The organism is Pseudomonas benzopyrenica (genome assembly GCF_036884265.1).
Classification (GTDB): domain Bacteria; phylum Pseudomonadota; class Gammaproteobacteria; order Pseudomonadales; family Pseudomonadaceae; genus Chryseomonas; species Chryseomonas benzopyrenica.
In genome coordinates, this window is sequence record NZ_CP145723.1 from 3,621,614 (window position 1) to 3,674,614 (window position 53,001).

General features: G+C 66.1%; 66 protein-coding genes (2 of these 66 only partly in view). 43 read left to right on the top strand and 23 right to left on the bottom strand.

Features of this window, described 5'->3' with window-relative positions; all coding sequences use genetic code 11:
* Positions 1–117, top strand: partial view of a hypothetical protein gene (locus V6W80_RS17200; protein ID WP_316858154.1) — the 3' portion only. It extends 102 nt beyond the left edge of the window; the window shows 117 of its 219 coding nt (coding positions 103–219); its start codon lies off the left edge, out of view; its stop codon occupies positions 115–117.
* Between the two features lie 128 nt (positions 118–245).
* Here the strand turns inward: V6W80_RS17200 and V6W80_RS17205 are convergent, their stop codons facing one another.
* The 12 genes from V6W80_RS17205 to V6W80_RS17260 form a co-directional block, all read right to left on the bottom strand.
* Positions 246–611: an antiterminator Q family protein gene (locus V6W80_RS17205; RefSeq protein ID WP_338544913.1), complete on the bottom strand. Its 366-nt coding sequence runs from the start codon at positions 609–611 to the stop codon at positions 246–248.
* 3 nt (positions 612–614) lie between these two features.
* A complete protein-coding gene (locus V6W80_RS17210; protein ID WP_338544914.1) occupies positions 615–914 on the bottom strand; it encodes a hypothetical protein in 300 nt (99 codons plus the stop codon).
* Positions 892–1,323 (bottom strand): hypothetical protein, encoded by a 432-nt coding sequence (locus tag V6W80_RS17215; protein ID WP_338544915.1) that lies wholly within the window; start codon positions 1,321–1,323, stop codon positions 892–894. Before V6W80_RS17215 ends, V6W80_RS17210 begins: the two co-directional genes overlap by 23 nt.
* Entirely contained in the window at positions 1,320–1,757 is a 438-nt protein-coding gene (locus tag V6W80_RS17220; RefSeq protein WP_338544916.1) for a VRR-NUC domain-containing protein, read from the bottom strand. Before V6W80_RS17220 ends, V6W80_RS17215 begins: the two co-directional genes overlap by 4 nt.
* Positions 1,754–2,059 (bottom strand): nuclease domain-containing protein, encoded by a 306-nt coding sequence (locus V6W80_RS17225; RefSeq protein ID WP_007159428.1) that lies wholly within the window; start codon positions 2,057–2,059, stop codon positions 1,754–1,756. Before V6W80_RS17225 ends, V6W80_RS17220 begins: the two co-directional genes overlap by 4 nt.
* On the bottom strand, positions 2,056–2,184 hold the full coding sequence (locus V6W80_RS17230; RefSeq protein ID WP_338544917.1) for a hypothetical protein: 129 nt from the start codon (positions 2,182–2,184) through the stop codon (positions 2,056–2,058). Before V6W80_RS17230 ends, V6W80_RS17225 begins: the two co-directional genes overlap by 4 nt.
* Positions 2,181–2,402, bottom strand: a complete 222-nt coding sequence (locus V6W80_RS17235; protein ID WP_338544918.1) for a hypothetical protein — start codon at positions 2,400–2,402, stop codon at positions 2,181–2,183. Before V6W80_RS17235 ends, V6W80_RS17230 begins: the two co-directional genes overlap by 4 nt.
* Complete coding sequence (locus V6W80_RS17240; RefSeq protein WP_338544919.1) at positions 2,399–2,716, bottom strand: hypothetical protein; 318 nt, start codon at positions 2,714–2,716, stop codon at positions 2,399–2,401. Before V6W80_RS17240 ends, V6W80_RS17235 begins: the two co-directional genes overlap by 4 nt.
* A gap of 118 nt (positions 2,717–2,834) precedes the next feature.
* The gene (locus V6W80_RS17245; RefSeq protein ID WP_338544920.1) at positions 2,835–3,497 is read right to left on the bottom strand and encodes a replication protein P; all 663 of its coding nucleotides are present in this window, start codon (positions 3,495–3,497) and stop codon (positions 2,835–2,837) included.
* Positions 3,497–4,339, bottom strand: a complete 843-nt coding sequence (locus V6W80_RS17250) for a helix-turn-helix domain-containing protein (RefSeq protein WP_338544921.1) — start codon at positions 4,337–4,339, stop codon at positions 3,497–3,499. The genes V6W80_RS17245 and V6W80_RS17250 overlap by 1 nt, the downstream gene beginning before the upstream one ends.
* Positions 4,336–5,031 (bottom strand): phage antirepressor KilAC domain-containing protein, encoded by a 696-nt coding sequence (locus tag V6W80_RS17255; protein WP_338544922.1) that lies wholly within the window; start codon positions 5,029–5,031, stop codon positions 4,336–4,338. The genes V6W80_RS17250 and V6W80_RS17255 overlap by 4 nt, the downstream gene beginning before the upstream one ends.
* A gap of 139 nt (positions 5,032–5,170) precedes the next feature.
* Entirely contained in the window at positions 5,171–5,377 is a 207-nt protein-coding gene (locus V6W80_RS17260) for a hypothetical protein (RefSeq protein WP_312378863.1), read from the bottom strand.
* Between the two features lie 87 nt (positions 5,378–5,464).
* Between V6W80_RS17260 and V6W80_RS17265 the strand changes: the two genes are divergently transcribed.
* The 25 genes from V6W80_RS17265 (at position 5,465) to V6W80_RS17385 (ending at position 19,607) form a co-directional block, all read left to right on the top strand.
* Positions 5,465–6,175: a helix-turn-helix transcriptional regulator gene (locus tag V6W80_RS17265; RefSeq protein ID WP_338544923.1), complete on the top strand. Its 711-nt coding sequence runs from the start codon at positions 5,465–5,467 to the stop codon at positions 6,173–6,175.
* Positions 6,176–6,380: 205 nt separating this feature from the next.
* Positions 6,381–6,668 carry an ADP-ribosyl-(dinitrogen reductase) hydrolase gene (locus V6W80_RS17270; protein WP_338544924.1) on the top strand — a complete coding sequence of 96 codons (288 nt, stop codon included), beginning with the start codon at positions 6,381–6,383 and terminating at the stop codon, positions 6,666–6,668.
* 82 nt (positions 6,669–6,750) lie between these two features.
* Entirely contained in the window at positions 6,751–7,092 is a 342-nt protein-coding gene (locus V6W80_RS17275; protein ID WP_338544925.1) for a hypothetical protein, read from the top strand.
* Positions 7,093–7,210: 118 nt separating this feature from the next.
* Positions 7,211–7,468, top strand: coding sequence for a DUF1654 domain-containing protein (locus V6W80_RS17280; RefSeq protein WP_338544926.1), 258 nt, complete (start codon positions 7,211–7,213; stop codon positions 7,466–7,468).
* Positions 7,469–7,855: 387 nt separating this feature from the next.
* Positions 7,856–8,065, top strand: coding sequence for a hypothetical protein (locus tag V6W80_RS17285; protein ID WP_338544927.1), 210 nt, complete (start codon positions 7,856–7,858; stop codon positions 8,063–8,065).
* 60 nt (positions 8,066–8,125) lie between these two features.
* Complete coding sequence (locus V6W80_RS17290) at positions 8,126–8,350, top strand: hypothetical protein (protein ID WP_273808767.1); 225 nt, start codon at positions 8,126–8,128, stop codon at positions 8,348–8,350.
* A complete protein-coding gene (locus V6W80_RS17295) occupies positions 8,347–8,568 on the top strand; it encodes a hypothetical protein (protein ID WP_108581872.1) in 222 nt (73 codons plus the stop codon). Before V6W80_RS17290 ends, V6W80_RS17295 begins: the two co-directional genes overlap by 4 nt.
* Before the next feature lie 47 nt (positions 8,569–8,615).
* The gene (locus V6W80_RS17300) at positions 8,616–8,954 is read left to right on the top strand and encodes a response regulator transcription factor (RefSeq protein ID WP_338544928.1); all 339 of its coding nucleotides are present in this window, start codon (positions 8,616–8,618) and stop codon (positions 8,952–8,954) included.
* Positions 8,951–9,211 (top strand): hypothetical protein, encoded by a 261-nt coding sequence (locus tag V6W80_RS17305; RefSeq protein WP_338544929.1) that lies wholly within the window; start codon positions 8,951–8,953, stop codon positions 9,209–9,211. Before V6W80_RS17300 ends, V6W80_RS17305 begins: the two co-directional genes overlap by 4 nt.
* Before the next feature lie 375 nt (positions 9,212–9,586).
* Complete coding sequence (locus V6W80_RS17310) at positions 9,587–9,790, top strand: hypothetical protein (protein ID WP_338544930.1); 204 nt, start codon at positions 9,587–9,589, stop codon at positions 9,788–9,790.
* Positions 9,787–10,053, top strand: coding sequence for a hypothetical protein (locus V6W80_RS17315; protein ID WP_338544931.1), 267 nt, complete (start codon positions 9,787–9,789; stop codon positions 10,051–10,053). Before V6W80_RS17310 ends, V6W80_RS17315 begins: the two co-directional genes overlap by 4 nt.
* Positions 10,050–10,421, top strand: coding sequence for a hypothetical protein (locus V6W80_RS17320; protein WP_338544932.1), 372 nt, complete (start codon positions 10,050–10,052; stop codon positions 10,419–10,421). The genes V6W80_RS17315 and V6W80_RS17320 overlap by 4 nt, the downstream gene beginning before the upstream one ends.
* Positions 10,422–10,437: 16 nt before the next feature.
* Positions 10,438–11,196, top strand: a complete 759-nt coding sequence (locus V6W80_RS17325; RefSeq protein ID WP_338544933.1) for a DNA cytosine methyltransferase — start codon at positions 10,438–10,440, stop codon at positions 11,194–11,196.
* A 43-nt stretch (positions 11,197–11,239) separates the two neighbouring features.
* On the top strand, positions 11,240–12,574 hold the full coding sequence (locus V6W80_RS17330) for a hypothetical protein (protein WP_338544934.1): 1,335 nt from the start codon (positions 11,240–11,242) through the stop codon (positions 12,572–12,574).
* Entirely contained in the window at positions 12,571–13,245 is a 675-nt protein-coding gene (locus tag V6W80_RS17335; protein ID WP_338544935.1) for a hypothetical protein, read from the top strand. Before V6W80_RS17330 ends, V6W80_RS17335 begins: the two co-directional genes overlap by 4 nt.
* 55 nt (positions 13,246–13,300) lie before the next feature.
* Positions 13,301–13,630, top strand: coding sequence for a hypothetical protein (locus tag V6W80_RS17340; protein ID WP_338544936.1), 330 nt, complete (start codon positions 13,301–13,303; stop codon positions 13,628–13,630).
* Positions 13,627–14,178, top strand: a complete 552-nt coding sequence (locus V6W80_RS17345; RefSeq protein WP_338544937.1) for an ead/Ea22-like family protein — start codon at positions 13,627–13,629, stop codon at positions 14,176–14,178. Before V6W80_RS17340 ends, V6W80_RS17345 begins: the two co-directional genes overlap by 4 nt.
* Complete coding sequence (locus tag V6W80_RS17350) at positions 14,175–14,918, top strand: HNH endonuclease (protein WP_338544938.1); 744 nt, start codon at positions 14,175–14,177, stop codon at positions 14,916–14,918. Before V6W80_RS17345 ends, V6W80_RS17350 begins: the two co-directional genes overlap by 4 nt.
* Positions 14,902–15,135 carry a hypothetical protein gene (locus V6W80_RS17355; RefSeq protein ID WP_058790611.1) on the top strand — a complete coding sequence of 78 codons (234 nt, stop codon included), beginning with the start codon at positions 14,902–14,904 and terminating at the stop codon, positions 15,133–15,135. The genes V6W80_RS17350 and V6W80_RS17355 overlap by 17 nt, the downstream gene beginning before the upstream one ends.
* 8 nt (positions 15,136–15,143) lie before the next feature.
* On the top strand, positions 15,144–15,359 hold the full coding sequence (locus V6W80_RS17360; protein ID WP_058790612.1) for an excisionase: 216 nt from the start codon (positions 15,144–15,146) through the stop codon (positions 15,357–15,359).
* Positions 15,340–16,440 (top strand): phage integrase Arm DNA-binding domain-containing protein, encoded by a 1,101-nt coding sequence (locus V6W80_RS17365; protein WP_338544939.1) that lies wholly within the window; start codon positions 15,340–15,342, stop codon positions 16,438–16,440. Before V6W80_RS17360 ends, V6W80_RS17365 begins: the two co-directional genes overlap by 20 nt.
* Before the next feature lie 42 nt (positions 16,441–16,482).
* Entirely contained in the window at positions 16,483–16,845 is a 363-nt protein-coding gene (locus V6W80_RS17370; protein WP_145155482.1) for an ArsC family reductase, read from the top strand.
* Between the two features lie 73 nt (positions 16,846–16,918).
* Positions 16,919–17,953, top strand: coding sequence for a 2,3,4,5-tetrahydropyridine-2,6-dicarboxylate N-succinyltransferase (dapD, locus tag V6W80_RS17375; protein WP_338544940.1), 1,035 nt, complete (start codon positions 16,919–16,921; stop codon positions 17,951–17,953).
* Between the two features lie 50 nt (positions 17,954–18,003).
* Positions 18,004–19,212 carry an aminotransferase class V-fold PLP-dependent enzyme gene (locus tag V6W80_RS17380; RefSeq protein WP_338544941.1) on the top strand — a complete coding sequence of 403 codons (1,209 nt, stop codon included), beginning with the start codon at positions 18,004–18,006 and terminating at the stop codon, positions 19,210–19,212.
* A complete protein-coding gene (locus V6W80_RS17385; RefSeq protein WP_093254558.1) occupies positions 19,209–19,607 on the top strand; it encodes a SufE family protein in 399 nt (132 codons plus the stop codon). The genes V6W80_RS17380 and V6W80_RS17385 overlap by 4 nt, the downstream gene beginning before the upstream one ends.
* Here V6W80_RS17385 and tadA read toward each other — a convergent pair.
* Positions 19,604–20,107, bottom strand: coding sequence for a tRNA adenosine(34) deaminase TadA (tadA, locus tag V6W80_RS17390; protein WP_184286115.1), 504 nt, complete (start codon positions 20,105–20,107; stop codon positions 19,604–19,606). The genes V6W80_RS17385 and tadA overlap by 4 nt on opposite strands.
* A 253-nt stretch (positions 20,108–20,360) precedes the next feature.
* Between tadA and V6W80_RS17395 the strand changes: the two genes are divergently transcribed.
* Positions 20,361–22,583, top strand: a complete 2,223-nt coding sequence (locus V6W80_RS17395; protein ID WP_160923344.1) for an ATP-binding protein — start codon at positions 20,361–20,363, stop codon at positions 22,581–22,583.
* 207 nt (positions 22,584–22,790) lie between these two features.
* Positions 22,791–23,378, top strand: a complete 588-nt coding sequence (locus V6W80_RS17400) for a LysE family translocator (RefSeq protein ID WP_093254550.1) — start codon at positions 22,791–22,793, stop codon at positions 23,376–23,378.
* On the opposite strand, the gene V6W80_RS17405 is transcribed toward V6W80_RS17400, so the two are convergent.
* Positions 23,358–24,182, bottom strand: a complete 825-nt coding sequence (locus V6W80_RS17405; RefSeq protein WP_338547463.1) for an AraC family transcriptional regulator — start codon at positions 24,180–24,182, stop codon at positions 23,358–23,360. The two genes, V6W80_RS17400 and V6W80_RS17405, sit on opposite strands and share 21 nt — an antisense overlap.
* 441 nt (positions 24,183–24,623) lie before the next feature.
* Between V6W80_RS17405 and V6W80_RS17410 the strand changes: the two genes are divergently transcribed.
* The 3 genes from V6W80_RS17410 to mqo all read left to right on the top strand — a co-directional run bounded on the left by V6W80_RS17410 (position 24,624) and on the right by mqo (position 27,557).
* On the top strand, positions 24,624–25,532 hold the full coding sequence (locus tag V6W80_RS17410) for an AEC family transporter (RefSeq protein WP_017640008.1): 909 nt from the start codon (positions 24,624–24,626) through the stop codon (positions 25,530–25,532).
* Positions 25,533–25,629: 97 nt separating this feature from the next.
* On the top strand, positions 25,630–26,025 hold the full coding sequence (locus tag V6W80_RS17415; RefSeq protein WP_017640009.1) for a cupin domain-containing protein: 396 nt from the start codon (positions 25,630–25,632) through the stop codon (positions 26,023–26,025).
* Positions 26,026–26,051: 26 nt separating this feature from the next.
* On the top strand, positions 26,052–27,557 hold the full coding sequence (gene mqo / locus V6W80_RS17420; protein WP_430707817.1) for a malate dehydrogenase (quinone): 1,506 nt from the start codon (positions 26,052–26,054) through the stop codon (positions 27,555–27,557).
* Positions 27,558–27,599: 42 nt separating this feature from the next.
* On the opposite strand, the gene V6W80_RS17425 is transcribed toward mqo, so the two are convergent.
* The 4 genes from V6W80_RS17425 to V6W80_RS17440 form a co-directional block, all read right to left on the bottom strand.
* Entirely contained in the window at positions 27,600–28,481 is an 882-nt protein-coding gene (locus V6W80_RS17425) for an NAD(P)-dependent oxidoreductase (RefSeq protein WP_338544943.1), read from the bottom strand.
* A gap of 201 nt (positions 28,482–28,682) precedes the next feature.
* On the bottom strand, positions 28,683–29,438 hold the full coding sequence (locus V6W80_RS17430; RefSeq protein WP_017640012.1) for a molybdopterin-dependent oxidoreductase: 756 nt from the start codon (positions 29,436–29,438) through the stop codon (positions 28,683–28,685).
* Positions 29,425–30,051 (bottom strand): cytochrome b/b6 domain-containing protein, encoded by a 627-nt coding sequence (locus V6W80_RS17435; protein WP_338544944.1) that lies wholly within the window; start codon positions 30,049–30,051, stop codon positions 29,425–29,427. The genes V6W80_RS17430 and V6W80_RS17435 overlap by 14 nt, the downstream gene beginning before the upstream one ends.
* A gap of 65 nt (positions 30,052–30,116) precedes the next feature.
* Positions 30,117–30,728 (bottom strand): hypothetical protein, encoded by a 612-nt coding sequence (locus V6W80_RS17440; RefSeq protein WP_338544945.1) that lies wholly within the window; start codon positions 30,726–30,728, stop codon positions 30,117–30,119.
* 120 nt (positions 30,729–30,848) lie between these two features.
* On the opposite strand from V6W80_RS17440, the gene V6W80_RS17445 reads away from it, so the two are divergent.
* The 3 genes from V6W80_RS17445 to V6W80_RS17455 all read left to right on the top strand — a co-directional run bounded on the left by V6W80_RS17445 (position 30,849) and on the right by V6W80_RS17455 (position 38,172).
* Positions 30,849–31,520, top strand: coding sequence for a heavy metal response regulator transcription factor (locus tag V6W80_RS17445; RefSeq protein WP_093254533.1), 672 nt, complete (start codon positions 30,849–30,851; stop codon positions 31,518–31,520).
* On the top strand, positions 31,517–32,899 hold the full coding sequence (locus tag V6W80_RS17450) for a heavy metal sensor histidine kinase (protein ID WP_338544946.1): 1,383 nt from the start codon (positions 31,517–31,519) through the stop codon (positions 32,897–32,899). The genes V6W80_RS17445 and V6W80_RS17450 overlap by 4 nt, the downstream gene beginning before the upstream one ends.
* A 140-nt stretch (positions 32,900–33,039) precedes the next feature.
* A complete protein-coding gene (locus V6W80_RS17455; protein ID WP_338544947.1) occupies positions 33,040–38,172 on the top strand; it encodes a DUF4011 domain-containing protein in 5,133 nt (1,710 codons plus the stop codon).
* A gap of 404 nt (positions 38,173–38,576) precedes the next feature.
* Here V6W80_RS17455 and V6W80_RS17460 read toward each other — a convergent pair whose 3' ends face one another.
* Complete coding sequence (locus V6W80_RS17460) at positions 38,577–39,932, bottom strand: OprD family porin (protein WP_338547464.1); 1,356 nt, start codon at positions 39,930–39,932, stop codon at positions 38,577–38,579.
* A 154-nt stretch (positions 39,933–40,086) separates the two neighbouring features.
* On the opposite strand from V6W80_RS17460, the gene V6W80_RS17465 reads away from it, so the two are divergent.
* Positions 40,087–41,022, top strand: a complete 936-nt coding sequence (locus V6W80_RS17465; RefSeq protein ID WP_338544948.1) for a DNA/RNA non-specific endonuclease — start codon at positions 40,087–40,089, stop codon at positions 41,020–41,022.
* Positions 41,023–41,377: 355 nt separating this feature from the next.
* On the opposite strand, the gene V6W80_RS17470 is transcribed toward V6W80_RS17465, so the two are convergent.
* Together V6W80_RS17470 and V6W80_RS17475 are read right to left on the bottom strand one after the other, a co-directional pair.
* The gene (locus V6W80_RS17470; protein ID WP_257705526.1) at positions 41,378–42,385 is read right to left on the bottom strand and encodes a hypothetical protein; all 1,008 of its coding nucleotides are present in this window, start codon (positions 42,383–42,385) and stop codon (positions 41,378–41,380) included.
* A gap of 125 nt (positions 42,386–42,510) precedes the next feature.
* Entirely contained in the window at positions 42,511–43,782 is a 1,272-nt protein-coding gene (locus tag V6W80_RS17475) for an Nramp family divalent metal transporter (protein ID WP_017640021.1), read from the bottom strand.
* A 293-nt stretch (positions 43,783–44,075) separates the two neighbouring features.
* Here V6W80_RS17475 and mntR point away from each other — a divergent pair, with 293 nt between their 5' ends.
* Positions 44,076–44,525, top strand: a complete 450-nt coding sequence (mntR, locus tag V6W80_RS17480) for a manganese-binding transcriptional regulator MntR (RefSeq protein WP_017640022.1) — start codon at positions 44,076–44,078, stop codon at positions 44,523–44,525.
* Positions 44,526–44,626: 101 nt separating this feature from the next.
* Positions 44,627–45,940 (top strand): methyl-accepting chemotaxis protein, encoded by a 1,314-nt coding sequence (locus V6W80_RS17485; protein WP_160923334.1) that lies wholly within the window; start codon positions 44,627–44,629, stop codon positions 45,938–45,940.
* A gap of 20 nt (positions 45,941–45,960) precedes the next feature.
* Here the strand turns inward: V6W80_RS17485 and V6W80_RS17490 are convergent, their stop codons facing one another.
* Together V6W80_RS17490 and V6W80_RS17495 are read right to left on the bottom strand one after the other, a co-directional pair.
* Positions 45,961–47,121: an MFS transporter gene (locus tag V6W80_RS17490; protein WP_338544949.1), complete on the bottom strand. Its 1,161-nt coding sequence runs from the start codon at positions 47,119–47,121 to the stop codon at positions 45,961–45,963.
* Positions 47,121–47,654 carry a GNAT family N-acetyltransferase gene (locus V6W80_RS17495; RefSeq protein ID WP_338544950.1) on the bottom strand — a complete coding sequence of 178 codons (534 nt, stop codon included), beginning with the start codon at positions 47,652–47,654 and terminating at the stop codon, positions 47,121–47,123. Before V6W80_RS17495 ends, V6W80_RS17490 begins: the two co-directional genes overlap by 1 nt.
* A gap of 64 nt (positions 47,655–47,718) precedes the next feature.
* Between V6W80_RS17495 and V6W80_RS17500 the strand changes: the two genes are divergently transcribed.
* The 6 genes from V6W80_RS17500 to V6W80_RS17525 all read left to right on the top strand — a co-directional run.
* A complete protein-coding gene (locus V6W80_RS17500) occupies positions 47,719–48,642 on the top strand; it encodes a LysR family transcriptional regulator (RefSeq protein ID WP_338544951.1) in 924 nt (307 codons plus the stop codon).
* Positions 48,643–48,713: 71 nt separating this feature from the next.
* Positions 48,714–49,037 (top strand): ArsR/SmtB family transcription factor, encoded by a 324-nt coding sequence (locus V6W80_RS17505; protein ID WP_064309359.1) that lies wholly within the window; start codon positions 48,714–48,716, stop codon positions 49,035–49,037.
* An 83-nt stretch (positions 49,038–49,120) separates the two neighbouring features.
* Positions 49,121–50,167: an ACR3 family arsenite efflux transporter gene (arsB, locus tag V6W80_RS17510; RefSeq protein WP_338547465.1), complete on the top strand. Its 1,047-nt coding sequence runs from the start codon at positions 49,121–49,123 to the stop codon at positions 50,165–50,167.
* Positions 50,164–50,589: an arsenate reductase (glutaredoxin) gene (gene arsC, locus V6W80_RS17515; RefSeq protein ID WP_338544952.1), complete on the top strand. Its 426-nt coding sequence runs from the start codon at positions 50,164–50,166 to the stop codon at positions 50,587–50,589. The genes arsB and arsC overlap by 4 nt, the downstream gene beginning before the upstream one ends.
* Before the next feature lie 11 nt (positions 50,590–50,600).
* Complete coding sequence (gene chrA / locus V6W80_RS17520; RefSeq protein ID WP_338544953.1) at positions 50,601–51,776, top strand: chromate efflux transporter; 1,176 nt, start codon at positions 50,601–50,603, stop codon at positions 51,774–51,776.
* 177 nt (positions 51,777–51,953) lie between these two features.
* Positions 51,954–53,001: the 5' portion of a hypothetical protein gene (locus tag V6W80_RS17525; RefSeq protein ID WP_338544954.1), read on the top strand. Its footprint extends 203 nt past the window's final position; the window shows 1,048 of its 1,251 coding nt (coding positions 1–1,048); its start codon is at positions 51,954–51,956; its stop codon lies beyond the right edge, outside the window.

A 53,001-nucleotide genomic window follows, 5' to 3' on the forward strand; every position in this document is an offset into this window, starting at 1 on the left:
GTAGTAGGCAAGCTAGGCATACCACTCGTTGACAAACACCGAGGTGATCCGCCGAGCACCAATCGCAGCCTTGCGGAGGGTGCGGGTGTGTCGGACGTGACCTGGCGCCCGCTCTAGAAACGAAAAACCCCGGCGCGGTGGCCGGGGTCTCTAGTGTGTTGCGCTCTGCTCAGGCAGCTATCGCAGCATGGAATAAATCGTATAGGCGTTGTAATCCACTGTCAATGATTCGTGAAACATATCAATCAGGCCGCTTCGCAAAAGGCTGACAGTCGACCATCCAGCCAGGCCTCGCCCGACTTCACGAGCTCCGCCGCCTTCACGTGGGTGATCCCCATCAGCATCCCGAGCTTTCGATAGGTCAGGCCGTCGAAGCGGTAGTAGTGCCACACGGCGCGGAAGCACTGCGGATCCCTCTCCTTCAGGATGGACAGCATCCGGTCGACCCAGAGCGCCTCCAGGTCATCGATGTCCGGCGTGGGCAGCGACTCGACGGCTACGTTGTCACGCATAAGCGCATAGGTCGGGCAGATGTAGGTGGCGATGCTGGCCTGGATGCGGCTCCAGATACCCCATTGCCGGAGGAGGTAGCAGCTGCTGATGTTGCGCATGGGTCAGTCTCCGGTGCGGTGCGAGCCGTGCGGGCCGCGGCGGTTGCTCGATTCGTAGGGCTGCATCCGCTGCAGGGTGGCCAGCTGCTGTTCCAGGTGCAGAAGGCGGTGACTCAGGGTGAAAACCAGATCCTCGGCGGGCATGGCCTGGCCGGTGGCGTGATCGACCCAGCCGGTGCCGGCGCAGGTGCCGCACTCCATCTCGTAGAAGACGCCCCGGGTGACGCCGCGCCCGTGACATGTCACGCAACGCGAAATCGGCTTCACCTTCCGGGTGAGGTCAGGCCCGTGCTGCTTGCGCATTGGCCCTCCGGTCGATCTCCTTCTGGATGTCTTCCATCTCGCCCAGGGCGCGCGACGCGTCGCACATAGCCTTCAGCTCGCCTGCCTTGTTGACGCTGGAACGATCCTTCCAGATGCGGCCGCCGAGGCGCGAGCCCGGCCGCCGGGCCGAGTGATAGCCGCGGCAGGCGAGCGCGGTGCTGGTGGCGTTCGTGTAGAGGGCCTGTAGCACCATGCGCCGGCGGCGCAGGTCCTCATCGGTAGCGGCGGCCAGACGCTGGGCGGCCAGGGCATTGATCTCGGCGATCAGCTCGCGCTCGTTCTCCGGGGCCGCCTGGCGCGCTTCCTGGTAGTGGCTCAGGAAGACGACCAGCGACTGGCCGAGGATTTGCCGGGCCAGGCCGGCCAGGTCTTGTGCTGGATGGTTCATCGGAGGGCCTCGGTAGCAGGCAGGCGGAGATAGGCGGTCAGGTGCTCGCGGGCGTCGTGCACACCCCGGCAGACGATCGCGAGGTAACCCTGGTCGGTCAGGCGCTGGAGGGCGGCCAGCTGGCTCGGCGATACCGCGGCGTCGTGCGGCGGGGTGGCCTTGAACTCGATCCGCATGCCGAAGTAGCCGCCACGGGCAATGTCGACGTTGATGTCCGGCATCCCGGCGCGCACGCCCTGCCCTTTCAGCTTGCCGGCCGTGGCCTTGTGGCGGTGGCCACCGTTGGGCACGTGGTAGATCGACTTCGCTTCCTTGGGGAAGGCCAGCTCCAGCCAGGTGAACAGCTGTGTCTGCTCGATGCCTTCCCAGTCGGTAGGCTTCTTGCGGGTGCGGGTCTCGCGCGGTGCGGCCCAGGGCTTGAGGGCGGCGGTCATGCGGCCCCCTTGATCGTCATCAGGCCCTGGCTGATCCAGATGGCCTGGGTCTCGCCCAAGGCCCGGATGACGTCGCGCTGATCAAGCTCACCCTGGCGGCGGCCGTCCAGCAGGTCATGGCAGCAGCTGCAGGCGAAGACGGCCATGTTGTCCGGGCTCTTCAGGCCCATGCCCTTCTGGCCGCACGCCAGGTGAGCCAGCACCGTAGTCTCGGGGTTGAAGTTGCAGACGCCCGGGATGCGCAGGGTGCATTCCTGGCCACGGGCGCTGTCGCGGAGCTTCTTGGACTGGGCGCGGCTCATTGGGCAGCTCCCGACCGATAGGCCTGGGCGGTGGTGCGGCGATGGGCGCTGCGGCGGTGGCTGATGGCGATCTGGCCGGCGGCGGCCAGGGTCAGTAGCAGGCCGGTGATGACGAAGGGGGTCATAGTCCGCGGCCCTCGCCATCGCCGAGGAAGTCGCCGATCGGGCGGCGCGCTGCCGGCGCCGTGCGCTCGCGCTTCACCGGCCCGGCCAGCTCCTGCTCGCGGAAGTGAATGTAGGCCTCGGTGTGCTGGACCTTGGGGTCCATGCCAGAGCCGCGATTGAAGCCCTGGTCATAGGCCAGGCGGCGGGCGTCGTCGTATTCCTCTTGGGTGAACATCATGCCGGCACCTCCTGGCGATAGGCGGCCGTCACGATCAGCGCCGAACAGATGAAGGAGACCGCCGCCAAGATCGGGTGCCCAGTGACGATCAGCGCGTAGAGCTGGAACGCAGTGCTTGCGCAACTCAGCCACATGCCTTCGCGGATCTTAGAGGCTGTCTCGCCCTTGACACCGCCACTCAAGAGGCCGATCCAAGCCAAGATGTTGAATGCCAGAAGGGTGTAGAAGCCGAACCAGTGCCAGGGCTCCCCAATCAGGAGGCAGGTCGAAAGCGCAACGCTGATAGCGGTCGAAACGATGTGAGGGGTCTTCATGCTACGTCGGCCTCCGGCCAGATGATGCGAGCGCAGGTCAGGGCCTCGTCGCGGTTGATTTGGGCGCCGACCATGGCGAACGGCGCGCGATTGGGGAGCAGGACCATCCAGCAGGCCTTCACGAGCGGCGGCCCAGCGCGGCGCGCATCTTGGCCAGCTCAGACTGGACGGTTTCCGGCTTGGCCGGCGTGGACACCTCGGAGGGCAGCGCCTTGGGGATCTCGCGCAGCGGCTGGCCGGCGGCGACCATGCGGCAGGCGATCGAGTAGTTGCGCTCGAACAGCTTTCGGCCGGCGTCTTCGTTCAGGCGGAACAGGTTGCTCAGCCCGGACTCCGTGGCGGCGTGGTGCACGGCCGGGTGGCTCCAGCGGGCGCCCTGCCCCACGGCGGGGTGCGAATTGCGGGCGGCTTCCTGGAAGGCCTTCTCGGTCGGCGGCAGGCCCAGCTGCTCGGCGGTGGGTTGGCACCACTCCACGAACTTGCCGACGCTGGGCGCGAAGTCCTGGCCGCTGGCGCGGCAGGTCATCAGGCCGAAGCGGATCTGCTCCAGCGAGTGGATGCCGGCGGCCATCAGGCCCTTGATCCAGGAGCGCTTGGCGCGCTTCAGGGCTTCGTCGTCCGGCCAGGCCTGCTTCCAGGCGGGGAAGATGGACTTCAGCTCGTTGAACAGCGAGTTCACGACCTGGGCGGTGCCCTCGTCGATGCTGGCCGGCTGCTGCTGGACCGCCGGGCGAGCCTGGCTGAAGTCCACGTGCTTCACGATCTCGGTGGCGTTGCGCATCAGACGCTGTCCTCGTTCAGGTTGTTGGCCCAGCTGGTGTCGTCGTCGTTCGGGCCGGCGCCGGGGCCTTGGTGGTGCTTCAGGCGGTTCACCAGCCACTCGCACTTCAGGCCACGCCAGCCGGCGGTCATGGCCTCGGCCAGGCCCTGGTCGGCGCTGATGCCGTGCACGGCGACCTTGGCCAGTTCGGTCAGGATGGTTTTCCAGATCGTGGCGTTGAGCGGCTTCTTGAGTTCGCGGCGGAAGGCCAGGTAGTCCTTGGCGACGTCGGCGGAGATGGCGATGCCGGCGGTGTCGGTCAGGGCCTGCATGTCGGCCAGGCTGAAACCCTTGGCACGGCTCCGGGGTTGATCAGCGGCGGTCTCGGGATCGTTCGAGCCACCCTCACCGGATGCGCTCGCCGCGCCCTCGCGGCCTTGCTCTTGGTTCTGTTCTTGGTTCAGTGACGTATTGGGTGCAACGGCTGCACCCCGTTCTGTCGTGGTTTGCACCCCGTTCTGTTGTGAACTGCACCCCGTTCCTTCACCGGGTGCAGCCACTGCACCCCGTTTCAGCTGGAGGTCGTAGACGTTGGTGATGCGGTCTTTCCGGCCGATGTAGGCAGCGGCGATCGCCTGGTTGCCACGGGTGATCAGGCCCATCTCTTCCAGCAGGTCCAGCTTGTACCGAACGGTCCGCTCGGACAGGCCAGTGTCTTCAGCCAGCTGCTCGGCAGAGGGGAAAGCACCACGACCGTCCTGGCCGGCATAGTTGGCCAGGCACAGCAGCACGTGGCGGGCGGAGGCGTCGCCCAGGGTGGACTTGGGCATCTGCATGGCCCAGGACATGGCTTGAACGCTCATGCGGCACCTTGAAGCTTGTAGGCAGCCCACTTCCCGGCGATCCACTCGATGCCTTTGGGGGTGAACTTGGCGGCGTTGAAGTTGTGGCCGTTGCCGGCTTGGCCGGTCTTCACGTGGAAGCGGCCAGCGGCGATGTGCTCGGCGTAGGGGACCCACTCACCGCCCAGGCGGTACCAGACGTGAGCATCGGCTAGGAACAGGCGGAATTCGTTCTCGTTGGCGCCGAGGAGCTTGCAGACCTGGCGGAAGCCCTTCAGGCCAGTGCCCTCGACGTAGCGGTCGACGAACTCAGCTTTCGGGGCTGCGATGGCCAGGGCCTGGTTGGCCGCCTGCTGCAGCTCGAACTGTTCAGCCCAGGCGCGCGCAGCGGCGGCCGGGTTGCTGAAGTCAGGGATGACGGCCATGGCCTGCTGCTCCAGCTCCATCCAGCGGTCAACCAGCTTGGCGGTGAACTCAGGGCTGAGTTGGGCCACGATGACGTAGCTGTCGCGCTTGCCCACCTGATATTCCAGGTACTGCTCCTGGTTCTGCTCGTGGGTGTACGGCGTTGGCGTATACCCCTGGATGGCACCACGGGAGATAAGGCGCCCAATGGAGCGATAGACGTCGCCGTGACGAGAGCTGACCAGCTCGGCGATTTCGCGGCTGCTCATGGTCAGGGTGTTGCCGGTACTGAGGATCTGTTGCATCATTCACCTCGATCTGTTGTGTCGTACTGAGCCCGGTTGCCGCCGGGCTTTTTCTTGCCTGCGATTCGCGTACTGGACGGAATCACAGCTATCCCGCGTGACTGCTGGCGCAAGGCCATGACGCGGATAATGGGTTCCATGGTCAGGCGGCATCGCTGGCGCGCTTGACCGGCTCGTCCTCGCGCTTCGCCTTGATGGCGCCGCCCGAGTCCTTCTCCAGGACGCACTGCATGGGGTAGGAAAAGCCACCCGCAGCCCGGCACTGGGAAACGCGGGAGCCGGTAACGCCCAGCGCTTCACCGATGGCTCTGCCGCTGCCGTAATGACTCAAGGCTTCTTCGTAGGTCATGAGAGGTCTCCGTTTGCCTCAAGAGTTTAGAGTTCTTAACGGAGCAAGGCAAGTTATCTAAACACCGGAAGGTTTAGAATCCTTAATATGGAATTCAAAGACAGACTTGCCCGCCGCATGACGGAGAAGGGCCTCGCCGCAACCGACCTGGCTCGCCTGACTGGCGTGTCGAAAGCCACCGTGAGCTTTTGGGTCAATGGCACCAACGGCGCGAAGGGAAAGAACCTGCTGGCCCTAGCCAAGGCGCTCGACTGCTCGCCTGACTGGCTGGCCTACGGTGAAGGAAGCGCTGATAGGGATCGCCCTAAAAGCGAGGCCACCATCCTCGGGCCGATCTCGGCCTGGGATGACGACACCCCTCTTGACGACGACGAGGTGGAGATCCCCCTGCTGAAGGATGTGCGGGTTTCCGGCGGCCCCGGCATCGTTGCCGAGGATCTCGACTCTGGCCGGTGTGTCCGTATGGGCAAGTCGAGCCTGCGCGAGCGTGGCGTCCAGTTCAGCAACGCCATCTGCGTGACCGTCAGCGGCAACAGCATGGAGCCCGCCCTGCCCGATGGCAGCACCGTGGGCGTCAACATGCACATCACCACCATCAAGGACGGCAAGGTCTATGTGATCAAGCACGATGGCGAGCTGCGGGTGAAGCAGGTCTACCGGCTACCTGGTGGAGGGATCCGGCTGCGCAGCTTCAACCGGGCCGAGCACGCCGACGAGGATTACACCCCCACGGAGATGGCCGAAAAGGACATCTCGATCCTGGGCAAGGTGTTCTGGTCGTCAGCTTTCTGGGACTGACCTCGCTCGCTGGGGCGACCAGCGGTTGTAGAAAAATCGAGGGTTCGCCCTAAATTTTCTGTCTCACAAGCCGCTGTATATCTCGTGATGGATACGGCGTGGCGGTTCGGAAACGCCTACGCCAGCCCATTTTCACTGTATTCGATTGAACCATTCGTTCATTCTCTCTATCATCTGTATATACACAATGCGCTAGGTAGTACGCATGAAAGGACTCATCATCTCCCGCAAGGTCCTAGAGAAGCTTGCGGTAAAGCACGGAGTGACACCTCGTGAGGTCGAGCAATGCTTTGACAACTGTGATGGCGAACACCTTGAGGATCGGCGCGAGCGCCACCGAACCAACCCCATCACTCGGTGGTTTGTAGCTGAGACCAACCAAGGTCGTAAGCTCAAGATCCTGTTCATCTTTCGCAACGGTAAGGTTTATCTGAAGTCCGCCTACCTCGCCGATGAGAAAGCAATTGAGATCTACAACGACAACGCCTACTGAACGCTGAGCCGTTCGACCGCACTTGGCAGTCAAGGCGTAGAGATCGTCTAAACTCGTTATGAGAGCAAAAACAGAGGCCGCTATGAGCAACGTAGAACTGTGGGAATCCGGTGAGCTTGGCCAGAGTGCCGAGCATGCGCGTGTTGCCGCTGGCTCCAAGCAGGAGGTCGATGACGCCCTGGGCCTGCAGCTGATCTCGATCAGACTGCAAAAGCAGCTAGTGAATGACCTGAAGAAAATTGCAGAGATCAATGGTGTCGGCTATCAACCGATGATCAGGGATCTGCTCAACCGCTTTGCGCGGTCTGAAATTCGGAAAATCATGCTGGATCGAATCAGTCAGATCGAGGCAGAGGAAGAATCCGTCGTCGAAGCTAGCACCGCCCCAGTACGTGAGTTCCTCCAAGAACTGAAACGCGCCTGACATCAGGCATAAGCCAAAAGCCCGCCCAGCGCGGGCTTTTTTGTGCCTGGAACCTTGCCGCTCCGCCTCCTGTCGCATACTGTATATTTGAACAGTATCACAGAAAGGAGGTACCCCCATGGCCAAGGCCCAACCCCAAGCTCAGATCGAGTCTACTCCCGTCACGTCCTACAGCCTGCTGGCTGAGCGCGTCATGCGACTGATCAACTCAGCCCGCGGCGATACGGATAGGCATGTGCATCTCGAACGCCTGGGGGCCTATGAGGCCGACTGGGAGCTGCTCCTTTCCGAGATCGAGGAGAACGACAACGTGACCATCGCCCAGCGCGACGATGGTAGCGTCGACCTCTTCTGGAAGGTCCCGAAAGACTTCTGATCTCCTTCCCCCGAAGCCCGCCACCGAGCGGGCTTTTTATCGCCTGCCGTCCGCTAAGTTAATTTATCTAAACAAAGCCCTTGACGACCCTTGTTAAGTTTTCTAAATTCACATCACAGGCAGCGACAACTGCCCGGCAGCGAAAGCCGCCCTGCTCTTTCACAAATTAGACCGCCGAGCCTGCCGGCATAGCAGGCCGACGCACTGGGAGCGATACCCGGTGCGGCGCCCACCGCCTCACTCCGAGGGGAGACGTTGCCGACAGTAGAGGACTGGCAGCGGGGTACGTGTACCGCCAGTGATCGATGGCGGGCGGCGGGAGAAAGCCAGTTTTCCTCGCTGGCCTTGGAGACAGGGCCAGCCGGGAAGACAACCGAGGACACAGCGATGGCAAGAACGAAACGCACCAACTACGCGAAGGTGAAGATCTGGATGGAATCCATGACGGCTGACATCGAGGGCCCAATCGCCGGCGTAGCAATCGAGACTTTCCAGGCAATCCCCACTGCTGCACTGCAGCAGAAGGTCCTGGCGAAGCTGACCGAAGCCCACGCCAAGCGCGTTGAACGTGAAGCAGCAGCACCCACTGAAGCCTGAGCATCACTGGCTGGCCTTCCCGCGAGGGCCAGACGGGATGCCAACCGAACAGGAGGCCACATGGCCAACGCACTGACACCGCGCCAGCTGCAGACCCTGCAGGAAGTGGAAGCCTTCCTGTCGGCCCACAACTACCCGCCCACCCGCGCCGAGCTGGCCGAGCTGATGGGCATGGCATCGCCCAACGGCGCCCAGGAGCACCTGGAAGCGCTGGAAGAAAAGGGATTTCTGAAGCTCACCCCCAACACGGCCCGGGGGATCAGGCTGCTGAGGAGTTCGTCATGAACCAGCACTACGTCGCCTGGCTTCGCGCTCAGATCGAAGCGGCCACGCCGGCCACCCTGTACCTGAACATCCTGCCGCACGTTGAAGACCTCGCCGCCATGTACCGGCGCGAGATGCAGCAGGCCTCCACCCCCGGACTGAAGCTCTACTTCCAGCGCACGCTGGCGGGCTTTGAAGACCTCCTAAACCAGTACCAGTACCACGCCGCAGCGGCGTAAGGATCCACACCGTGATCGAGTTTGGGCAATGGCAAGGACGCCTAGGCATGGGCCTGGCTCCCCGAGAACTGGAGTGCGTGATGGGCCTGGCTAGCGGCCTAACCCACAAGCAGATCGCCCGGGACATGGCGATCGCACCCATGACCGTCACCAAGCGGATCAGCAGCGCGATGTTCAAGCTGGGCGTGCAGCGCGCCCCGCAGCTGGTGGCCGAGGCGATGAAGCGCCAGATCATCAGCCCGCTCTGCATGATGCTGGCCGCGCTGGTGGTTGCCCACGCCGCCCTCGATGAAGACCCGATGCGCCGCGATCGCCGCGTGCCTGAGCGCCGTACTGCCCAGGTCCGGATGATGCGCCGCGCTGAAGCTCTGGAGATCTACGCATGACCACACCGAAGGCCGCCGCCGAGCGGAAGGCAGACCAGCGAAAGCGCGAGGCCGAGCGCCTGGCCGCTCTGGGCCACCAGGTGATGCCGTTCGAGATGTACCAGCGGACTGCCGAGGCGCTGGACCGGATCTGCGCCGCCGGCGGCTTCGAGCAGCGTGCCGAGGTGCTGACCCTGCTGATCCACTCTGCCGATCAAATCGCCCAGCGTGACATGTCACGTTTCAACGAATTGATCACCCCGCCCCGCTCTACCTGATCACTGCCCCGACCTGGCGGGCCGCCCCGGCGGACACCCAGGAGCGCCAGCCGGCGGAGCGCACATCACCGGCAGCCTGGCATCGGTTCACCAGCTTCTACCTCCGCCGAGGGCCAGGCCGTATTCCCCACGTCACGGGGACTGTATCGGAAAGGGGTGAATGCGTGGCCCATGGGTAGCGCGACCTGCTGGGGCGACCATGAATCGCCTGCGAGCTGGAGATAAGCACCGGCCACCCCTTTCCGATGCAGAAGACGGAGTCGCGCCGGTTAGCACACAACAGGCACTGGCACTGCATCACCGCCGGCCACGGTTCAACCCTGAAGCCGGCACCCATTCCCCCGCGCCGCTCGGCGCCATCCCGAGACCATCATCATGATCACCCTACCTATCATCGGGCGTAGCCCGGCGGCAGTGATTTCGCGTGCCCGCATGCTGGGCTTCGAGTGCTGGCCCTATCGCGCCGAGCGCCGCGCCAACGGCACCTGGGTCCACTACTACCGTAAGGCCGACCAGAAGGTGCCGCCGCGCCGCACAGCGGACAACCTGCTGCGCACTGAAGGGGAGCTCACCGCATGATCCCTGATTTCGTGCACGACATCCGGGCTCGCGAGCCGCAGCGCGCCAGCCTGGGCCAGGCCGTCGAGCAGTACCTGGCCGCCGGCGGCAGCATCGCCACCCTTCCCTACCTGGCACCGCGGGAGCTGACCCGGGCAGCCGAGTTCAACAGCACCGCGCCCCGGGTGCGGGGTATTGCTGCTGAGTCCCGATCCAAGAAGCGCGCAGCCGATCAGCACGCTGCCACCTTCGCCGATCTCCTGAAGACGCTGGAGGCCCCATGAGCACATTCGCAGTGTTCGGCATGACTCGCGACGTTGCGCTGGCCGAGGCGCGCAAGAAGGTTTCCACCACCCGCCGAGACGATTCCGGCCAGCGCCTGCAGCTGACCCCGCAGGAGTGGCAGCAGGCCTGTGAGGAGCGTGCGGACAAGATCATGGCCAGCAAGCGGGTGAAGCAGCTGTCTCCGCTATACGACGCCCCGCAGTACGCCGAGCAGTTCATAGCGATCGCCCGGCGCACGCTCGATTGCCGCGACCTGCAGATAAAGGCCAAGTCGGTGCTGCTGGATGCCAAGGGCGAGCCACTGAAGGACAAGAAGACCGGTGCGCCGAAGGTCGGCTTACAGCCCTTCGGATCGAAAGCCGCCTGACCACGCCGAGCACCCCATGGCCGCCTACTACAGCGAGATCGACCCGTATGCGGCCGCGTGGCTGCGCAACCTCATCAAGGCCGGGCACATAGCCGACGGCGTCGTGGACGAAAGGAGCATTGAGGATGTCGTGCCTGCAGAGCTTGCCGAGTTCACCCAGTGCCATTTCTTCGCTGGAATTGGCGTTTTCCCCTTCGCTCTTCGTTGCGCGGGATGGGACGATTCGAGACCAGTCTGGACAGGAAGTTGCCCGTGCCAGCCTTACAGCAAGGCAGGTAAAGGCCTTGGGTTTGCTGATGAGCGGCACCTCTGGCCGGCCTGGCATCACCTCATCCGAGAGCGCAGACCTGTCGCGCTGCTCGGAGAGCAGGTTCCTGTCGCTATCAAGCACGGCTGGCTGGACCTCGTCGCCGATGACTTGGAAGCAGACGACTACGCCTTCTGGCCGGCTCGTTTCCGCGCTAGTGACGTCGGCGCCCCGATCGAAAGGCAGCTCCTCTACTTTGCTGCCAAGCATCTCGGCGCGGGAATGGAAGGACAGCAGCCGCGGCGAAGTCCTTGCCCGCCTGGATCGTGGGGATGGCGTGGCGAAGAGGATCTGCGCGCTATCGCCGATGCTCCGCTCCAGCCAGGAAGTCGTTGGCCTCAACCCCTCGTTCGCCGCGTGGATCATGGGCTTGCCGAGTGCATGGACCAGCTGCACGCCTACGGCAATGCGCTGAACGCAGGTGCGGCCACCGCATTCATCCAGTCCGCAATGGAATTCCTGCCCTGACCCTCCCCTCACGCCGTCTGGCGTGCCGACAGAGTATTGAGCAATGAACATGAAACAGAGCTGTAAGGCGCTGATCTGCGCCATTGAGGGCGAGCTAGACGGCCGCCACTGCACGGAAGAACAGGCTGCTGCAATCCTGGATCACGCGCTGCCGAGCCTGACCGAAGCCTTAGCGCGGGTGCAGTCGGAGCTGGCGGAGGCTGTGGGGCTGATTGAGCAGGTGTTGGATTACAACACCATTGGCGACGCCAAGCTTCATAGGCGCCAACTCGAAGCCTTCCTCGCCCGCCACGCCCAGGCCGAGCAGCAGGAAGCCCGCGAGCAGGTGCTGGCCAGGCCAGAGCATGGGGTGAGCCTGGACGAGGCTCTTGCCTTGACCGTGGATCGCTACAGCGGCGCGATGGAGAAGCTGGCGGTCATCGAGCACCAGGAAGCCCAGGGCGCGCAGGCCGGGGAGTTCCAGCGCGAAGACCGCTACATCGTCATCAAGCGGAAGGATCTGGAGGAAATCGAGAACAGTGCGGAGCTGAGCGACCTGGAAGCCCACAAGGCGGTCCTGCTCCTCAGCGAGGCGCTAGATACCCTTCACTCGCACCTTCCAGTACGTGAGTACCTGGTCATCGAAAGCGACTGGCCGGAGTACGAGCAGACCTGGGCGGCCATCCGGGCCCGCGTCGAGGGCCGCGCCACCCAGCCCGCCGCTGGCACCACAAGCGACAAGTACCGCGCTGAGCTGTACGACGAGGTATGGCAGAAGGCCCGCGACATGGGCTATGCCAACGTGACTGGCGCCCTGGTTGAGCTGGAGCGCATGAAAGCCACCCAGCCCGCCGCTGGTGAGCCGGTGGCGTGGAGATACGTCGAGCGCACATCAGAGGGATATCCATATGCGCCCCAGTTTTCAGCCAAGCGCTGGCAGGTAACACCCGAAGAGTATTCCGAAGAGCCGCTATATCTAGCACCGCCTGCCGCCGCTCCTGTGGCCGCTGGCGAGCCGGTGGAGCCGAAAGAAATCGGTGAGATGACCATTACCCTTCGCGATGGCGTGAAGTGCTTCTCCTTCGAGGAGTACAGCGAAGCCTACAAGCTGCCGGAAGGCCTGCACTACCTCTACGCTGCCGCGCCTGCCGCCGCGCATGGGGATGAGGCGGTGCGGAAAAATGCGACAGAGTCAGCTATCCAGCGCGCATGCAGAGAGCTTCCTGAAGGTTGGAGCCTGCAGATAGAGCTGGAGCGAGGCGCGGGAGACGTAACCCTCTTCAACGCCTGGGACATCGTCGTGGACTTCGGCCAAGACTTCGAGAGCAGCATCAGTGAGCAGTTCGAAGCTGCCATCGACGCCGCCATGCGCGCCCAGGGCGACGGAGGTGAGGTATGAGCGATGGCAGCGTCATCTCAGAGCGGGCCGTCATGGCTCGCCGTCTGAACCGAGAAGGTCTTGGGCCAACTGCCATCGCCAGGCTTGTCGGGTTGGAAATCAAGCACCGCAAAGACATGGCCGCAAGGAAGCAGGTAATCCGCTGGATCACGCCCCTAACTGACCTGGGCGCCTCTAGGCTGATCAAGCGATTGGCAGGTCAGGGAAAGTCACAGCGCGAGGTCCGTCGACTCACAGGTCTCGGCTACGTTCGATTCAAGAGACTGGTCGACGAGATGCCTGATCTAGCATGGATCGGCACTCAGCCAAAGCAGGAGCAGCCCGATCTTTCTGAGCAGATTCTGGCGCTGGCTGATCAAGGTCTTTCCATGCGCCAGGCCGCTGAGGTCCTGGGAATCAACCGAGAGAAACTCAGGCTTCTAGCCTCGGCCATGCCCAAAAATCCTTGGGACTCTCGAGATATAGCCCAGACCTGGCTGCACAAGACCGGCGAGACGGTGGCGCAGACTGCCCGCCGGCTGGCTGATACCCACACGCTGATCCAGGTCGCGACACTGATCGGCTATGGCGATGGCCGGGCGCTGCGCAAGGCCCTAATTGCCCGCAACGTCCACGTGAAATTCGTCGTCGACCCGCGCAACGAAGCTCGCTGGAACCGCAAGTCCGCCTGACCCACCCTACCCCTACCCCATTGAACCTGCGCCCTGGCGCGGGATGAGGACTGTCATGTCTACGGAAAACGCACCGATCACCTACGAGCTGCGCACCCTCAACGACATCTTCGAGAAGGTCCCGGCAGATCGCATCCAAGACTGCTGCAGGGAGCTTGGCATCGGCCTGGCCCAGATGAAGGCCACTCGTGAGCTGTTCCTGGCGGGTGCAGAGGCGCTGGGAATCAGTCCTGAAGCCCTGGGCTTTCAGATGCCCGATCACCACACCTGGGTGGACGATGGCCTGGGCGCCATTTCCGTCAAGGTCCACGCTGCCAGCGACCCCGAGGGCGATCGCCTGCCACTCTTTGAGATCAACACGAAGGTGGAGGGTGAGCAGCCATGACCATCCTCGTACAGCAGCTGCGCGAGCGCGCCAGCCGAGCTACTCCAGGCCCCTGGGAGTTGCAGGCCAGCAACAGCTGGCGGCGCATCGGTACGGCTGGGGGACGGTTCGCCGATGGAGATGTCCTGGCACCCACCACCCATCGCGGCGACAACCACCCCGACCTGGCCGCGCGCCAGGAGGATCTGGACTTCATCGTCGCAGCCGACCCGGCCACCGTCCTGGCCCTGCTGGATGAGCTGGACACAGCCATCGCCAACCACGAGAACGCCGTCGCCCACATGCAGAGCGTCTGCGCTGAGCGCGACCAGCTCAAGGCGGAGAACGCGGAGCTGATCGGCTTGATGCGCGGCGTAGTAGGTGAATTTCCTCATCGGCACAAGGGCTCAGACGGAAATGGCCCAGGACATGGGCACAGGGTTCCGGGCGTGTGGGACAGCGACAACGGCGAGCTGGCCGGAAAGCCCTGCGCCTGGTGTTCGATCTGGAACGCCGCGAAGGGGATTGTCGAGCGCCACGAGCAGGCGATGACCAAGGAGCAGCCATGAGCCAAATGGCACCCGCAATCAACTTACCTGCTAAGTCAGATCGGACGCGAAGATGGACTGCTGAAGACGATGAGATGCTTCGCAGGCACCACGGCGAGCTCACCGGTCAAGAGATAGCCCTGATGCTGGGACGCACACCGCAGGCCGTTTTCACGCGCGCCAGCGTGCTGGGCTTGAGCAACAAGCAACCATGGACGGATGAGGATGACAGCGTGCTCTGGCGGCTTTACTCGTCCGCTCCAATGCACGAGCTCTGCGCGGCGCTCAATCGGACGCCAATAGCCATCAGGGTCCGGGCCTCAAAGCTGGGGCTGAAGCGAGAGGAGAGCCCGGACATCAGGGAACGGCATCGGCGCCATAGCGAGCATATGCGCAGGCGCGCTGCCGCCGGCGCCAGGAACAGCAGCCTCCTGCCCCTCGGCACGACTCGCCCGCAGGGAGGCAAGCTATTCACAAAGGTGGCCGACACCGGCAACCCGCACGTCGACTGGATCCGCGCCCAGCGCGTTGTCTGGGAGGCAGCACACGGCCCGATCCCGCCAGGCCACCTGGTCACCTTCAAGGACCGCAACCCGCTGAACATCGCTCTGGAGAATCTGGAGTTGATCAGCGGCACCGACCACATGGCGCGCATCACCATCGCCCGATACCCGCTCCCCTACCAACGAGCTGCGAAGGCCCTGGGCCAATTCCTGGCCAAGCTCAAACGACTGGAGAAAGACCGTGAAAAATCTGAATGACCTGCGAGATATCCTCGGGCGGACGATGGAAGGGGTCCTCTCCGGGAAGGTGAGCACCGAACAGGCCAAGGCCGTTGCCATGGTGGCTGCCGAGGTAAATCAGACCGCGAAGCTTGAAATCGACATGGCGCGTGCGACTGACGGGGACTTCAAGGGCTCCGGCTTCATTGATGTCGAGCCGGGGCCCAAGCGTCCCGGCATTGGCCACGGCCACTAGGAGGCGATATGCCCAAGATGACCCTGGAGAAGTGGGGCGAGACGAACTTCGACCCACAGCCCGCCCTGAACACTCTGCGCAAATGGGCACGCGAGGGCCGGATCTTCCCGGCGCCGGTGAAGCATGGCCGCAGCTACTATGTGGACCCGGATGCCCAGTACATCAAGCCCGGATCGCTGCGGGCCCGAGTGACGGAGAAACGCCATGGCAGCAAGGCCGCGTAAGACCGGATCGAAAGACCTCCCGCCCAACCTCTACCGCAAGCTCGACACCCGCAACGGGGTCACCTACTACAGCTATCGCGACCCGGTGTCCGGCCGGACCTTCGGCCTGGGCACCGACAAGCAGGCCGCCATCATGGAAGCCCACACCCAGAACCTCGACCTGATGGGCCGGGCGCTGCCCAGTCTGGCGGAGCGGATAGCCTCGGCGCCGCGCCGACCGTTCGCATCGTGGATCGAGCAGTACCAGAAGGACTATGAGAAGAAGGGCTTGGCGCCGTCGTCCGTGCGCAACGTGCGGATGCGGCTGGCCAACCTGGTGAAGCGCTTCGGGGATCAGGACATCGGTGAGATCTCGACCTTCGCCGTGGCCTCCTACCTGAAGGAGATGGCCGAGGCCGGGAAGGCGCAGATGGCCAGGGCGATGCGCTCTCTGCTGCGGGACGTCTTCAATGAGGCGATCGCCGCCGGCTGGCGGAAGGACAACCCCGTCGACGTGACGAAGGCGGCCCGGGTGACGATTCAGCGCCAGCGGCTCACGCTGGAGACCTGGCGGCTGATCTATGAGGAGGCCAGGCAGCCCTGGCTGAAGAGAGCCATGGAGCTGGCGGTGCTGACGGGGCAGCGGCGGGATGACCTGGCGCGCATGCAGTTCCGAGACGTGGTGGACGGCGCGCTGCAGGTGGAGCAGTCGAAGACAGGGATGAGGCTCAGGCTGAGCACCGAGATCCGGCTGGAGTGCCTGGGCCTGGAACTGGGCGAGGTCATCCGCTCGTGCCGGGACCGGGTGCTGGCCAAGACCCTGATCCACCACTCGAAGCGAGTCAGCGCGGCCAAGCCCGGTGATCCGCTGATGCTCGACACCCTGTCGAAGGCCTTCGCGGAGGCGCGGGACCGGGCGGCGGCCAAGGCCGGCATCACGTTCGGCGACTCCCCGCCGACCTTCCACGAGCAGCGATCGCTGGCGGCGCGCCTGCATGAAGCCGAGGGCCGGAGTGCCCAGGCATTGCTCGGCCACAAGTCGTCGAAAACCACGGCGATCTACCGGGACAGCCGGGGCGCCGAGTGGGTCAGCGTGGCATAATAGTTTTGGAGAGATTTTGGAGAGGTTTTGGAGAAGTCCTCTATGCCGCGTGAAACCTACAGTCTGAGCCTCTACGGCATCAAGGCCTGTGACACCATGAAGAAGGCCCGCCTATGGCTCGACGAGCACGGCCAGGCCTATCACTTCCATGACTACAAGCAGAGCGGCATCGACCGCGAACGGTTGGCGGCCTGGTGCGCGGAACATGGCTGGGACAAGGTGCTCAATCGCGCCGGCACCACCTTCCGCAAACTCGACGACGCCCAGAAGGCCGACCTCGATACCGCCAAGGCCATCGACCTGATGCTGGCGCAACCCTCGATGATCAAGCGCCCCGTGCTCGATCTCGGCGACCGTACCCTGCTGGGCTTCAAGCCCGAGCTCTATGCCGCGGCCCTGAACTGACCCCGCGGCCTCCGCCCCTACTACCGAACATCTCGCACCGACCGGATCGGTGCCTCTGCACAGGAACAGTCATATGTCGAATGCCCTCTTCAGTATCGCCTTCGGTGTCGGCACCCAGAATCGCCAGGACGCCTGGCTGGAAGTCTTCTATGCGCAGCCCCTGCTGAATCCGCCGGCGGCGATGGTCGACGCGGTCGCACCGCTGCTGGACTACCAGGGCGGCAACCAGGCCATCGCCTTCGCGCCGGCCCAGGCACGCGGTCTGGCCGAAGCCCTCAAGGGCATTGATGCCGTGCAATCGGCGTTGCTGACCCGCCTGGCGGAAAGCACCAAGCCGCTGGTGGCCACCCTGCTGGCCGAAGACGCCGCCCCCGCCTCCACCCCCGAGGCCTACCTGAAGCTGCATCTGCTGTCCCATCGCCTGGTCAAACCCCATGGCCTGAACCTCAGCGGCATCTTCGCCCTGCTGCCCAACGTGGCCTGGACCAACCAGGGCGCCGTGGACCTGGCCGAGCTGCCGGCCGAGCAGTTGGAAGCCCGTCTGCGCGGCAAGTTGCTGGAAGTCTTCTCGGTGGACAAATTCCCCAAGATGACCGACTACGTGGTGCCGGCCGGCGTGCGCATCGCCGATACCGCCCGCGTGCGCCTGGGTGCCTACGTGGGTGAAGGCACCACCGTGATGCACGAAGGCTTCGTCAACTTCAACGCCGGTACCGCCGGCCCCGGCATGATCGAAGGCCGCGTCTCCGCGGGCGTCTTCGTCGGCAAGGGCTCGGACCTGGGCGGCGGCTGCTCCACCATGGGCACCCTGTCGGGCGGTGGCAACATCATCATCAGCGTCGGCGAAGGCTGCCTGATCGGCGCCAACGCCGGCATCGGCATCCCGCTGGGCGATCGCTGCACCGTGGAATCCGGTCTCTATGTGACCGCCGGGACCAAGGTGGCGGTGCTGGACGACCAGAACCAGCTGGTGCGGGTGGTCAAGGCCCGCGAATTGGCCGGTCAGAGCGATCTGCTGCTGCGCCGCAATTCGGAAACCGGCGCGGTCGAATGCAAGACCAACAAGACCGCCATCGAACTCAACGAAGCGCTGCACGCGCACAACTGAGTCCACAACCGGGCAGCCCGCGCCATGCGGGCTACCCCGGAGCTGTCGCCATGTCGCTACCCTCCCCTTGGAGAGCCGAATTTCCGGCTTTTACCGCCTTCGCCGCCGATGGCATCACCTATCTCGACAGCGCCGCCACGGCGCAGAAGCCCCAGGTGGTGCTGGATGCCCTGCTGGCCAGCTACCGCTTGGGCGCGGCCAATGTGCACCGGGCCCAGCACTGGGCGGCCGAGCGTACCACCGCTGCCTACGAAGGCGCCCGGGGGCGGATCGCCGCCTGGCTGGGCGCCGCCTCGCCGCACGAGGTGGTGCTGACCCGCGGTGCCACCGAGGCGCTCAACCTGCTGGCCTATGGTCTGGAAGACAGCTTCGCCACGGGTGACGAGATTCTCATCAGCGCCTTGGAGCACCACGCCAACCTGCTGCCCTGGCAGCAGTTGGCCCGGCGTCGAGACCTTGAACTCAGGGTCATCCCCCTGACCCCGAGCGGTCATCTGGATCTGGAAGCCGCCGAGCGGTTGCTGGGGCCGAGAACGCGCGTGGTCGCGGTCAGCCAGCTGTCCAATGTCCTTGGCACCTGGCAGCCGCTGGCGGAGCTCGCCGCCCTGGTACGGGCATGCTCGCCGGCCTGGCTGGTGGTGGACGGCGCCCAGGGCGCGGTCCACGGACGTCATCGCCCAGGCGACTTCGACGCCGATTTCTATGTCTTTTCCGGCCACAAGCTCTATGCGCCCGAGGCCATCGGCGTGCTCTGGGGCAAGGCCGACTGCCTGGCGCAGCTCAAGCCCTGGCAATTCGGTGGCGAGATGGTGCAGCACACCTCCTTCACCGACGCCCGCTTTCACGCTGCCCCCATGGGCTTCGAGGCGGGGACGCCGCCCATAGGGGCGGCCATCGCCCTGGGCGCGGCGGTCGACTGGCTTCAGGGCCAGGATGAGACGCTGATCCGCGGTCACGAGCAGGCCCTGAGTCTGAAGCTGCTGGCCGGGCTGGCCGCCCGCGAGGGTGTCCGGGTACTGGGCGAGCCGCAGATCGCCCTGGCCAGTTTCCAGGTAGCTGGCGTCGATGTCGGCGATCTTTCCCACCTGCTGGGTGAACAGGGCATCGCGGTGCGTGCCGGTCAGCACTGCGCCATGCCGCTGTTCCAGACCCTGCAGACACCTGGTGCATTGCGGGTGTCCCTGGGCCTGTACAACGATGCCGAAGACCTGCAGCGCTTTTTCACGGCACTCGACAACGCCCTGGAGCTCTTGCGATGAATCTGCTTCCCGATGCAGCGGAAGCCCGCCGCGCCTTCGTCATCGCCAAGGGCTGGGAAGCGCGCTCGCGCCTGCTGCTGCAGTGGGCCGAGCGCCTGCCGGCGGTGCGCGAAGAACGCGACGAGGATCTGGTACAGGGCTGCGAGAGCCGGGTACGCCTGACCCATGAAGCCCAGGGCGATCGCCACTTCTTTCGCGCCAGCAGCGAATCCCGGGTACTCAAGGGGCTGCTCGCGGTGGTGCTGGTGCGGGCCAATGGCCTGACCCGCGACGAGTTGGGCCGTCTCGATATCCATGGCTGGCTGACCGAGCTGGGCCTGGAACGGCAGCTATCGCAATCGCGCAGCAATGGCCTGAATGCGGTGCTCACGCGGATGCGCGAACTGGCGGCCTAACCCTCGCCAGCCACCGGATGGCGTCGCGCGCGAAAGAACTCGGTCAGCACCTGGCCGCAGGCCTCGGCCAGCACCCCGCCTTCCACCAGCACCCGATGGTTGAGAAAGTCCTGCTCGAAGAAGCGACCGCGACTCTGGGCCATGCCGGCGCGGGGCTCGCTGGCGCCATAGACCAGCCGCTGGATGCGACTGTGGACGATGAGGCCGGCGCACATGCTGCAGGGTTCGAGCGTCACATAGAGGGTCGCCCCCGGCAGCCGGTAGTTGGCCAGGCGCGCGGCGGCATCGCGGATGGCCTGCATCTCGGCGTGGGCGCTGGGATCATGGGCCCCGATGGGCCGATTGAACCCCCGGCCTATGACTTCTCCGTCCAGCACCACCACCGCGCCGACTGGCACCTCGCCCTGCCCCGCGCCCTGCTCCGCCAGGGCCAGGGCTTCACGCATGAATAGGTCATCCCGGCTGCGGTCGATGATGGGCAAGGGACGGAAGCGGGCCATGTCGGGACTCTGGGCAAAAGCCCATGATACCGCCGTCAGGCACGGAGGCCAGCCAGGACATCTCAGGTCAGTCCAAGAACCCTTCGTCCGAAAGAGAAGCGCAATAATCGTTATCGGCTACTGCGAATGCGAAACTAGTGCAACGGATGCTGAAACTGTGTGACCGGCATCACATTCACAGCCATTCGGTGCTAAAGCTTTAACAGGATCGCCCTGGAGCGGTCCTATTCAAGAGTTCATTTGAGACAGTCGCATGATTGCTGCACCCTCCGGTCAGTCGCTGCAAAGCTGCGAAAGCGAGCCGATCCGCATTCCAGGCGCTATCCAGGCACATGGCTATCTCATCGCTTTCGAGGAGGTGGAGGGGCTGGTCAAGCATGTCAGTCACAACCTGCCCGAGTTGCTGGGCAAGCCGCAGGTGGAGTTGCTGGGTCGGCCGCTGCAGCAGGTCCTGCCCGTCGACCTGTTGGAACAGGTGCGACAGGCGCTGACGCTGGAACATCTGGAAGAAGCCAATCCGTTGAGCTGGACGCGCCCGATTCGCGACATGGACGTGATCCTGCATCGCAATCATGGGCTGGTGTTCCTGGAATTCGAGCCGGATGACCACGGCGGTGTCGAGCCGGCGGGCCTGGCCCGCGCCCTGGCGCGTCTGCAACAGGCGCGTACCCTGCCCGAGCTGTGCGAAGGCGCGGTACGGGAAGTGCGGGCGCTGACCGGCTTCGACCGAGTGGTGGTCTATCGTTTCGACGACGGTGGCGATGGTCAGGTGGTGGCCGAGGACCGCGTCGAGGATATCGACAGCTATCTGGGCATGCACTTCCCCGCAGCCGACATTCCTGCCCAGGCGCGGGCGCTCTATCATGAGAACTGGATCCGCAACATTCCCGACGCCCAGTACCAGGCAGTGCCCCTGGTGCCGGCCTTTCTACACGGCAGTGAGCGGGATCCGATCGACCTGACCCACGCCGTGCTGCGCAGCGTGTCGCCCATCCATTGCCAGTACGTGCGCAACCAGGGTCTGCGTGCCTCCATGAGCGTTTCGCTGATCAGCGACGACAAGCTCTGGGGGCTGATCAGCTGTGGCCATCGCGAGCCGCTGTACCTGCCCTATCGCACCCGGATGGCCTGCCGCTCGGTCGGGGTGCTGGTGTCCCTGATGATCCGCGCGCTGGAGAATCGCCAGGTCCAGCGCGAGATCGATGCCCGCGAGGCGCAATTGGCCGCGCTGATCCAGGGGATGTGCGACAGCCGCGGCGAGGTGCTCAGCGGCCTGTGCGAGCGGGCAACGGATCTGCTGGAGCTGGTGGATGCCACCGGTGTCGCGGTGCTGGTGGAGGACGAGCTCTGCAGCCTGGGCGAATGCCCCAGTGCGGAAGACGTCCGTATCCTCGCCGCCTGGGTCACCGCCGAGATGGACGCCTCGGGCATCTATGCGACGCGCTGCCTGGCCGACGAACTGCCCGATGCCCGTCGCTACAGCGACCGGGCCAGTGGCGTCCTGGCGCTGGCGCTCCCCAAACCGGTACGTAACCTGGTGCTCTGGTTCCGCCCGGAGATCGTGACCACCGTGGTCTGGAGCGGTAATCCGGCCAAGCTGGAGCCCACGGCGCCCGCATCGGGTCCTGGCCTCAACTATCCCCATCCACGGCGCTCCTTCGACGCCTGGAAAGAACTGGTACAGCTGCGCTCCCAGCGCTGGCGCCCATCCGACCTGTTCGCCGCCAAGGACCTGCGCCGTTCGGCCATCGAGCTGGACCTGGCGCGTCAGGTCGAGCGTGAGCGCCAGGCGGTACGCCTGCGCGACGAGATCGTCGCGGCGGTCTCCCACGACCTGCGCAGCCCCATCACCATTATCCTGATGAAGGTCGGGATGCTGCAGCGCCAGCTGGAAAAGCTGGCGCTGGGCGATGACCGCCTGCCCAGTTCGCTGGAGGTGATAGAGACCGCGGCCAACCGCATGAATGCCCTGATCAGTGACCTGCTGGACCTGTCGAAGATCGAATCCGATCGCCTGGCGCTAGATCTGAAACAGGCACGTCTGGCCGACGTCTGTGCGCAACCCATCCTGCTGTCGCGACCGCTGGCGGAGATCAAGAACATCAGCCTGGAATACGCGGCCGATCAGGATATTCAGGTGCTGGTGGAAGCCGAGCGCATCTTCCAGGTGCTGATGAATCTGCTGGGCAATGCCATCAAATTCACCGCGCCGGGTGGTCTGGTCCAACTGAGCATGCAGCGGGTCGGTCCCATGGCCCAGATCAGTGTGAGCGACAACGGTCGTGGCATGAGCCAGGCGCAGCAGGCGCGGGTCTTCGAGCGTTTCTGGCATGTGCAGGAAGACAACCCCACCGGCCATGGGCTGGGGCTGTATATCGCCAAGGGCATCGTCGAGGCCCATGGTGGCGAGCTGAGCGTCACCAGTGCCCTGGGCGAGGGCAGTACCTTCACCTTCACCCTGCCCATTGCGCCCTAGCCGCCAGAACGCGAAGAAAGAAAGCCCCGGTGGCCGACAGCGACGTTGAAACCACCGGGGGAGCGCTCGGCTCGCTGTAATGGACGTCAGCGAAACGCCGCGAATTCCCGCCTTTCGTCGGGCTCGAAGGGTCATTTTCTTCAATACGGCGGGCGATCACGCTCGCTAGGGTCAAGTCTGCGCAATCGACGAGACCTAGCGATGACCCTGACCCTTATCCTGTCCATGGCCACCTTTGCCCTGGTGGCTTCTCTTTCGCCCGGCCCGGTCAACCTGGTGGGTTTCAATACCGGCCTGACCCATGGCTGGCGCCCGGCCCTGTGGCATGTCGCGGGCGCCACCCTTGGCTTCGTGGTGTTGCTGGTGGCGGTCGGCCTTGGCCTGCATGGGGTGCTGGCGGCCTGGCCGATGCTGCTCTGGGTCTTGCGCGCGGCCGGCGCGCTCTTTCTGCTGTACCTGGCGTGGAAACTGGCGAGGGCCTCCGGGGACCTGGGCACCGGCCAGCTGCGGCACTGTCCGGGCTTTCGTGATGGTGCCTTGTTGCAGTGGCTCAATCCCAAGGCCTGGCTCGCCGCCGCGGCCGGGGTGGCCCTGTTCGTCGGCGAGGATCGCGGGCGCCTGGCGCTATTCGCCGTCCTCTATCTGGTGATCTGCTTCGCCTCGCTCGCCTGCTGGGCGGTGGCCGGCGAATGGCTGCGCGGTCGCGCCCTGGCGGCGCCCCGCCTGCGCCTGCTCAATCGCGGCCTGGCGGTGCTGCTGGTGCTGTGCGCCGCCTCACTGCTGTGGGAGGGTTGAAGCGGCGCGGTACTGGCCAGGGGTAGCTGCCACCAGGCGCTTGAAGGTGCGCTGCAGATGCGCCTGGTCGGCGAAGCCGGTGGCCAGGGCGACCTCCGCCAACTCCTCGCCCTGGCGCAGTCGTTGCCGCGCCAGCCGGATGCGGCGGTCGATCAGATAAGCGTGGGGCGTCAGGCCATAGCGCCGGCGAAAGCTGCGAATCAGCTGAGTGGGCGAGAGATCCGCCACCTGGCTGAGCTGGTCGAGACTGACGCCCTCGCTGCAGTGGGCATCGAGAAACTCGGCGGCGCGACGCAGGCGGCGATCCTCGCGCCTTAGCGACATCGCAACGGGCGTGCGACCCAGGCGCGCCAGCACGGCTTCGAAGTACAGCAGCGCCCGGCTCTGGCGCTGCAGTGTGGTGCTGTCGGGGGCGACTAGGCAGGCATGCAGGGCCTCCAGGCCAGCGTAGAGGGTGACATCCCCGGACAGCTGCACGGCCAGCGGCTGGAAGTCGTCGGCGCCCGGACGCTGCAGCCCGGCCAGCCAGGTGGCGTCCACGTGCAGCATGCGATAGCGCCAGGCGTCCTCGCCCTGGGGATTGCAGGCATGGACGTCGCCGGGATTCATCAGCACCAGGGTGCCCGCCCCCACCAGTTCGCGGGTCGGGCCATTGCGATAGCGGCTACGACCGCCCAGCACGGTGCCGATGGAAAAGCTCTCGTGGGAATGGGGCGCATAGCAGAGCGCGCGACCGTCCTGGATGGATCGGGCTTCGAGAAAGGGCAGCGCGGGATCGCGCCAGAAACTCGGGGTGGTGGTCATCATCCTTCTCCCCGCAAGGACCGCCAGTGCCCGGGTAGCCCCGGGAATCCAGCCGGTAGCTTAGAGGAAGGGCAACGCTCCCGCATCCAGGATGCGACCGGCGCTGCGCGCGGAAGCGCAGCCGCGCGAAGAGCGAGAGGTGAAATCACAAGAAGGCAAGCACGGGAATCCGACCAAGGTCTAGATGCGACAATTTGCCGCACACAATCTGTAAACAAAAGTTTCTAAACACCGTCAACAGGAGAGCAAAGCCGCCTTCCAGAGCGCTTCAGGCGAGGCCACCACCTCCGCCGTAGGGCACGCCTGGAGCAACACCTTGTCGATCCCAGCTCAGGAGTTTCGGATGAACCGTCGTACCGCCGACATCCCCGCGCGACTCACCTGCCAACCACCTTCAGCCGCTGCCCCTGGCGCCCTCGTCATCCCTGGGAGGGCGCGGCCATGATCGAGATCATCGCTCAGGCCCTCGCGCCTATCGTCTTCGTCACCGCCCTCGGCTGGTGTGCCGGTCGCTGGCGAGTCATGCCTGCGGAGGCGAGCAAGATCCTCGCCGCCTTCGTAGTCACCTTCGCCCTGCCCATCAGCCTCTTTCTCGCTGCCGCCAAGACCCGGCCCGAACAGATCCTCAACCTGCCCTATGTGGCGACCCTGGCAACCGGCCTGATCGGTATCTGGCTACTGGGCCTGGCGCTGGGTCGCGTGCGCGGCGGACACAACTGGCGCGAGGCGACCCTGCGTGGCATCACCGTGGCCTTTCCCAACATGGCCTACTGCGGGCCGCCGGTCCTGCTCGCGGCGGTCGGCCCGTCCGCCCTGTTGGCGGTGATCGTCGGCAACCTGATCGTCACCCTGGTGATCATTCCCTTGTCGCTGGTGCTCTTGAGCAGTGGCGGGGCCGCCCAGGCGCTCGCCAAGGCCGTGCGCCAGCCACTGGTGCTGCTGCCCTTGCTGGGACTGGCCTGCGCCCTGCTCGGCCTGCGGCCCCCGGCATTGCTGGTGGCGGCGACGGACGAAATCGGCCGGGCGGCAGGCGGCGTCGCCCTGTTCACCCTGGGCCTGATCCTGGCCAGCATCCGCCCAAGCTTCGACCGGGACATCCTCGGCAACCTGCTGCTGAAGAATCTGCTGCAGCCGCTAGTGCTGCTGGGTATGGGTCTGGCGCTGGGCCTGCACGGCGAGCTGCTCCAGCAGGTGTTCCTGCTCGGCCTGCTGCCATCGGCCACCGCGGCGCCCAGCCTGGCCATGGCCCAGGGCGTCTATGCCGAGGAAGCAGCGCGCAGCGTGTTGTTCAGCACCCTGCTCGCCATTCCCGGAATAGCCCTGGGCATCGTACTGGCGGCCAGCCTGTAAGAGGCCGGCCCTCACGTGAACCGGGGCCCGGCGGGTGCCCCGTTGCCTTGGTGAAACCCGCGCCGCAAGCAACCTACCGATGTTTCAGGAGACAGAAATGGCCATTCGATGTGTACGGCTCTGGACCGGCAACGACGGTAATTCGTTGTTCGAGGAAGGGCAGTTGGAACTGGGCGAAGGCCTGCATGGCAAGGCCTCAGGCCTGCCCATCGCGGTAAACGAGCTGTCCTTCCAGGAAACCACGGCGGGAGGTGCCTTCGAATGGCACCAAGACCCGCAGCCCCAGTTCGTCATCACCCTGAGCGGCACCCTGGAGTTCGAGGTCAAGTCGGGCAAGACCTTCGTGCTGCGGCCCGGCGACGTCCTGCTGGCCCAGGACGACACTGGCTCCGGGCACCGCTGGAAGCTGCTCGGCGACGAGCCCTGGCGGCGTGCCTACGTCATCTACGAGCCCAACGCGAACCTGCGCTTCGTTCCCAACCAGCCGGCGTAATGCCTGAGGAAACTGTCATGTCGTCATTGTCTTCCACGGATTCGCCCGACGTCGTGTTGATCGGCGCCGGCATCATGAGCGCTACCCTGGGTACCCTGCTCAAGGAACTCGACCCCAGCCTCAGCGTGACGCTGTTCGAGAGCCTGCACGATTGCGCCCAGGAGAGTTCCCAGGGCTGGAACAACGCCGGTACTGGCCATGCCGCCAACTGCGAGCTGAACTACACGCCGCAGCGCAATGACGGCAGCGTCGACATCGCCAAGGCGCTCAAGGTGAATACCCAGTTCGATCTCTCGCGCCAGCTCTGGGCCTCCCTGGTCCGCAAGGGTGCGATCCCGGACCCGCAGGCTTTCATCCACGCCTGCCCCCATATGAGCTTCGTCTGGGGTGCGGACAACGTAGCCTTCCTCCGCGAACGCTATCGGACGATGAGCGCCCATCACTGCTATCACGGCATGGAATACAGCGAGGACGGAGCCCAGATCGCTCAGTGGGCACCGCTGATCATGGAAGGACGCGGTGCCGACGAGCCGGTTGCCGCCACGCGCATGGTGACCGGCACCGACGTCGACTATGGCGCCCTCACCCACCTGCTGGTGCGCCAGCTCAGTCAGCAATCCGGTTTCGCCGTGCACTATCACCAACGGGTGGTGGACCTGGCGCGTACCGACAGTGGTCACTGGCGGGTGACGGTGGAGGACGTCGAGCACGGTGGGCGCACGGAGGTCACCGCCAAGTTCGTCTTCATCGGTGCCGGTGGCGGCTCGCTGCCGTTACTGCAGAAGTCCGGCATCCCCGAAGGGCACGGTTTCGGCGGTTTTCCCATCTCCGGCATCTGGCTGCGCTGCGACGTCCCGGCGCTGGCCGAACGGCATCAGGCCAAGGTCTATGGCAAGGCGCCCTCGGGTTCGCCGCCCATGTCGGTCCCACACCTGGACACCCGCATCGTCGGCGGCCAGCGCTCGCTGCTGTTCGGACCCTATGCGGGCTTTTCCTCGCGCTTCCTCAAACACGGCGCCCTGACCGATCTCTTCACCTCGCTGCGTCATGACAACATCCTGCCGCTGCTGAACGTGGCCAAGGACAACCTGGACCTGACCGAATACCTGATCGGGCAGATCTTCCAGAGCTCCAGCCAGCAATTCGCCATGCTGCAGCAGTTCTTCCCCCTGGCGAAGAAGCGCGACTGGCAGGAAGCGGTGGCCGGGCAACGGGTGCAGACCATCAAGCCCACCGGCCAGCATGGCCTGCTGAGCAAGAAGGGCGAACTGGAATTCGGCACTGAACTGGTAAGCGCCGCGGATCGCTCCATCGCCGCGCTGCTCGGCGCCTCGCCGGGTGCTTCGACAGCCGCAGCCATCGCTCTGGAGGTGCTGGAAACCTGCTTCCCGGAGCGTCTCACCGAAGACGCCTGGCTGCCGGCGTTGCGGCGCATCCTGCCGACCTACGGCCTCGACTTGAAGACCGACGCGGCAGCCTGCCGGCAGAGTCGTGCCGAGACCGCCAAGGTCTTGGGGATCGCCGACGTGTGAGGCTCCTCCTTGGCCGCATGCACGGGCATGCGGCCATCCTCCTTACCGGGTAGCGGCGTCTTCGGCTTCTTCCAACAGGATATCGGCGGTGATGACGTAGTCGGCGTCCGGATGCAGCTCGGCGCCCAGGGCCAGTTGCTGCGCTGCAGCGGCGAGCGTCGGGGCGCCCTGGTAGGTGGCGTTGAGTTCGGCCAGCAGGAGGCCCATGTCCTTGTGCATCAGCGCCGCCGGGAATTGCGCGGCGAAGTCGCCCTCGCGCAGGGCGGCCAGCTTGCGCTGGTGGTGGGGCGAGAGCACCGCCAGGTCACCGAACACCTCGAACAGCACCTCGGCATCGAGACCGGCGCGGGTGGCATAGGCCAGGGCTTCGGCCAGGGCGGCGAGACCCGCGCCCATCAGGCCGTTGATGGCCAGCTTGATGGCCGCGCCTTGCCCGGTCGGACCGACGTGATGCACGGTCTTGCTCAGGGTTTCGAGGATCGGCCGCGCACGCTCCACGGCCTCGGGTTCGCCGCCGGCCAGGACCACCAGTTGCGCCTGTTCCGCCTCGGGGGTGCTGCCGGACACCGGCGCCTCGACCACGGCGATGCCACGGGCGCGACCGGCCGCTTCCAGGCGCAGCGACAGCGCGGGCGAATTGGTGCTGGTATTGATCAGCAGGCGACCGCTTTCCAGACGGGCAAGCACGCCGTCGGCGCCGAGCAGGACCTGTTCGAGAACGGCGTCGTTGGGCAGGGAGACGATCACCACTTCTGCCTGAGGCAGCAGCGTCGCCAGCGGTTCCATGGGCGTGCCGTGGCGCTCGCCGTCCTGCTGGTGCTCGGCGTAAGCGCGGACCGGATAGCCGGCCTCGCGCAGGTTGGCGCCCATGCGCTGGGCCATGGCGCCAAAGCCGATGAAACCGATCGAGGGATGCGCTGACATGAGGGGAGCTCCCGGTAGAGGATGGTGGTATCTCGACTCTACCTCCGGGCCGGGGTTCCGCCATCAAAAGCTTAGGCAAAGTCTCGCGAGCTAGAGCCAAACAAGGCGAAAAGACCTGAGGAAGCGCAGTTTACGAGTGGTAAATGAGCATTCCGAAGGTCTTTTCAACGCAGTTCGGCCGACGCGCAGCAGACGTTGCGCCTAGATCCCGCTGAACCAGTTGTAGCCCTGGTCCTCCCAGTACCCGCCAGGATAGTCGTTGGTCACGAACAGCGCCTGGATGTGCTTGGGATTCTTGAAGCCGAGCTTGGTGGGCACCCGCAGGCGCAGCGGATAGCCGTAGTCCGGCGGCAGAGCCACCTGGCCGAAGTCCAGCGCCAGCAGGGTCTGGGGATGCAGCGCCGAGGCCATGTCGATGCTGGAGTAGTAGCGATCGGCGCACTTGAAGCCGACGTACTTGGCCGTGGTGTCGGCGCCGATGCGTTCGAGGAAGGTACGCAGGGGCACCCCACCCCACTGGCCGATGGCACTCCAGCCTTCGATGCAGATGAAGCGGGTGATGTCGGCGCGCTGCGGCAGGCGGCGCAGGTCTTCCAGGGTCCAGGCCTGCTTGTTGGCGACCAGGCCGGAGACCTCCAGGCGGTAATCGCTCAGGTCGACTTCCGGAACGTTGTATTCGGGATAGAAGGCGTTGAAGGGAAAGGGATCGGTGATCTGGCTGGCGGCATAGGTCGGCGCCAGGCGTTCGCGGCCGAACAGCCAGGCCTGCACCCGGTCGTTGAAGCGCGACATGGACCAGAGCACCTTGTCGACGCTGTCGCCGTCCTGCAGGTTGCAGCCGCTGAGCATGGCCAGGGCACCCACCGTAAGGCCCTGCTTGAGCAGCAGGCGTCGTTGCAGATTCTCCACCTGCCGCTGTTGCGCCGGTTCCAGGCGCAGACGTTCACGCCGACTCATCGTTAACCTCCTCGTGCGCCCGACCGGTGATCATCGGCGGCAGGGTGCGGGGGACCAGGATGACCAGGGCCAGGTGCACGACGACGAAGGCGCCGATGCCGGCCATGGCGAAGAAATGCACGTAGCGGGCAGTGTCGAAGCCGCCGAGCAGGGCCGCCAGCCCCTGCAATTGCACCGGTTTCCAGATCGCCAGGCCGGAGAGCACCACCAGCACCCCGAGGACCAGCACGCCCCAGTAGAGCAGGCGCTGCACGGCGTTGTAGGTGCCGAGGTGATGTCCCAGACGCAGGCGCACGGCCGCGGCGAAATCACGGCCGATGGCGCGCGGTGACAGCGGCAGGAAATCCCGCCGGAAGTGGCCGCTGAACAGGCCATAGAGCAGATAGATCAGGCCGTTCGCCAGCAGTAGCCAGAAGACCGCCAGGTGCCAGGCGATGGCGCCGCCCAGCCAACCACCGAGGGTCGCCCAGGCGGGAAAGGTGAAGGGGAACAGCGGCGAGGCGTTGTAGATCGCCCAGCCGCTCATGAACATGCAGGGCATCGCCAGGGCGTTGAGCCAATGGGTGAGGCGCACCGGCCAGCGGTGCACCAGACGCCGTCGCGAGGTGGTCATGGCATTTCCCTCTTCACCGCGAGATGGAGGCGGTCGCCATCCCAATCAGGCGACCGCGGGGGGTCTTACATGGGCGGGGTGAAACCGTCCTTGCCGACAGCCACGCCCTTGGCGTGCTTGCCGTCTTCGGCGGGGAACAGCACCACCTTGACGCCAGGCTTGAGCAGGCTGCGGTCGCCCTTCTCGACATAGGCGATGGGCACGTCTTCCGGTACCACCAGCTGCTTTTCACCGCCCTTGTACTGCACGGTCAGGGTACGGCCGTTGGCCTTCTTGAGTTCGCCCACGGTGCCGTTGGTCATGGTGCCGGTGCTGCCGTCGGCGTTTTCCCAGCCGTAGTGGCCTTCACCGGAGCCGCGCAGGCTAGCCTCGAACACCGTCACCTCCAGCGCCTTGAGGGTGCCATCGGGCTGGGGGGTGGCGGCGGAGCCGATGAAGCTGTTGGCTTCGATGCGATCCAGGTTGGCCTTGGACACGGCGCGGTAGCTGGTCTTGTCGTCCAGCATCAGGGTTTGGTGGGCACCATTGCGGGTGGTGAAGGCCAGGGTGTCGCCCTGGACGCTGTCCACGGTGCCACGCATGGGCTTGACGGTGGGCATGGGCGCGGCCTGGGCCAGCAGGGCGCTGCTGGCGAGCAGCAGGGCAAGGGAACCACGGAGCAGAGTCTGGGTACGCATGAAACCTCCTGGGATAGGGAATCGCCCCGCCACAGTGCGACGCGTGGGGGGTCAGCAAGATGACCGGCGAATGACAAAAATGTCACCCAGCGAAGCGACCGGAGGCCCTACCATTACGCCATGCACATTCTCCTCATCGAAGACGACCAGAAGACCGGCGAGTACCTGAAGAAGGGCCTCGGCGAATCCGGCTACGCGGTCGATTGGACCCAGCACGGCGCCGATGGCCTGCACCTGGCCCTGGACGGCCGTTATGATCTGGTCATCCTCGACGTCATGCTGCCCGGCATCGACGGCTGGCAGATCATGGAGGTGCTGCGCAAGAAGCTCGACGTGCCGGTGCTTTTCCTTACCGCCCGCGACGGTCTGCAGGATCGCATCCGCGGCCTGGAGCTGGGCGCCGACGACTACCTGGTCAAGCCTTTCTCCTTCGTCGAGCTGTTGCTGCGCATCCGCACCCTGCTGCGCCGTGGCGTGGTGCGCGAGCCCGAGCACTTCCACCTGGCCGATCTGCAGCTGGACCTCCTGCGGCGGCGGGTAACCCGTGGCGACGACCTCATCGTCCTGACCAACAAGGAATTCGCCCTGCTGCACCTGCTGCTGCGCCGCGAAGGCGAGGTGCTGTCGCGTACCCTGATCGCCGCCGAGGTCTGGGACATGAATTTCGACAGCGACACCAACGTGGTGGACGTGGCCATCAAGCGGCTGCGCGCCAAGGTCGACAACCCCTACCCGGTCAAGCTGATCCATACCGTGCGCGGCATCGGCTATGTCTGCGAGGTCCGGCCTTGAGTGCACGTGCGCCTTCACTGATCCTGCGCGCCACCCTGGGTTTCGCCCTGGTGGCGCTGCTCGCCGTGGGCGGCGCGGGGGCCTTTCTCTACCACAGCCTGGAACGTACCGTGCTGGAGCGCGCCGACTACGCCCTGCTCGGCCGGCTCGCGCATTTTCGCAGCCTGCTCAGTGCCGACCTGTCCCTGGAGACCCTGGGCCGCAGTCCGCAGCTGTTCGCCAACATGCTGGGCAACGAGCAGGATGTCTTTCTCATCGGCACGCCGGGCGCCAAGCCGGTGATCGCCTCCAACCCGCTGCAGATCGCCCTTCCCGACCTTCCTGTCATCCCCCAGACCCGGCGGCCGACCCGGGCCGATCTGCGCGAAGGGCGGCTGGCCGACGGTATTCGCTGGCGTGCGGCGCGGGTCGCGGTGAACACCCCCGAGGGACCGGTGGAACTGACCGCCGCCCATGTGCTGCGCAACGAGGACACCACCCTGGCCGATTTCCGGCTGGGGCTGCTCGGCGCCGTGACCCTGGCCTTCCTGGCTACCGCCGGGCTCGGCTATCTGCTGCTGCGCCGGGGCCTGGCCCCCTTGCGGCGCATCGCCCGCCATGCCGGTGGCATCACTCCAACCCGGCTGGCTGCCCCCCTGGAACTGGCCGATGCTCCGCGCGAGCTGCAACCGCTGGTGGAAAACTACAACGCCATGCTGGCGCGGCTGGCCGACGGCTATGGTCGGCTGGTGCAGTTTTCCGCCGACCTCGCCCACGAGATCCGCACCCCGATCAATGCCCTCATGGGCCATACCGAGGTCGCTCTGCGCCAGGTACGCAGCAGCGAGGAATACCAGACGCTGCTGGCCTCCAACCTGGAAGAGCTGGAGCGCATCTCGCGGCTGGTGGAGAGCATCCTCTTCCTTGCCCGCGCCGACGACGCCCAGGCGGTGCTGACACCGCAACCGCTGCAACTGGCCGAAGAGCTGGCACGCATCGCCGACTATTTCGAAGGGCCGGCCGACGAGCGCGGCCTGCGCCTCGTCGTGGCAGGCGGCGGTGAGGTGATCGCCGATCCGCTCCTGCTCCGCCGCGCCCTGAGCAACCTGGTGGCCAATGCCATCCGCTATGCCGACCCGGATGGCGAGATCCAGCTGCAGGCGGACGGCGGGCGCATCCGCGTCAGCAATGCCGGTCCCGCCCTGGCGCCGGAACACCTGCGACGGCTATTCGATCGCTTCTATCGCGCCGATCCCTCGCGTCATCAGCCCCATGATTCCAACGGCCTGGGCCTGGCCATCGTCGCCGCGATCATGCGTCTGCATGGCGGTCGTGCCGAGGTCGAGCAGAATGAACGGGGCATCCATTTCAGCCTGGTCTTCCCGACCCCGGCAGCCTAAACCGCGACCTATCGCTCAAACCACGCAACCGCCCGTCACCAAAGGACTTTTTCCGCTTGCCCAGGCGGGCTATGGGCTGCATCGACCCGCCCACTACTGTACATTCATCTACCTTAGGCAATAAGCAAGGGTGGTAGGCGATGAGCGTGGATGTCGAACTGGTGCTGGCCGGCAAGATCGGCTTCGCGGCGCACCAGAACGCGGTGCCCGTGCTGCGCGAATTGCGCCTTACCCACAGCGGCCCTGAATCCCTGGCCGACCTCAGCCTCACGGTGACCGCCGAGCCGGCTTTCGTGGTGCCGCGCACCTGGCACCTGGAGCGCCTTGATCCCCAGGGCACCCTCTATCTCGATGATCGCGACCTCGAATTCGACGCCGCCCTGCTCGGCAGCCTCCAGGAAAGCCTGGTCGCCCAGCTGACTTTCACGGTGCGCCAGGGTGACGAGATCCTGCAGACGCGGCGCTATCCGGTCGAGCTGCTGGCCCGCAACCAGTGGGGAGGCGTGGACAGCATGCCCGAGCTGGCAGCGGCCTTCGTCATGCCCAACGACCCGGCGGTGGATCGCCTGCTGGGGGCAGCCGCCGAGGTCCTGCGCCGCGCCGGCAAATCCACGGCGCTGGATGGTTACGAGGGGGAGTCGCGCCGCCGGGTCTGGGAGCTCGGTTCGGCGCTCTGGTCGGCCCTGTGCGGCCTGCAGCTGACCTACGCGGTGCCGCCGGCCAGCTTCGAGCGCCAGGGCCAGAAGATCCGCACGCCCGGCGCCATCCTCGACGGTGGCCTGGCCACCTGCCTGGATCTCGCCCTGCTCGCCTGCGCGGCGCTGGAACAGGCCGGCCTCAATCCGCTGCTGGTCATTACCCGCGGCCATGCCTTCGCCGGGGTCTGGCTGCAGCCCCAGGAATTCGCTCAGCTGCTCACTGACGACGCCGAGCCGGTGCGCAAGCGGGTGGCGCTCAAGGACCTGCTGGTGTTCGAGACCACCCAGGCCACCGCTTCCCCGCCGCCGTCCTTCAGCCAGGCGGTGCAACTGGCCGAGCGGCAGCTGGACGACGAGACCTTCGTACTGGCCCTGGACGTCCGCCGTGCCCGCCTGCAACGCATCCGCCCGCTGGCGGTGCCCGGCCAGCTCGCCTCCCCCCTGGACGGCCTGCTGCTGCCGGGCGAAGCCCTGGAAGAGGCCCCGCCGCTGCCAGCCTTCGACGTGGACGTCGAGGCCGCGCCCACCACCCCGGTCGGTCGCCTGGCGCTCTGGCAACGCAAGCTGCTCGACCTCACCACCCGCAATCGCCTGCTGCACGTGCCGGAAAACGCCCGCAGCGTGCCCCTGCTCTGCCCCGAGCCGGCGGCGCTGGAAGATCGCCTGGCCGAGGGCCGGGCGTTGCGCCTGGTGCCGTTGCCGGACCTGGCGGTGAGCGGGCGCGACGCGGTGCTGCACGAGGCCCGCGAACACGAGAATCTCGAAGACGAATACGCCCGCGGCGCCCTGGCCCGTGGCGAGGTGGTCGCCCCCCTGGATGCGACCAAGCTGGACGCGGCGCTGGTGGAACTCTATCGGCGCGCCCGCAGCGACCTCGACGAGGGCGGCGCCAATACCCTCTACCTGGCGCTGGGCTTCCTGCGCTGGAAAAAGGCCGCCGACGATCCCAAGCACTACCGTGCGCCGCTGATCCTGCTGCCGGTGCGCCTTGAACGGCAGAGCGCCGCCAGCGGCATCACCCTGCACCTGTTCGAGGACGAGCCGCGCTTCAACCTCACCCTGCTGGAACTGCTGCGCCACGATTTCGACCTGGACATCCCCGGGCTCGACGGCCCGCTGCCCGGCGATGGCAACGGCATCGACGTGGACGGGATCTGGACCAAGGTCCGCCGCGCGGTACGCGACCTGCCCGGCTTCGAGGTCAGCAGCGAGCTGCTGCTCGGCCAGTTTTCCTTTGCCAAGTACCTGATGTGGAAGGACCTCACCGAGCGCAGCGACCAGCTGATGGAAAGCCCGCTGGTGCGGCACCTGCTGGAGCGCACCACCGAATCTGGCGCCTACCTGAGCGGCGGCAGCTTTCCCCGCGAACGCGAGCTGGATCGCCAGGTAACCCCGGCCGAACTCTTCACCCCGCTGCCGGCGGATTCCTCGCAACTGGCGGCGGTGCTGGCCTCGGCCGGTGGCCAGGATTTCGTCCTCGACGGCCCGCCCGGCACCGGCAAGTCCCAGACCATCGCCAACATGATCGCCCACAACCTGGCGCTTGGCCGGCGGGTGCTGTTCGTCGCCGAGAAGCGCGCGGCCCTGGACGTGGTGTATCGCCGCCTGGAGGCCCAGGGGCTTGGCGAATTCTGCCTGGAGCTGCATTCGAGCAAGGCCTCCAAGGCCGAGGTGCTCAAGCAGCTGGAGCGCGCCTGGGATACCCGCGACGGCCTCGACGAAGAGGAATGGCTGGCCGAGGCCGCCGAGGTGGAGCGCCTGCGGGATCGTCTCAACGCCGTGGTGGAGCGCCTGCACCGCCGCTGGCCCAATGGCCTGACCCTGCAGCAGAGCATTGGCCGCGTCCTGCGCGACGCTGCTCCCGATACTCCACGCCTGGCATGGTCCCAGGCCGATGCCCACGACGCCGAGGCCCTGGCCGAACTACGCACCGCGGTACGGCGCCTGGCCCTACATGCCGAGACCGGGCGCAGCCTGGCGGCGGATTTCGCCCTCTTGCCGGCCCATCCCTGGTCCAACGCCTGGCAGGATGCCTTGGTTACCGCTGCCGAACGGCTGCGCGACACCCAACACGCCTTGCAGCAGGCGCGGCAACGCCTGCGCGATGTCCTCGGTCTGCCACTGGCGGACCAGGTGGCGCCCCGTCGCCTGCTGGAATTCGCCGAGCTGCTGCGGAGCGCCGCCGGCCAGGATCTGGCCTTCGCCTTCGGCCCTGGCGCTGCCGAGCGTCAGCGCCAGCTGGGGCGCGCCCTGGAGTTGCTGCGGGACTACCAGGCGCTGGAGCGCGAGCTGTCGGTGCCCTATGCCGCCGAAGCCTGTCGCCGCGTCGCCCTGACCCAGCTGGAAACCGCCTGGGATGCCGCCGCTCGACGCTTCTGGATCTTCGCCAGCCGCGCCCAGCGACAGGTCACCCAGGACCTCGCCCGCCAGGGCGAAACCCAGGGCCAACCCGATGTCGCCGCCGACCTGCCGCGCCTACGCCGCCAGCGCACCCTGCTCACCGAGCTGGACGATCTGGCGCCCACCCTTGCCGGTATCGCCGGCTGGCAGGGCGTCACCAGCGACCTCGACGCCCTGCTCGCCCGACGCGCCTTGGCGGAAAGGCTGAGCACGGCGCTGCCAACCCTGGCGGAAACGCCCGAGCAGCTGCTGGCCCTACGCCAGGCGGCAGCGCGGCGGTTGCAGCATCCCGAGGATCAGCCGGTGGACACCACCCTGGCCCCGGCCAGCAGTGCCTTCGCCGAGGCCCTGGATGCAGCCGAAGCCGCTCGCCAGGCATTCGCCGCCCAGGCAGGACTGGCCGGTGATACCGCCGCCGCCGAGCTGGTACGCACCGCCGCCGCGCTGCTGCGGCAGCCCGGTCGACTCAAGGCCTGGTGCGATTGGCAACGCGTTCGCGAGGAAGCCGAGGCGCTGGGCCTGACGGCGCTGATCGCCCGCGCCACGACCGCCGCGGCCGACGATCTCCCGACCCTGTTCGAGACCGCCTATGCCCGCTGGTTCGCCGCCACCGCCCTGGACGCCGAGCCGCTGCTGCGCGATTTCGTCCCGGCCGAGCACGAGAGCGACATCCAGGCCTATCGCCGGTTGGACGACCGTCTGCAGACCCTCGCCGTGCGCCATATCCGCGCCCTTCTCTGCCACGGCCTGCCACCGAAGAACGATGCGGCGCGCCAGGGTGGCGGCTTCGCCGTGCTCAAGCACGAGTTGCAGAAGCAGCGTCGGCACCGACCGCTGCGTCAGCTGGCCCTGGAAATGGGCGACGCCCTGGCGCGACTGGCGCCCTGCATGCTGATGAGTCCGCTGTCCATCGCCCAGTACCTGCCCCCGGACGGCGGCCTGTTCGACCTGGTGATCTTCGACGAAGCCTCGCAGATCGCCCCCTGGGATGCGGTGGGTGCCATTGCCCGCGGCGTGCAGGTGGTGATCGCCGGCGACCCCCGGCAGATGCCGCCAACGCGCTTCTTCGACCGCGCCGCCGGCGAGGACGACACCGCGGAGGACCTGGAAAGCATCCTTGACGAATGCCTGGGCGCCGGCATCTACAGCCACAGCCTCAACTGGCACTACCGCAGTCGCCATGAGAGCCTGATCGCCTTTTCCAACCACCACTACTACGACGGCAAGCTCATCACCTTTCCCGCCCCGGAGATCCGTCCGAGCGCGGTGGAATGGCGGCGGGTCGACGGCGTCTACGCCAAGGGCAAGGGCCGCCACAATGCCATTGAGGCCCAGGCCATGGTCGCCGAGGCGGTCAAGCGCCTGCTGGATCCGGCCTTCGCCGGGCTGAGCCTGGGCATCATCACCCTCAACAGCGAACAGCAGCGGCTGGTCACCGACCTGCTCGACCGCGCGCGCCAGCAGCACCCGGAGATCGAGGCGCACTTCGCCGAGGACCTGGCCGAGCCGGTGGTGGTCAAGAACCTGGAAACGGTCCAGGGCGACGAGCGCGACCTGATCATGCTCGGCATCGGCTTCGGTCCCACCGAGCCGGGCGCCAATACGATGTCGATGAATTTCGGTCCGCTGAACAAGGACGGTGGCTGGCGGCGCCTCAACGTGGCCGTAACCCGGGCGCGCCGGGAGATGCTGGTGTTCTCCTCCTTCGATCCGGGGCTGATCGACCTCAATCGCACCAATGCCCGCGCGGTGCGCGATCTCAAGCTGTTCCTGGAATTCGCCCAGCGCGGTCCCCAGGCCCTGGCGGCCGCTGTCAAGGGTTCGCTGGGTGGGCACGACTCGCCCTTCGAGGAAGCCGTGGCCCAGGCGCTGGAAGCCAAGGGCTGGCGGGTGGTGCCGCAGATCGGCGTGTCGCGTTTCCGCATCGACCTGGGCATCGTCCATCCCGATCGGCCGGGCGATTACCTGGTGGGCATCGAATGCGACGGCGCCACTTACCACAGCGCCGCCACCGCCCGCGACCGCGACAAGACCCGCAGCGCCATCCTCCAGGGTCTCGGCTGGACGCTGCTGCGCGTCTGGTCCACCGAATGGTGGATCGACCGCGCCGGGGCGACCGAGCGGTTGCATGGGGAGATCGAGCGGCTGCTGGAAGAATCGCGGGCGAAGGCCTGAGGGTGAGGCCTGTTGGGCTTAGCTGCGCTCAGCGCCAACCTACGGCGGTTTGCCTGATGCCGTAGGTTGGGTTGAGGCGGCTCCATCGCCGAAGCCCAACAAGCCGGGCGCGACCTCGGCACCGTTGGACTTCGCGATGCTCAGCGCCAACCTACGGCGGTTTGCCTGATGCCGTAGCTTGGGTTGAGGCAGCTCCATCGCCGAAGCCCAACAAGCCGCGCTGACCTCGGCACCGTTGGGCTTCGCTGCGCTTAGCGCCAACCTACGGTGGTTTGTCTGGAACCGTAGGTTGGGCTGAGGCAGCTCCATCGCCGAAGCCCAACAAACCGAGCGTGACCTCGGCACCGTTGGGCTTCGCTGTGCTCAGCGCCAACCTACGGCGATTTGCCCACCACTCGGCGGTATCAAAGAATATTCAACGGATACTCGGTGATCAGCCGCGTCTCGGCCACGGTGCCGCCGGTGCTTTGGCTGCCGGAATGCCAGGCCTGGCGCAGGCGGAAGCTCAGGTCCTTGGCCGGGCCGTCCTGCAGGACGTACTTGGCCTCCAGATCAGTCTCGTGTTCCTTGTCGCCGTCGCCATAGAGCCCGGCATAGGCCGAATCCGCCGCTACCTTGCTGCCGTCGATGCCGCTGCCACGGGTATGGCGCACCATCAGGCTCAGCCCCGGCACGCCGTAGCTTTCCATGTCCAGGTCGTAGCGGGCCTGCCAGCTGCGCTCGCCCGGACCGTTGAAGTCGGAGAACTGCATCGAGTTGCCGAGCAGGATGGAGTCACCGAAGGAACCCGGCACCGGCGCCCCAAAGACCGCGTAGTCGAAGGGCTGGTCGCCATGGATGCGCTGGTGGATCAGAGTGAAGGTGTGGGCGCCGGTCTGGAAGGCGGCGGCCAGCGAGCCGGCGGTGTTGGCGATGTTGCCGGCCTTGGCGCTGCCGGCGTCCAGGGTGCGGTAGAGGTTGGCGTCGAAGGTCAGACTCTGCTCGGCGGCCAGCGGCAGCACATAGTTGAGGTTGCCGTAGTACTGGTCCCAGACGTCTTCGAAGTGCCCGGCGTAGAGCGATGCACTGAGATGATCGCTGAACTTGTAGACGCCCCCGGCATAGCTGGCCGAGGCCGCTTCCACGCCAGCGTAGCCGGCGAAGATGCCGCCGTCCGAGCCGGTGGTGCGCGGCGCCGTGGCGGCGGTGAAGTGACCGCCTTCCAGCATCAGGTGATCGACCTCCTGACTCACCAGGCTCCAGCCACGGGCAGTCTGGGGAAACAGCCAGTTACCGCCCGCCGCCAGTACCGGCGCCGTGGGTTGCTGGTCGCCGTACTTGAGCACGGTGTTGGAAACGCGCAGCTTGACCGCTGCCCCGCCCTTGCTGAATTCGCTGCGCTGGCTGCCGTCGCCGTCCACCGGCATGTTCGGGGTGTTGGCGTGGCCATCGCCACCATCCAGCTTGAGGCCCAGATAGCCATAGGCATCCACCCCGACCCCCACGGTGCCCTGGGTGAAGCCCGAGGTGTAGTTGAGCAGAAAGGCCTGGGTCCAGCTGCGCGGATCGCGGCTGTTGCGTGCCTCGGCGCCATGGCCGTCGCCCTCGTTCTGGCGCAGGTAGTAGTAGTTGCGCAGCAGCAGGGTCAGGTCACCGTCTTCGACGAAGCCCTTGGCATCGGACTGCTGACTGGCCAGGGCCGCGCCAGTAAGGAGTAGGCCGGGCACGCCGAGCAGCCAGACGCTCTGACGGGCAAGGGGGGAAAACAGCGATAGCTTCATATGCGGTTCACTCACGGATCTCGGTTGGGAATCGTTAGGTCGCGAACGAGTTTGCCAGCTAGCGCCAGTGCATACCACTTCGCTGACCGTCGTCATCGCCCGGTAACCTCCCTGTGCTGCGCTGGTGCTCCGCCCCTTGCGTTCGTGGTCCAACATGCCCAGCCAGCCCCTTGCCGTCGATCTCGCCTATCGTCCGCGCCTCGCCGATCTGCGTCCCCTGCTGCCAGCGCAACCCGCCGGCCTGCGCGCCGAACCCCGCATCACGCCCGCCGCCAGCCTGGCAGATCGGCAGGGCTACCAGGCCGCTTTCCTGGGCGACTTCCAGGTCCCCTGGCCAGGCCCGAGCGCCGCCCTGGCCGGAGACGTCCATCCCCTGCCCGCCTCGGGCGATCGCCTGGACTACACCCACTTCTCGGTCACCCTCTCGCGCAGCCGACGGATGGCGCTCTGGGTCGGGGTCAATATCGATGGCGGTCAGCACCGGGACGTGCCGCGTAGCCGCGACGCCTGGGCCTATGACGGTCGAGTGCCGCTGGAGGCCCAGCTCGGTGAGGCGCTCTATGCCGACAACCTGCTCGACCGCGGCCACCTGGTGCGGCGCCAGGATCCCAACTGGGGCCCCGCCGCCGCCCAGGCCAACCGTGACACCTTTCACTTCACCAATTGCGCGCCGCAGATGGCCGCCTTCAACCAGCGGACCTGGCTGGAACTGGAAGACTATCTGCTCGACAACACCCAGCGCTGGCAGGCACGCATCACCGTCTTCAGCGGCCCGGTGCTGCGCCCGGACGACCGTGTCTATCGCGACGCCCGGATTCCCGAGGCCTTCTGGAAGGTGGTGGCCTTTCTCGGTGACGACGGCAAACCCTCTGCCAGTGCCTACCTCATCGACCAGCGCCGGGAGCTGGACGAGCTGTCCATCGCCTTCGGCCGCCTGCGCACCTACCAGTGCAGCGTCGTGCGCATCGAACAACTGACCGGCATCGATTTCGGCCCGCTGCGCGACCATGACGGCTTTTCCAACGAAGAGCGCGCCACAGGCCAGGCGGTGGAGCAGGCCATCCAGGGACCGGGGGACATCCTGCTCTAGCTGGGTTGGCCGCAGGCGCGTGACAGGCTGTTGCGCAGCCCCAGCAGGAGAGCCCGGTCAGGTAGAGTTCGGCAGCATTCGCCAACCCCAGGCGCAGCGCCCAAGTGCTGACCGCCAGGGCCGGTCGGTAGAAGGCCAGGTCGCTCAACATTTAGCAGGCCGTCAGTAGTGCGGTGCGCGGCCAGGCCAGGCTCAGGCCCATCCTGGTCTCCCCGCTGACCTATCGCCACCTGTTCGTGCCGAGCGGCCAGACAGCTGGAAAAAGCGATCACCCAAAAACGCCGATGCCCGGACCGTCGCCAGTCCGGGCATCTAGTCTTACAGCGGAAGCCGAAGGATCCGCGAGAGGGGGCGCTTAGGCAGCGACCACCTTATTGGCCGGTTGGGTACGACGACCCAGGGCACCACCGATGGCGCCGACGATGCCGCCGATCACCAGGCTGATCAGCAGCACCCAGCTGGCCTGGGAGACCTTGCGGGCGGCCACGTCAGCGGCTTCACGAGCCTTCTGCTCGGCCTGGGCCTTGAGCTCCTGGTACTTGGCATAGGCCTGCTGGTAGGTCTGCTGGGCCTTGTCGACGATGGCATTGGCCTCGGCGTCGCTCTTGCCGGTACGGGCCTTGATCAGGTTGACCAGGGCCTGACGGTCGGCGGCGTTCCAAGCCTGGTCGCCACGGGCCTTGAGACGGTCCAGCAGGGCGGTCAACTGGTCATCGGTCTGCTGCGGGTTGTTGGCGCTGTTCTGGGCGGTGTTCTTGGCATCCTGCTGGGCGCCCTGGGCCTGCTGCTGCAGATTTTCCGGCTGCAGTTCGGCTTTGCCGGTCTGGCGCAAGGCGGTTTCCAGTTCGTTCTGCAGATCGCCCAGGTCGAGCTGGATGCCCTGCTGGCGCAGTTGATCCTGAACCTGGTTGGTCAACGCCGGTGCGGCCTGGGACAGACCACTGCCGATCATCGACAGGCCGCTGCCCGCCACGTTGAGGCCGGTACGCACCACGCCGCTCACTGCGCTGGACACCAGATAGACGCTGACCAGGGTCACACTGGCCCAGACCAGGATGCCGTGCAGGGCGCCTTCGCGCTGGGCCAGGCGACCGGCGATCCAGGCACCGATGAAGACCGAGACCACGGCGCTGACGCCGACCCAGATACCGGTGCCCTTGCCCAGGCCATCCAGCGGATTGGCTTCCTGCTGCGGATCGATGGAGGCGGTGCCGATGGCGGTGCCGAGCAGGCTCAGCAGCAGCGAAACCGTCAGGGCGATGACCACGCCGGCGATGATCGAGCTCCAGGAGATACGCTTGAGCAAGGGGGCGGTGGCCGTGGTGGCCGCATAGGCGGGGGTTTGGCGGGCGTCGTAGGACATGGCGAGTGCTCCGGGATGGTTAGGGGAAGAACTTATTGTGGTAACGGATGGATACCCTTCCGCTTTCACAAGTTCCCAAACCAGCACGCCAGAGCCACCGAAGGTCATCAGACCTCAGATATCCTCTAACCCAACAGGATATCGGCCAGCAGCTTCACATTGAGCACCACGATCAGTCCGGCGATCGCCCAGGCCAGCACCTGCGTGACCCGACCGATCACGAAAGAACCCATCAGCTGGCGATCCGAGACGAAACGCACCAGCGGGATCACCGCGAAGGGCAGCTGCATGGACAGCACCACCTGGCTCAACACCAGCAGCTTGGCCGTGCCGCTCTCGCCATAGAGACCGGTCACCACCACCACCGGGATGACGGCGATACCGCGGGTGATCAGCCGCCGCGCCCAGTCGGGGATGCGCAGCGACAGAAAGCCTTCCATGACGATCTGGCCAGCCAGGGTCGCGGTGACCGTGGAATTGATGCCCGACGCCAACAGGGCGACCGCGAACAGCAGCGAGGCGATACCCACGCCCAGCATCGGCGACAGCAGGTGATAGGCGTCCTGGATCTCGGCCACGTCGGTGCGCCCGGCACTGTGGAACACCGCCGCGGCGGTGATCAGGATGGCGGCGTTGACGAACAGCGCCAGCATCAGCGCCAGGGTACTGTCGGCCACCGCCCAGCGCAGGCCCATGCGCCGCCCCTCCTCGGTGCGCGGATAGGCGCGGGTCTGGACGATGGAGGAATGCAGATAGAGGTTATGGGGCATCACGGTAGCGCCGATGATGCCGATTGCCAGGTAGAGCGCGGCCGGATTGGTGATGATTTCCGCCTTGGGCAGGAAGCCGTCGGCGATCGCGGCGATGGACGGCTGGGCCAGCACCATCTGCACGCCAAAGCAGACGAAGATCAGCGTCAGCAGCGCGATGACGAAGGCTTCCAGCCAGCGAAACCCGCGATTCATCAGCAGCAGGATGAGAAAGACGTCCAGCGCCGTGAGGATGGCGCCCCACATCAACGGGATGCCGAACAACAGATTGAGGGCAATGGCGGTACCGATCACCTCGGCCAGGTCGCAGGCGATGATGGCGATCTCGCAGGCGATCCACAGCAGCAGACTGACCGGCCGCGAATAACGTGCGCGACAGGCCTGGGCCAGGTCCAGCCCGGTGGCGATGCCCAGCCGCGCGGCCAGGGCCTGCAGCAGGATGGCCATGAGGTTGGAGAGCAGGATCACCGACAACAGCAGGTAGCCGAATTGCGAGCCCCCGGCCAGGTCCGTGGCCCAGTTGCCCGGATCCATGTAGCCCACCGAGACCATGTAGCCCGGGCCGACAAAGGCCAGCAGCCGGCGTAACCAGCTGCCACCCTCGGGTACCGGCACGCTGGCATTCATCCGCCCCAGACTGGGCCGGGCGGAAGGCGCGGACTCCTGCCAGGCTGGCTCGACATAGCTGGCGGATTCTTTCATGGCGGACTCGTGCGGCAAAATAGGAATACCCTTTGGAGAATTTAGCCTAGGCTAAAATTCACACATTCAGCAATAAAAAATCTCTATCTCATCCGTCGATAACGCCCATTGGCGAAGGAATCTTTGGTATTCGCCCGCAACTCGGTCAAAATGGCGCCCGAACGCGTCCTCTTGACGCGCCTCAGGTCTTTGCGGAGAAGGTCATTCAGGTGGGCAACATGACAAAGGACGACGAACTGCTGAATCGGTTGGTCGATCCATCCATTCATATGGAAGGTTTTCAACAGGTCCGCGAGGCGCATCGTCAGGAGCTGATCGAAGACTATGTCGAGCTCATTTCCGACCTCATCCGGGACGGCGGTGAAGCGCGCCAGGTGGACATCGCCGCGCGCATCGGCGTGGCCCAGCCAACCGTGGCCAAGATGCTCAAGCGCCTGGCCGCCGCCGGCCTGATCGTGCAGCGCCCCTATCGCGGCGTCTTCCTCACCCCTGAAGGCGAGGCCCTGGCCGAAGCCAGTCGCGCGCGCCACCATGTGGTGGAGACCTTCCTGCTGACCCTGGGCGTGGACGCCGATACCGCGCGCCGCGACGCCGAAGGCATGGAGCACCATGTCAGCGAGGCCACCCTGGCCGTCTTCCGGCGCTTCATCGCCAGTCGTCAGGCGTAGGCTGCGGCTTTAGTCGAAAGTCGCCACGGCTCCCCCTTCAGAAAATCCGGGTACCGTCGAAGTAGTGGAAGTCATACTTTCACTCCTCTTGGTGCCCTGCCATGTTCAATCGCCCTCTCAAGACCGAACTCGCCCAACTGCGGGCCGAGGTCGCCGAACTGCGTCAGCTGCACGCCGGCTTCGAAAGCCAGGCGCTGAGTCTTACCGTGGATGACCGCGGCAATATCGAGCGCGTCAACGAGCGCTTCTGCCGCGAGATGGGCTACCGCTCCGAGAACGTGGTGGGGCGTCCCCTGGACGCCTTCATTCCAGAATACGTTAAACAATTGCCCTGCTATCGCGACCTCAAGAGCGCGCTCAGCCAGGGGACCCAGACCAGCGGCATGTACCGGCTGCTGCGGGCCAACGGCCAGGAAGCCTGGCTCTATGCGACCTGGCAGCCGCTGCGCGACGCCGCTGGCCGCATCCACAAGACCATCTGCTACGCCAACGACCGTACCGAACAGGTGGAAACCGCCACCGAGCATTCCGGCCTGATCAACGCTCTGCTGCGCTCCACCGCGGTCATCGAATTCAATCTGGCCGGCGAGGTGCTCACCGCAAACGACCGCTTCCTGCAGGGCATGGGCTATTCGCTCAAGCAGATCCAGGGCAAGCATCACCGGCAATTCTGTACCAGCGAAGAAGCCAACTCCGCCGACTACCAGGCGTTCTGGGCGCGGCTCAATCGCGGGGAATTCATCGCCAGCCGCTTCAAGCGCATCGACAGCCACGGGCGTACCGTCTGGCTGGAAGCCTCCTACAACCCGGTACTCAACACCCGCGGCGAACTGTACAAGGTGGTCAAATTCGCCACCGTCATCACCGAACAGGTCGAGCAGGAACAGGCGGTGGCCGAGGCGGCCAAGGTGGCCTTCGACATCTCCCAGCAGACCGACGAGAGCGCCCGTCAGGGGGCGGAGGTGGTGCAGGACACCGTCTCGGTGATGCGCAAGATCGCCGAGGAGCTGCAGGTCGCCTCCAACGGCATCGAGGCCCTGGGCGAGCAATCGCTGGTGATCAGCACCATCGTCAAGACCATCAGCGGCATCGCCGAGCAGACCAACCTGCTGGCGCTCAACGCCGCCATCGAGGCGGCGCGGGCCGGTGAACAGGGTCGCGGGTTCGCCGTGGTGGCCGACGAGGTCCGTCAGTTGGCCGGTCGTACCAGCAAGGCCACCGAAGAGATCGTCGGCGTGGTGCAGCAGAACCAGCAACTGGCGCAGACCGCGGTCGCCAACATGGCCGCGAGCAAGCACCAGGCGGAACAGGGCCTGCAGCTGGCCAACGCCGCGGGTACCCGCATCACCGAGATCCAGGACGGGGCCCAGCGTGTGGTGGGCGCGGTGGGTCAGTTCGCCCGGCGCCTGAACTAGCTCGCGGGCCGGCTCCCGCCTCAGGCCGGCGCCGGACGCCACCGCCCGAGCAGCCCCAGCGCCGCCAGGGTCACGCCCAGGCTGACCAGCAGGCACAGCCCGAGCAGGCCCCGATCCCCCCAGCTCTCCCGCGCCAAGGCATAGCACCAGGGCGCGGCCGCCGAAAGCAGAAAACTCGGCGCCAGCAGCTTGCCGGTCAGACGTGCGTAGAGCGCCCGGTCGAACAATTCCAGCGGCAAGCTGGCCCGCAACACCGCCACCAGGCCGTTGAGGGCGCCATAGAGGAAGACGAAGCCGGCGGTGAGGCCGAGATGGCCTTCGCTCGCCAGCGCCAAGGCGAAACTCAGCGGCAGGCCGAGGCCCAGCAGCAGATTGAGATGACGCGCCGACAGCCGCTGCCCGGAGGCCAGCTCCGCCAGCCGCGCGCAGACCTGGCCGATGCCCCACAGCGCCGCCACCCCCACCGGCACCCCACGCTCGGCCAGCAGCGCCGGCAGATGCGCCGACAACCCCGCCGAAAGAAAGCCGATCAAGGCCATCCCGGTGGCGAACAGCACGCCGGCGAGGCGTGGCGAGCCCCCCCCCGCCGTGGGCGGTAGCTCGGCACTGGGCAGGCATCCGCGCACATTGGGCAGCGGCAGGAGCAGCAGCAGGCCGGCCAGGGCGATGCCGGCATAGACCACCAGCCCCAGGCGCCAGCCCAGCGCCTCCAGCAGCCAGTGTCCCAGGGGCCAGAACACCGCCGACGCCAGCCCGCCGAGCAGGGTGATGCGCACCATCACCGCCCGCGAGCGTTCGCCGGCCAGGCGCGCCAGGGTGGCGAAGGCGGCGTCGTACAGCGACAGCCGCATGCCCACCCCCAGGGTCACCCAGGCCAGGTAGAACAGCGGCGCCGACTGGGACGCAGCAAGGCCCAGGCAGCCAAGGGCGTCGAGCACCAGGCCGAGTTGCAGGGTACGGCAGCCACCCAGGCGTTCGATCACCGCGCCGCTGAAGGGCGAGATCAGCCCCATGGTCAGCATCGCCAGGGAAAAGCCGCCATAGACCCAGCGCGCATCCCAGCCCAGTCCCGCGGCCATGGCCGGGCCATAGACCCCCGGCAGATAGAAGGCCAGGCCCCAGGCCAGCAACTGCATCAACCCCAGCTGCCAGATGGCGCGATCACTCGGCATCGGCGTCATCAGCGTGTCCCCGGGGTACGCTCGCCCTCGCCCAGGCTGAGTTGCATCAGGACCGTGTCCACCCAGCGTCCATGCTTGAAGCCCACCGCCTCGAAGGTACCGACGGTGCGAAAGCCCAGCCGCTGGTGCAGGGCGATGGAGCCCTGGTTGGCGCTGTCACCGATCACCGCTACCAACTGGCGAAAGCCCGCCGCCGTGCAGGCCGCGACGATATCCTCCAGCAGCCGCCGGCCGATCCCCTGGCCACCCAGGCCGTCGCGCACGTACACCGAGTCTTCCGCGGTATGGCGGTAGGCCGGGCGCGGTCGATAGAGCACCGCATAGGCATAGCCCAGCACCTCGCCGTCCCGCTCGGCCACCCGATAGGGCAGCCCGGCCTGTCGCACCGCCGCCAGGCGACGCTCCAGCTCGGCCAGGTCCGGCGGCTCCAGCTCGAAACTGGCGCAGCTGTGCAATACGTGCTGGGCATAGATGGCCTGGATGGCGGGAAGATCGGCGGAGGTGGCGTCACGCAATTGCAGGGCGGTGTTCACGAGGTTGATCCATCCAGGGGTCGATGGGGCGATCATGCCGGGACGCCCAGCCAAAGATAAAGCTATGCTCGATTATCTCCGGTATAAGCGAAACCTTGGCATGGCCGACCTCAACCTCACCCAACTGCAGACCCTCGTCCAGGTGGTCGCCACCGGCAGCTTTTCCGCCGCGGCCGATCGCCTGGGGCTGAGCCAGCCGGCGGTCAGCCTGCAGATTCGCCAGCTGGAGCGGCGCCTGGGGCTCAAGTTGCTGGAGCGCCTGGGGCGCGGCCTCAAGCCCACCGCCGCCGGCAGTCTGCTGCTGGAACACGCCGACCATATCCAGACGGCGGTGGACCAGGCCCTGCAGGCCCTGGCCAGCCATGGCGAGACGGTCAGCGGACGGGTCGCCATCGGCACCGGCGCCACCGCCTGCATCCATCTCCTGCCGCCGCTGCTGGGCCAGTTGCGCCAGCGTTTTCCCCAGCTGGATGTGCGCGTCAGCACCGGCAACACCCTGGACGTCTTGCGCGCGGTGGAAGACAACCGCCTCGACCTGGGGCTGATCACCCTGCCCGCCAGTGGCCGCAACCTGCAGGTGGAGCCGCTGCTGGAGGATGCCTTCGTCGCCCTGCTCCCGCCTGCCAGTCCGCTGCCCAGGGGCGCGCTGGCGCCGGCGGCGCTGGTCGAAGCGCCGCTGCTGGCCTTCGAGACCGGCAGCAGCACCCGACTGCTGATCGACGACTGGTTTCGCCGCGCGGGCCAGCCCAGCCGACCGGTGATGGAGCTGGGCAGCATCGAAGCCCTCAAGGAACTGGTGGCCGCCGGTCTCGGCTACAGCCTGGTGCCCGGTATCGCCGTGGCCACCGAACACCATCGCCAGGGCCTGAGGGTCCAGCCGCTGGCGCCGCCGCTGACGCGCACCCTGGCCCTGGTGCTGCGCCGCGACAAACCCCTGAGCCGTCCGCTGCAGCAGGTACTGGAAGCGCTGCGGCGGTTGCGCCGCTGATCGAGAGGCTCGACTTGGCAACGAACACGCCTTAACATTCAATGATTCAACGATCATTGAATTATCGAATCATGCATGAAGACAGCGCCGTATCCGCCCTCGCCGCCCTCGCTCACGCCCAACGCCTGAGGGTTTTTCGCGCCCTGGTGGTGGCGGGCACGGGTGGCCTCACCCCCAGCCAGTTGGCCGACCAGCTCGAAGTGAGCCGCAGCAACCTCTCCTTCCACCTCAAGGAGCTGGCCACCGCCGGCCTGGTGTCGGTGGAACAGCAGGGTCGCAACCTCATCTATCGCGCGGCCTACGACCAGATGAACGCCCTGCTCGGCTACCTGACCGAGCACTGCTGCGCCGGCGGCGACTGCGTGGTCAGCGAACCCTTGCGCTGTTCCTGCTGATCCTCGACCAACCCCCATCCACCGACCGCAAGACCAGGCCCGCCATGCACAGTCCCCACGCCTGCCCACCGGCAGCACCCCCAATGAACAGCTTCGAGCGTTACCTCAGCCTCTGGGTAGCGCTCTGCATCCTCGCCGGCATCGCCCTCGGCCAGCTGGCACCGGGCCTGTTCCGCTCTATCGGCCGGATCGAGGTGGCCCAGGTCAATCTGCCGGTCGGCCTGCTGATCTGGGTGATGATCGTGCCGATGCTGCTCAAGGTGGATTTCAGCGCCCTCGGCCAGGTGCGCCAGCACTGGCGCGGGATCGGCGTCACCCTGTTCGTCAACTGGGCGGTCAAGCCCTTCTCCATGGCGCTGCTCGCCTGGCTGTTCATTCGGGAAGTCTTCGCCCCCTGGCTGCCGAGCGACCAGCTGGACAGCTATATCGCCGGGCTCATCCTGCTGGCGGCGGCGCCCTGCACCGCCATGGTCTTCGTCTGGAGTCGCCTCACCCAGGGCGATCCGCTGTTCACCCTGTCCCAGGTCGCGCTGAACGACACCCTCATGGTCTTCGCCTTCGCCCCCATCGTCGGCCTGCTGCTGGGGCTGTCGTCGATCGCGGTGCCCTGGGCCACCCTGCTGCTTTCGGTGATCCTCTACCTAGTGCTGCCGGTGATCCTCGCCCAGCTCTGGCGACGCGCGCTGCTGCGCCAGAGCCAGGCTGCCTTCGAGCGCACCCTGGCCCGCCTGGGACCCTTCTCGATGGGCGCCTTGCTGGCCACCCTGGTACTGCTGTTCGCCTTCCAGGGCGAGGCCATCCTGGCGCAGCCGCTGGTGATCGCCCTGCTGGCCGTGCCCATCCTGATCCAGGTGCTGTTCAATTCGGCCCTGGCCTATTGGCTGAATCGCCTGGTGGGCGAGAGCCACAGCGTCGCCTGTCCGTCGGCGCTGATCGGCGCGAGCAACTTCTTCGAACTGGCGGTGGCCGCCGCCATCAGCCTGTTCGGCTTCCACTCGGGCGCCGCCCTGGCTACCGTGGTGGGAGTCCTCATCGAGGTACCGCTGATGCTGCTGGTCGTGCGCCTGGTGAACGGCTCGCGCGGCTGGTACGAACGCGGTGCCCTTGCCTCTCGTCGAGACCGTCCATGAACAGCGACATCACGATCTACCACAATCCCGCCTGCGGCACCTCGCGCAACGTGCTGGGCCTGATTCGCAACAGCGGCGTCGAGCCGACGGTGATCCACTATCTGGAGACACCGCCCGACCGGGCGCAGCTGGAACGGCTGATCGCGGACCTGCGCATGCCCGTGCGCGACCTGCTGCGCCAGAAAGGCACGCCCTATGCCGAGCTGGGGCTGGACGATCCGCAACTGGACGACGCGGCGCTGATCGCCGCCATGCTGCGCCATCCCATCCTGATCAACAGACCCATCGTCGTGACGCCGCTAGGCACCCGGCTCTGCAGGCCCTCGGAGCAGGTGCTGGAGATCCTGCCCGAGCCGCAACGCGCGCCTTTCGTCAAGGAAGACGGCGAGGTAGTGGTACCGCCTGCCGCGCCGCGCGGCTGATCGGGGCCGCCATGCGCGACATTGCCCGCGATAAGGACAGCGCCTGGCAGGTCTTCCTGATCTTTCTGCGCCTGGGCTGCACCAGCTTTGGCGGCCCCATCGCCCACCTGGGCTATTTCCGCCAGGCCTTCGTCACCCGCCGCCAATGGCTGGATGAAGTCGCCTATGCCGAGCTGGTCGCGCTCTGCCAGCTGCTGCCCGGTCCGACCAGCAGCCAGGTCGGCATGGCCCTGGGACTGGGGCGCGCCGGCGGCTGGGGCCTACTGGCAGCTTGGCTCGGCTTCACCCTGCCTTCGGCCCTGCTGCTGATCCTCTTCGCCCTGGGCCTGGCCCACTATCCTGGGCTGGCCGACTCGGCGGCGGTGCATGGCCTCAAGGTCTTTGCCGTGGCGGTGGTGGCCCAGGCGGTCTGGAGCATGGGCCGCAGCCTGTGCCCGGATACGCCGCGCCGCCTCCTCGCGCTGGTCGTCGCCGGCCTGGCGCTCTGGCTGCCCGGTTCGGCGGGGCAACTGCTGGGGCTGGGCCTGGCCGCCCTGGTCGGTCGCCTGGTACTGGCGCCGACCGCCACGCCGCCGGCCCTGGGCCTGCAAACGGGAATCTCCCGGCGCCTGGGGGTGGTCGCCCTGCTGCTGTTCCTGTTGCCGCTGCTGCTATTGCCCGCCTGGAGCAACTTGGCCGAGGGTGTCTATCGCGCCGGCGCCCTGGTCTTCGGTGGTGGCCATGTGGTGTTGCCACTGCTGCAGGCGGTGGTGGTGCCCAACGGCCTGGTCAGCGATGGCCAGGTCATGGCTGGCTATGGCTTGGCCCAGGCGGTACCGGGCCCGCTGTTCACCTTTGCCTCCTACCTCGGCGCCCTGGTGCCCTCGGCCTTGCCCGCCTGGCTCAACGGCCTGCTCTGGACCCTGCTGATCTTTCTGCCCGGCGCCCTCGTCCTGCTCGCCGCCCTGCCCTTCTGGCAGACCCTGCGCCAGAACCCCGGCTGGCAGCGCGCCCTCACTGGGCTCAACGCCGGCGTGGTCGGCCTGCTGCTGGCGGCGCTCTACGATCCGGTCTGGACGGAGGCCATCCGCGGTCCGCTGGATGTCGCCCTCGCCGCGCTGGCCCTGGCGCTGCTCTTGCGGACCCGCTGGTCGCCAGTGCTGATCGCGCTGTTGGTCGTTCTAGTCGTCAGTCTATTGAACTTTTAGCGCACTACCGTTTGGCGGCGTGCCACTAGTGGCCCGATGAAATTGCGGCGTGGTTCGCTGTAGCTCCGTGGAAAGCTAGGCACTGTCGGCGTGACGTTCAGCTGTATGAAACGTCTTGCCCTGCGCGAGAACGTGTCCAGCGAGCGCTCGGCCTGACATGCATTAAGGATGACCGCCATGACCTACAAGAACCCCCTGGACACCACCGCCCCGCTGTTCACCGCTGCCCTCGCCAAGGCGCCCCTGGTCGCCGCGCCCGCCAAGCCAGCCGGCACCTTTGATGGCGTCACCTACTACGCCTTCCAGAGCCAGCCGCGGCTCACCCTCGATATCAACGCCGCCCCCGAATACGTCGGCTTCGCCAAGACCTTCGATGCCAAGGGCCCGCACTTTGCGGCCGCCTCGACCCTGAGCGAACTGACCCTGACCGGTCATTGGGAAGACCAGCTGACGCGTCTCGACGGCCATACCCGCGGTGCCACCGCCAGCGACAGCACCCTCGATTCGTCCATTGCCAAGCTGACCGTCAGCCTCACCGACACCGCGGACAATCAGTTCCACGAGAGCGATCTGATCACCCTGGACAACTTCGATGGCCTGCAGACCTTCGATGGCTCTACTTCCACTGCCGGCCTGTCGATTGACTTCCTGCATGGCTACACCGAAGGCCCTGACTACACCTATGCCAGCCAGAGCGCCTTCCTGAAGAGCGTGATCACCGGCAGCGGCAAGGACTCGGTGAGTGTCAGCACCATCGCCGCCGCGGAACTGGATAGCGTTGCCTCCCTCGCCCACTCGCGGGTCAAGGCCATCACCGTCGATACCGGCGCCGGTAGCGATCAGATCAGCGCCCATATCCAGCAGGCTGATGTCACCATCAACGCCGGCGCTGGCAACGATTACGTTGACCTGCTGTTCACCAAAGGCGTGGCCGCCCACAACGCAAACCTGAGCGGCAGCTACGGTCACGGGGCCACCATTACCCTGGGCGAAGGGCCCGATTACCTGAGCCTCGAACCCAGTCTGGTCAACTTCGATGGCAGTAGCAGCGCCGCCGCCAACCGTTCCCTGGCCGCCAACCATGTGACGGTCACCGACTACAATGCGAACGATGACCACATCATCTTCGGCTTCGCGGTGTACGACGAGAAAGCCGTGGTCACCATCCAGGACGCCGCCCTGGCGAAGGCGACCAGCCTGTTCGCCGCGCTCAACACCGTGACCC

Bases quoted from the DNA above. Each gene is read 5' to 3' on its own strand.
- V6W80_RS17205 (WP_338544913.1), bottom strand. From the start codon at position 611: ATGCGCAACATCAGCAGCTGCTACCTCCTCCGGCAATGGGGTATCTGG.
- V6W80_RS17210 (WP_338544914.1), bottom strand. From the start codon at position 914: ATGCGCAAGCAGCACGGGCCTGACCTCACCCGGAAGGTGAAGCCGATT.
- V6W80_RS17215 (WP_338544915.1), bottom strand. From the start codon at position 1,323: ATGAACCATCCAGCACAAGACCTGGCCGGCCTGGCCCGGCAAATCCTC.
- V6W80_RS17220 (WP_338544916.1), bottom strand. From the start codon at position 1,757: ATGACCGCCGCCCTCAAGCCCTGGGCCGCACCGCGCGAGACCCGCACC.
- V6W80_RS17225 (WP_007159428.1), bottom strand. From the start codon at position 2,059: ATGAGCCGCGCCCAGTCCAAGAAGCTCCGCGACAGCGCCCGTGGCCAG.
- V6W80_RS17230 (WP_338544917.1), bottom strand. From the start codon at position 2,184: ATGACCCCCTTCGTCATCACCGGCCTGCTACTGACCCTGGCCGCCGCC.
- V6W80_RS17235 (WP_338544918.1), bottom strand. From the start codon at position 2,402: ATGATGTTCACCCAAGAGGAATACGACGACGCCCGCCGCCTGGCCTAT.
- V6W80_RS17240 (WP_338544919.1), bottom strand. From the start codon at position 2,716: ATGAAGACCCCTCACATCGTTTCGACCGCTATCAGCGTTGCGCTTTCG.
- V6W80_RS17245 (WP_338544920.1), bottom strand. From the start codon at position 3,497: ATGCGCAACGCCACCGAGATCGTGAAGCACGTGGACTTCAGCCAGGCT.
- V6W80_RS17250 (WP_338544921.1), bottom strand. From the start codon at position 4,339: ATGAGCGTTCAAGCCATGTCCTGGGCCATGCAGATGCCCAAGTCCACC.
- V6W80_RS17255 (WP_338544922.1), bottom strand. From the start codon at position 5,031: ATGATGCAACAGATCCTCAGTACCGGCAACACCCTGACCATGAGCAGC.
- V6W80_RS17260 (WP_312378863.1), bottom strand. From the start codon at position 5,377: ATGACCTACGAAGAAGCCTTGAGTCATTACGGCAGCGGCAGAGCCATC.
- V6W80_RS17265 (WP_338544923.1), top strand. From the start codon at position 5,465: ATGGAATTCAAAGACAGACTTGCCCGCCGCATGACGGAGAAGGGCCTC.
- V6W80_RS17270 (WP_338544924.1), top strand. From the start codon at position 6,381: ATGAAAGGACTCATCATCTCCCGCAAGGTCCTAGAGAAGCTTGCGGTA.
- V6W80_RS17275 (WP_338544925.1), top strand. From the start codon at position 6,751: ATGAGCAACGTAGAACTGTGGGAATCCGGTGAGCTTGGCCAGAGTGCC.
- V6W80_RS17280 (WP_338544926.1), top strand. From the start codon at position 7,211: ATGGCCAAGGCCCAACCCCAAGCTCAGATCGAGTCTACTCCCGTCACG.
- V6W80_RS17285 (WP_338544927.1), top strand. From the start codon at position 7,856: ATGGCAAGAACGAAACGCACCAACTACGCGAAGGTGAAGATCTGGATG.
- V6W80_RS17290 (WP_273808767.1), top strand. From the start codon at position 8,126: ATGGCCAACGCACTGACACCGCGCCAGCTGCAGACCCTGCAGGAAGTG.
- V6W80_RS17295 (WP_108581872.1), top strand. From the start codon at position 8,347: ATGAACCAGCACTACGTCGCCTGGCTTCGCGCTCAGATCGAAGCGGCC.
- V6W80_RS17300 (WP_338544928.1), top strand. From the start codon at position 8,616: ATGGGCCTGGCTCCCCGAGAACTGGAGTGCGTGATGGGCCTGGCTAGC.
- V6W80_RS17305 (WP_338544929.1), top strand. From the start codon at position 8,951: ATGACCACACCGAAGGCCGCCGCCGAGCGGAAGGCAGACCAGCGAAAG.
- V6W80_RS17310 (WP_338544930.1), top strand. From the start codon at position 9,587: ATGATCACCCTACCTATCATCGGGCGTAGCCCGGCGGCAGTGATTTCG.
- V6W80_RS17315 (WP_338544931.1), top strand. From the start codon at position 9,787: ATGATCCCTGATTTCGTGCACGACATCCGGGCTCGCGAGCCGCAGCGC.
- V6W80_RS17320 (WP_338544932.1), top strand. From the start codon at position 10,050: ATGAGCACATTCGCAGTGTTCGGCATGACTCGCGACGTTGCGCTGGCC.
- V6W80_RS17325 (WP_338544933.1), top strand. From the start codon at position 10,438: ATGGCCGCCTACTACAGCGAGATCGACCCGTATGCGGCCGCGTGGCTG.
- V6W80_RS17330 (WP_338544934.1), top strand. From the start codon at position 11,240: ATGAACATGAAACAGAGCTGTAAGGCGCTGATCTGCGCCATTGAGGGC.
- V6W80_RS17335 (WP_338544935.1), top strand. From the start codon at position 12,571: ATGAGCGATGGCAGCGTCATCTCAGAGCGGGCCGTCATGGCTCGCCGT.
- V6W80_RS17340 (WP_338544936.1), top strand. From the start codon at position 13,301: ATGTCTACGGAAAACGCACCGATCACCTACGAGCTGCGCACCCTCAAC.
- V6W80_RS17345 (WP_338544937.1), top strand. From the start codon at position 13,627: ATGACCATCCTCGTACAGCAGCTGCGCGAGCGCGCCAGCCGAGCTACT.
- V6W80_RS17350 (WP_338544938.1), top strand. From the start codon at position 14,175: ATGAGCCAAATGGCACCCGCAATCAACTTACCTGCTAAGTCAGATCGG.
- V6W80_RS17360 (WP_058790612.1), top strand. From the start codon at position 15,144: ATGCCCAAGATGACCCTGGAGAAGTGGGGCGAGACGAACTTCGACCCA.
- V6W80_RS17365 (WP_338544939.1), top strand. From the start codon at position 15,340: ATGGCAGCAAGGCCGCGTAAGACCGGATCGAAAGACCTCCCGCCCAAC.
- V6W80_RS17370 (WP_145155482.1), top strand. From the start codon at position 16,483: ATGCCGCGTGAAACCTACAGTCTGAGCCTCTACGGCATCAAGGCCTGT.
- dapD (WP_338544940.1), top strand. From the start codon at position 16,919: ATGTCGAATGCCCTCTTCAGTATCGCCTTCGGTGTCGGCACCCAGAAT.
- V6W80_RS17380 (WP_338544941.1), top strand. From the start codon at position 18,004: ATGTCGCTACCCTCCCCTTGGAGAGCCGAATTTCCGGCTTTTACCGCC.
- V6W80_RS17385 (WP_093254558.1), top strand. From the start codon at position 19,209: ATGAATCTGCTTCCCGATGCAGCGGAAGCCCGCCGCGCCTTCGTCATC.
- tadA (WP_184286115.1), bottom strand. From the start codon at position 20,107: ATGGCCCGCTTCCGTCCCTTGCCCATCATCGACCGCAGCCGGGATGAC.
- V6W80_RS17395 (WP_160923344.1), top strand. From the start codon at position 20,361: ATGATTGCTGCACCCTCCGGTCAGTCGCTGCAAAGCTGCGAAAGCGAG.
- V6W80_RS17405 (WP_338547463.1), bottom strand. From the start codon at position 24,182: ATGACCACCACCCCGAGTTTCTGGCGCGATCCCGCGCTGCCCTTTCTC.
- V6W80_RS17410 (WP_017640008.1), top strand. From the start codon at position 24,624: ATGATCGAGATCATCGCTCAGGCCCTCGCGCCTATCGTCTTCGTCACC.
- V6W80_RS17415 (WP_017640009.1), top strand. From the start codon at position 25,630: ATGGCCATTCGATGTGTACGGCTCTGGACCGGCAACGACGGTAATTCG.
- V6W80_RS17425 (WP_338544943.1), bottom strand. From the start codon at position 28,481: ATGTCAGCGCATCCCTCGATCGGTTTCATCGGCTTTGGCGCCATGGCC.
- V6W80_RS17430 (WP_017640012.1), bottom strand. From the start codon at position 29,438: ATGAGTCGGCGTGAACGTCTGCGCCTGGAACCGGCGCAACAGCGGCAG.
- V6W80_RS17435 (WP_338544944.1), bottom strand. From the start codon at position 30,051: ATGACCACCTCGCGACGGCGTCTGGTGCACCGCTGGCCGGTGCGCCTC.
- V6W80_RS17440 (WP_338544945.1), bottom strand. From the start codon at position 30,728: ATGCGTACCCAGACTCTGCTCCGTGGTTCCCTTGCCCTGCTGCTCGCC.
- V6W80_RS17445 (WP_093254533.1), top strand. From the start codon at position 30,849: ATGCACATTCTCCTCATCGAAGACGACCAGAAGACCGGCGAGTACCTG.
- V6W80_RS17455 (WP_338544947.1), top strand. From the start codon at position 33,040: ATGAGCGTGGATGTCGAACTGGTGCTGGCCGGCAAGATCGGCTTCGCG.
- V6W80_RS17460 (WP_338547464.1), bottom strand. From the start codon at position 39,932: ATGAAGCTATCGCTGTTTTCCCCCCTTGCCCGTCAGAGCGTCTGGCTG.
- V6W80_RS17465 (WP_338544948.1), top strand. From the start codon at position 40,087: ATGCCCAGCCAGCCCCTTGCCGTCGATCTCGCCTATCGTCCGCGCCTC.
- V6W80_RS17470 (WP_257705526.1), bottom strand. From the start codon at position 42,385: ATGTCCTACGACGCCCGCCAAACCCCCGCCTATGCGGCCACCACGGCC.
- V6W80_RS17475 (WP_017640021.1), bottom strand. From the start codon at position 43,782: ATGAATGCCAGCGTGCCGGTACCCGAGGGTGGCAGCTGGTTACGCCGG.
- mntR (WP_017640022.1), top strand. From the start codon at position 44,076: ATGACAAAGGACGACGAACTGCTGAATCGGTTGGTCGATCCATCCATT.
- V6W80_RS17485 (WP_160923334.1), top strand. From the start codon at position 44,627: ATGTTCAATCGCCCTCTCAAGACCGAACTCGCCCAACTGCGGGCCGAG.
- V6W80_RS17490 (WP_338544949.1), bottom strand. From the start codon at position 47,121: ATGACGCCGATGCCGAGTGATCGCGCCATCTGGCAGCTGGGGTTGATG.
- V6W80_RS17500 (WP_338544951.1), top strand. From the start codon at position 47,719: ATGCTCGATTATCTCCGGTATAAGCGAAACCTTGGCATGGCCGACCTC.
- V6W80_RS17505 (WP_064309359.1), top strand. From the start codon at position 48,714: ATGCATGAAGACAGCGCCGTATCCGCCCTCGCCGCCCTCGCTCACGCC.
- arsB (WP_338547465.1), top strand. From the start codon at position 49,121: ATGAACAGCTTCGAGCGTTACCTCAGCCTCTGGGTAGCGCTCTGCATC.
- arsC (WP_338544952.1), top strand. From the start codon at position 50,164: ATGAACAGCGACATCACGATCTACCACAATCCCGCCTGCGGCACCTCG.
- chrA (WP_338544953.1), top strand. From the start codon at position 50,601: ATGCGCGACATTGCCCGCGATAAGGACAGCGCCTGGCAGGTCTTCCTG.